Origin of the sequence: Streptococcus dentapri (assembly GCF_042649885.1) — a bacterium.
Lineage (GTDB): Bacteria > Bacillota > Bacilli > Lactobacillales > Streptococcaceae > Streptococcus > Streptococcus dentapri.
In genome coordinates this window covers 1-50770 of record NZ_JBHSAC010000055.1, presented here as the reverse complement: position 1 = coordinate 50770, position 50770 = coordinate 1, and the positions used below count along the sequence as shown (strand labels likewise).

49 protein-coding genes and 2 pseudogenes are annotated in these 50770 nt (G+C 42.2%); 4 read left to right on the top strand and 47 right to left on the bottom strand.

Translation table 11 applies throughout. From position 1 onward, the window contains the following. Positions 1–117 precede the first annotated feature (117 nt). The 7 genes from ACFOSE_RS06795 to metK form a co-directional block, all read right to left on the bottom strand. The gene (locus ACFOSE_RS06795) at positions 118–585 is read right to left on the bottom strand and encodes a GNAT family N-acetyltransferase (protein WP_380431912.1); all 468 of its coding nucleotides are present in this window, start codon (positions 583–585) and stop codon (positions 118–120) included. A 24-nt stretch (positions 586–609) separates the two neighbouring features. After that, on the bottom strand, positions 610–1650 hold the full coding sequence (locus ACFOSE_RS06790; protein WP_380431911.1) for an LLM class flavin-dependent oxidoreductase: 1041 nt from the start codon (positions 1648–1650) through the stop codon (positions 610–612). Positions 1651–1688: 38 nt separating this feature from the next. Beyond that, positions 1689–2315 (bottom strand): nitroreductase family protein, encoded by a 627-nt coding sequence (locus tag ACFOSE_RS06785; protein ID WP_380431910.1) that lies wholly within the window; start codon positions 2313–2315, stop codon positions 1689–1691. Between the two features lie 15 nt (positions 2316–2330). Then, a complete protein-coding gene (gene msrB / locus ACFOSE_RS06780; RefSeq protein ID WP_380431908.1) occupies positions 2331–2762 on the bottom strand; it encodes a peptide-methionine (R)-S-oxide reductase MsrB in 432 nt (143 codons plus the stop codon). Positions 2763–2783: 21 nt separating this feature from the next. Then, on the bottom strand, positions 2784–3410 hold the full coding sequence (locus tag ACFOSE_RS06775; protein ID WP_380431906.1) for an NAD(P)H-binding protein: 627 nt from the start codon (positions 3408–3410) through the stop codon (positions 2784–2786). Between the two features lie 461 nt (positions 3411–3871). After that, a complete protein-coding gene (locus ACFOSE_RS06770) occupies positions 3872–5131 on the bottom strand; it encodes a UDP-N-acetylglucosamine 1-carboxyvinyltransferase (protein ID WP_380431904.1) in 1260 nt (419 codons plus the stop codon). Positions 5132–5245: 114 nt separating this feature from the next. Further along, positions 5246–6439, bottom strand: coding sequence for a methionine adenosyltransferase (metK, locus tag ACFOSE_RS06765; RefSeq protein WP_380431903.1), 1194 nt, complete (start codon positions 6437–6439; stop codon positions 5246–5248). A 268-nt stretch (positions 6440–6707) separates the two neighbouring features. On the opposite strand from metK, the gene ACFOSE_RS06760 reads away from it, so the two are divergent. Both ACFOSE_RS06760 and birA read left to right on the top strand, forming a co-directional pair. After that, a complete protein-coding gene (locus ACFOSE_RS06760; protein ID WP_380431901.1) occupies positions 6708–6839 on the top strand; it encodes an LD-carboxypeptidase in 132 nt (43 codons plus the stop codon). A gap of 615 nt (positions 6840–7454) precedes the next feature. Beyond that, positions 7455–8396 carry a bifunctional biotin--[acetyl-CoA-carboxylase] ligase/biotin operon repressor BirA gene (gene birA, locus ACFOSE_RS06755; protein ID WP_380431899.1) on the top strand — a complete coding sequence of 314 codons (942 nt, stop codon included), beginning with the start codon at positions 7455–7457 and terminating at the stop codon, positions 8394–8396. Here the strand turns inward: birA and ACFOSE_RS06750 are convergent. The 18 genes and pseudogenes from ACFOSE_RS06750 to udk all read right to left on the bottom strand — a co-directional run bounded on the left by ACFOSE_RS06750 (position 8371) and on the right by udk (position 23543). Continuing rightward, complete coding sequence (locus ACFOSE_RS06750; RefSeq protein WP_380431898.1) at positions 8371–8577, bottom strand: DUF3272 family protein; 207 nt, start codon at positions 8575–8577, stop codon at positions 8371–8373. The two genes, birA and ACFOSE_RS06750, sit on opposite strands and share 26 nt — an antisense overlap. A 111-nt stretch (positions 8578–8688) precedes the next feature. Beyond that, a complete protein-coding gene (dnaX, locus tag ACFOSE_RS06745) occupies positions 8689–10371 on the bottom strand; it encodes a DNA polymerase III subunit gamma/tau (protein ID WP_380431896.1) in 1683 nt (560 codons plus the stop codon). After that, positions 10371–10868: a GAF domain-containing protein gene (locus ACFOSE_RS06740; RefSeq protein ID WP_380431894.1), complete on the bottom strand. Its 498-nt coding sequence runs from the start codon at positions 10866–10868 to the stop codon at positions 10371–10373. The genes dnaX and ACFOSE_RS06740 overlap by 1 nt, the downstream gene beginning before the upstream one ends. Positions 10869–10950: 82 nt before the next feature. Beyond that, positions 10951–11682: an ABC transporter permease gene (locus ACFOSE_RS06735; protein WP_380431892.1), complete on the bottom strand. Its 732-nt coding sequence runs from the start codon at positions 11680–11682 to the stop codon at positions 10951–10953. Positions 11683–11684: 2 nt separating this feature from the next. After that, positions 11685–12407 (bottom strand): ABC transporter ATP-binding protein, encoded by a 723-nt coding sequence (locus tag ACFOSE_RS06730; RefSeq protein ID WP_369965572.1) that lies wholly within the window; start codon positions 12405–12407, stop codon positions 11685–11687. Positions 12408–12409: 2 nt separating this feature from the next. Next, complete coding sequence (locus tag ACFOSE_RS06725; protein ID WP_380431889.1) at positions 12410–12826, bottom strand: helix-turn-helix domain-containing protein; 417 nt, start codon at positions 12824–12826, stop codon at positions 12410–12412. 114 nt (positions 12827–12940) lie between these two features. Next, positions 12941–13562, bottom strand: a pseudogene (locus ACFOSE_RS06720) (Type 1 glutamine amidotransferase-like domain-containing protein). A 15-nt stretch (positions 13563–13577) separates the two neighbouring features. Next, positions 13578–14630: a bifunctional transcriptional activator/DNA repair enzyme AdaA gene (locus tag ACFOSE_RS06715; RefSeq protein ID WP_380431888.1), complete on the bottom strand. Its 1053-nt coding sequence runs from the start codon at positions 14628–14630 to the stop codon at positions 13578–13580. Between the two features lie 140 nt (positions 14631–14770). Then, complete coding sequence (locus tag ACFOSE_RS06710; RefSeq protein ID WP_380431886.1) at positions 14771–15397, bottom strand: class I SAM-dependent methyltransferase; 627 nt, start codon at positions 15395–15397, stop codon at positions 14771–14773. Beyond that, positions 15397–15963, bottom strand: coding sequence for a GrpB family protein (locus tag ACFOSE_RS06705; RefSeq protein WP_380431885.1), 567 nt, complete (start codon positions 15961–15963; stop codon positions 15397–15399). The genes ACFOSE_RS06710 and ACFOSE_RS06705 overlap by 1 nt, the downstream gene beginning before the upstream one ends. Before the next feature lie 102 nt (positions 15964–16065). Then, a complete protein-coding gene (locus ACFOSE_RS06700; protein WP_380431884.1) occupies positions 16066–16851 on the bottom strand; it encodes an L-threonylcarbamoyladenylate synthase in 786 nt (261 codons plus the stop codon). A gap of 104 nt (positions 16852–16955) precedes the next feature. Then, positions 16956–17549, bottom strand: a complete 594-nt coding sequence (gene leuD, locus ACFOSE_RS06695) for a 3-isopropylmalate dehydratase small subunit (RefSeq protein ID WP_380431883.1) — start codon at positions 17547–17549, stop codon at positions 16956–16958. Between the two features lie 14 nt (positions 17550–17563). Next, entirely contained in the window at positions 17564–18952 is a 1389-nt protein-coding gene (gene leuC, locus ACFOSE_RS06690) for a 3-isopropylmalate dehydratase large subunit (protein ID WP_380431881.1), read from the bottom strand. A gap of 20 nt (positions 18953–18972) precedes the next feature. Further along, positions 18973–19236, bottom strand: a complete 264-nt coding sequence (locus ACFOSE_RS06685; protein WP_380431879.1) for a DUF1294 domain-containing protein — start codon at positions 19234–19236, stop codon at positions 18973–18975. Position 19237: 1 nt separating this feature from the next. Beyond that, positions 19238–20275 (bottom strand): 3-isopropylmalate dehydrogenase, encoded by a 1038-nt coding sequence (gene leuB / locus ACFOSE_RS06680; protein ID WP_380431878.1) that lies wholly within the window; start codon positions 20273–20275, stop codon positions 19238–19240. A gap of 171 nt (positions 20276–20446) precedes the next feature. Further along, positions 20447–22009, bottom strand: coding sequence for a 2-isopropylmalate synthase (locus tag ACFOSE_RS06675; protein ID WP_380431876.1), 1563 nt, complete (start codon positions 22007–22009; stop codon positions 20447–20449). Between the two features lie 243 nt (positions 22010–22252). Further along, on the bottom strand, positions 22253–22900 hold the full coding sequence (locus tag ACFOSE_RS06670; protein ID WP_380431874.1) for an SAP domain-containing protein: 648 nt from the start codon (positions 22898–22900) through the stop codon (positions 22253–22255). A 16-nt stretch (positions 22901–22916) separates the two neighbouring features. Then, positions 22917–23543 (bottom strand): uridine kinase, encoded by a 627-nt coding sequence (udk, locus tag ACFOSE_RS06665; RefSeq protein WP_380431872.1) that lies wholly within the window; start codon positions 23541–23543, stop codon positions 22917–22919. A gap of 92 nt (positions 23544–23635) precedes the next feature. Between udk and ACFOSE_RS06660 the strand changes: the two genes are divergently transcribed. Then, the gene (locus ACFOSE_RS06660; protein ID WP_380431870.1) at positions 23636–24718 is read left to right on the top strand and encodes a DEAD/DEAH box helicase; all 1083 of its coding nucleotides are present in this window, start codon (positions 23636–23638) and stop codon (positions 24716–24718) included. Between the two features lie 101 nt (positions 24719–24819). On the opposite strand, the pseudogene ACFOSE_RS06655 reads toward ACFOSE_RS06660, so the two are convergent. From ACFOSE_RS06655 to ACFOSE_RS06620, 8 genes and pseudogenes are all read right to left on the bottom strand, one after another. Next, positions 24820–26724: pseudogene (locus ACFOSE_RS06655) on the bottom strand (DUF2207 family protein). Positions 26725–26861: 137 nt separating this feature from the next. Beyond that, positions 26862–27203: a YlbF/YmcA family competence regulator gene (locus tag ACFOSE_RS06650; protein WP_380431868.1), complete on the bottom strand. Its 342-nt coding sequence runs from the start codon at positions 27201–27203 to the stop codon at positions 26862–26864. An 11-nt stretch (positions 27204–27214) separates the two neighbouring features. After that, positions 27215–28324: a prephenate dehydrogenase gene (locus tag ACFOSE_RS06645; protein ID WP_380431916.1), complete on the bottom strand. Its 1110-nt coding sequence runs from the start codon at positions 28322–28324 to the stop codon at positions 27215–27217. An 88-nt stretch (positions 28325–28412) separates the two neighbouring features. After that, a complete protein-coding gene (gene aroC / locus ACFOSE_RS06640; protein ID WP_380431867.1) occupies positions 28413–29579 on the bottom strand; it encodes a chorismate synthase in 1167 nt (388 codons plus the stop codon). After that, the gene (gene aroB / locus ACFOSE_RS06635; protein ID WP_380431865.1) at positions 29576–30646 is read right to left on the bottom strand and encodes a 3-dehydroquinate synthase; all 1071 of its coding nucleotides are present in this window, start codon (positions 30644–30646) and stop codon (positions 29576–29578) included. The genes aroC and aroB overlap by 4 nt, the downstream gene beginning before the upstream one ends. 13 nt (positions 30647–30659) lie before the next feature. Next, positions 30660–31523 carry a shikimate dehydrogenase gene (locus ACFOSE_RS06630; RefSeq protein WP_380431863.1) on the bottom strand — a complete coding sequence of 288 codons (864 nt, stop codon included), beginning with the start codon at positions 31521–31523 and terminating at the stop codon, positions 30660–30662. Continuing rightward, a complete protein-coding gene (gene aroD / locus ACFOSE_RS06625; RefSeq protein WP_380431861.1) occupies positions 31513–32190 on the bottom strand; it encodes a type I 3-dehydroquinate dehydratase in 678 nt (225 codons plus the stop codon). The genes ACFOSE_RS06630 and aroD overlap by 11 nt, the downstream gene beginning before the upstream one ends. A 7-nt stretch (positions 32191–32197) precedes the next feature. Continuing rightward, a complete protein-coding gene (locus ACFOSE_RS06620; protein ID WP_380431860.1) occupies positions 32198–33358 on the bottom strand; it encodes a class I SAM-dependent rRNA methyltransferase in 1161 nt (386 codons plus the stop codon). A gap of 184 nt (positions 33359–33542) precedes the next feature. On the opposite strand from ACFOSE_RS06620, the gene ACFOSE_RS06615 reads away from it, so the two are divergent. After that, entirely contained in the window at positions 33543–35705 is a 2163-nt protein-coding gene (locus ACFOSE_RS06615; protein ID WP_380431859.1) for an LTA synthase family protein, read from the top strand. A 69-nt stretch (positions 35706–35774) separates the two neighbouring features. Here ACFOSE_RS06615 and hisE read toward each other — a convergent pair whose 3' ends face one another. The 14 genes from hisE to ACFOSE_RS06545 all read right to left on the bottom strand — a co-directional run. Next, a complete protein-coding gene (gene hisE, locus ACFOSE_RS06610; RefSeq protein WP_380431857.1) occupies positions 35775–36089 on the bottom strand; it encodes a phosphoribosyl-ATP diphosphatase in 315 nt (104 codons plus the stop codon). Between the two features lie 30 nt (positions 36090–36119). Continuing rightward, positions 36120–36494, bottom strand: coding sequence for a phosphoribosyl-AMP cyclohydrolase (gene hisI, locus ACFOSE_RS06605; RefSeq protein ID WP_380431855.1), 375 nt, complete (start codon positions 36492–36494; stop codon positions 36120–36122). Then, complete coding sequence (gene hisF, locus ACFOSE_RS06600) at positions 36491–37249, bottom strand: imidazole glycerol phosphate synthase subunit HisF (RefSeq protein WP_380431854.1); 759 nt, start codon at positions 37247–37249, stop codon at positions 36491–36493. The genes hisI and hisF overlap by 4 nt, the downstream gene beginning before the upstream one ends. A 1-nt stretch (position 37250) precedes the next feature. After that, positions 37251–37970 carry a 1-(5-phosphoribosyl)-5-[(5-phosphoribosylamino)methylideneamino]imidazole-4-carboxamide isomerase gene (hisA, locus tag ACFOSE_RS06595; RefSeq protein ID WP_380431852.1) on the bottom strand — a complete coding sequence of 240 codons (720 nt, stop codon included), beginning with the start codon at positions 37968–37970 and terminating at the stop codon, positions 37251–37253. A 34-nt stretch (positions 37971–38004) separates the two neighbouring features. Then, positions 38005–38616, bottom strand: coding sequence for an imidazole glycerol phosphate synthase subunit HisH (hisH, locus tag ACFOSE_RS06590; protein WP_380431914.1), 612 nt, complete (start codon positions 38614–38616; stop codon positions 38005–38007). Between the two features lie 73 nt (positions 38617–38689). After that, the gene (gene hisB / locus ACFOSE_RS06585; protein ID WP_380431850.1) at positions 38690–39274 is read right to left on the bottom strand and encodes an imidazoleglycerol-phosphate dehydratase HisB; all 585 of its coding nucleotides are present in this window, start codon (positions 39272–39274) and stop codon (positions 38690–38692) included. After that, positions 39271–39918: a phosphoserine phosphatase SerB gene (gene serB / locus ACFOSE_RS06580; RefSeq protein WP_380431848.1), complete on the bottom strand. Its 648-nt coding sequence runs from the start codon at positions 39916–39918 to the stop codon at positions 39271–39273. The genes hisB and serB overlap by 4 nt, the downstream gene beginning before the upstream one ends. After that, on the bottom strand, positions 39905–41188 hold the full coding sequence (gene hisD / locus ACFOSE_RS06575; RefSeq protein WP_380431846.1) for a histidinol dehydrogenase: 1284 nt from the start codon (positions 41186–41188) through the stop codon (positions 39905–39907). Before hisD ends, serB begins: the two co-directional genes overlap by 14 nt. Continuing rightward, on the bottom strand, positions 41185–41832 hold the full coding sequence (hisG, locus tag ACFOSE_RS06570) for an ATP phosphoribosyltransferase (protein WP_380431844.1): 648 nt from the start codon (positions 41830–41832) through the stop codon (positions 41185–41187). Before hisG ends, hisD begins: the two co-directional genes overlap by 4 nt. Then, positions 41833–42801, bottom strand: a complete 969-nt coding sequence (locus tag ACFOSE_RS06565) for an ATP phosphoribosyltransferase regulatory subunit (RefSeq protein WP_380431842.1) — start codon at positions 42799–42801, stop codon at positions 41833–41835. A gap of 43 nt (positions 42802–42844) precedes the next feature. Continuing rightward, a complete protein-coding gene (gene hisC, locus ACFOSE_RS06560) occupies positions 42845–43894 on the bottom strand; it encodes a histidinol-phosphate transaminase (RefSeq protein ID WP_380431841.1) in 1050 nt (349 codons plus the stop codon). Between the two features lie 533 nt (positions 43895–44427). Continuing rightward, a complete protein-coding gene (locus ACFOSE_RS06555; protein WP_380431840.1) occupies positions 44428–47199 on the bottom strand; it encodes a cation-translocating P-type ATPase in 2772 nt (923 codons plus the stop codon). Between the two features lie 246 nt (positions 47200–47445). Further along, positions 47446–47760 (bottom strand): hypothetical protein, encoded by a 315-nt coding sequence (locus ACFOSE_RS06550; RefSeq protein ID WP_380431838.1) that lies wholly within the window; start codon positions 47758–47760, stop codon positions 47446–47448. A 249-nt stretch (positions 47761–48009) separates the two neighbouring features. Further along, on the bottom strand, positions 48010–50770 hold a 2761-nt coding region (locus tag ACFOSE_RS06545; RefSeq protein ID WP_380431836.1), incomplete at its 5' end, for a GbpC/Spa domain-containing protein.

The following is a 50770-nucleotide window of genomic DNA, read 5'->3' as shown; positions in this document are numbered from 1 at the left end:
TCTTATCCATTTTTCATCTTAAAGATAAGAGACACCAAAAAAGACAAACCTCCAAAAAGAAGTTTGTCTTCGGTCTGCACTTTGTAAGTCATTTACAAAGTTTTCTTTTTTCATCTATTACAAAATCTCCTCCATTGAAGTATACTGCTCCTGCAAGCCCTGATTTTTATAAAAACGCAGAGCTGCTTCATTCGCATTCCAGACATGAAGGGTGAGATTATAGCAACCAATCTCCTTGGCATATTGATGAGCAAATTCATAAAGTTGCTGACCAATTTTCTGACCACGAGCTTCACTAGCAACGCATAAGTCATCGATAAAAAGAGTCTTGTGGGGCGGCTTCGTTGGGCCCTCATGTTTTTCGATAATCGTGAAAAGATGCCCCAGAACTTGGCCCGCTTCATTTTCATAAACGAAAATTGGTTTACTATCATCAGGAATCAAGGCTTCCAACTCCTCATGAGAAAATTTTTTACCGCTAGCTTTAAATAAATCTGGTCGCACTTCGTGATGCACGAGCAAAATATCTTCTAATAGTTTTTCTAGTATGGGAATATCATCTAACTTAGCACGTCTGATAGGCATAGTTTTCTCCTCTTACTATATTCTCTAAAATTGGTCTGCTGCTCCTTTTAGAAGCTCAAAGGAACGGTGTTGGGCTTTTTTGTCATAGATATAACTGTTGACAATGAGCTCGTCAAACTCTACTCTTTCCCTCAGTTCTGCCAATTGTCTTTGGACAAGAGCTGGACTGCCGATTAAAGAAACCTGTGACATTTGCTTAACAACCATCTTCTCACGATGAATAATATCTTCACGCTCAAAAGCAAGGGGACCAAAATGAGGTACATTAACAGTCACTAAATAATTCTGCCATACATCATCCTCGCTGTCAAGCGGTGGTTGAAGACCACTTGAGTGACCAGTGACAATACCAAGAAAGGATTTGAGTTGGGTAGTCGCCAGACGTTGGGCTTCTTCATCACTATCAGCCAATACCGCATTAGCTCCCAGAATCACATAAGGCCGAGCAAGTACGGCAGAGGGCCTAAAGTAACGACGATAAATGGCAAGGGCTTCTTCCATCATAGCTGGGGCGAAATGAGAAGCAAATGAATAAGGCAAACCCATCTCAGCAGCCAAGTAAGCACTATCTGTGCTGGAACCAAGAATATAAAAAGGCACTTGCAAACCTGCTGCAGGGTAAGCGTGTACTGTATTAGTATCACTAAAATAGCCAGCGAGCTCAGTCACATCTTCAGCAAATCGGGGATTTAAATTATCAGTGCGCCGCAGAGCTTGCGCTGTTTTCATATCTGTCCCAGGAGCGCGTCCTAATCCCAAGTCTACGCGACCAGGATAAAGGGTTTCTAGGGTTCCGAATTGTTCAGCCACAATATAAGGACTATGATTGGGGAGCATAATACCACCAGATCCCACCCTAATTTTCTGGGTGTGAGCTAGAGCATGCTGCATCAAAAGAACCGTTGCACTGGAACCAATACTTTTCATATTGTGGTGCTCCGCAATCCAAAGACGCTCATAGCCCAGTTGCTCTATCTTCTGAGCCAAATCCACCATATCTGTCATAGCTTCTCTATAGGTCTGTCCTTGACGTAAGGGCACCAAGTTTAGAACTGAAATTTTCATTTTAAGCTTCCTTTTTCAGTTTCCTTCTTTGATAATTATTACTTAAAGTCTGTAATCTGATGAGCGTCCAGACGAACCGAATCATAGCCCACTTCTTTGGCTTTACCAACTGCTATAATCATGACCGGCACATAGCGCTGCTCATCAAGCTCAAAAACCTCAGCCAATTGATCCGCCTTAAAACCACCAATAGCATTGGTATCATAACCGTAGGATCTTGCCACTAACATAAACTGCATGGCTGCCAGACTAGCATCTATTTTAACGATACTGGTCATCTCTTCCTTACCCATATTTTGATAGAAAGGTAGAATACTTGCTAGCTGTTTATCCCGTACATCTGCTGACATCTTACCTTGAGCGACAGCCTTATTATAAATTTTTTCACCATATTCATAACAGGCCAAATCACCAAAAACCACTACCATGGCAGCTGATGTTTTATTTTGCAGCTGGTTGCTACGAACCAAAGGGGACAACTTTTCCTTGCCCTCTGCACTATCAACCACAATGAAACGCCAAGGCTGCATATTAACTGACGAAGGAGCTGTAACTGCCTTATCAATCATTTCTAGCATTTCTTGGCGAGAAATTTTTACCGTCCCATCGAAAAAGCGAATCGAGCGCCGTCCAAATACAATTTCAGCAAAATTATTATTCTTCATTATTTTCCTTTCTCACTACCTGTCATCAAAAAGTTTTTGCCATTCGCCATAGCCTTCTTCTTCCATTTTCTCATAGGGAATAAAGCGCAGAGCTGCCGAATTGATACAATAGCGCAAGCCCCCTTTATCTATCGGTCCATCGTTAAAGACATGGCCCAGGTGCGATCCGGCTTGTCGGCTTTTCACCTCAATGCGGCGCATGTGGAAAGAATTGTCTTCATGACTAGTCACCAGACGATTATCAAGCGGTTGGGTGAAGGCAGGCCAACCACAACCAGAATTATATTTATCCAGAGATGAAAAAAGAGGTTCACCACTAATCACATCTACGTAAATACCTTTTTCAAAAAAATCATCATATTGTCCAGTGAAGGCACGCTCAGTAGCTGCATTTTGAGTCACTTCATAGGCTAAATCACCAATACGTTGGCGTAAAGTTTCTGACATAGACTTCTCCTTTTATAGTTTTTAGATAGACTTTTCAAGCTCTTCTTGTCCTTGCGTCATCTGAATTAACTTCGAGATAGTATGATCATACTGTAAAATTTTAGCGAGGACTAAGGCAACATCAGCAATAGGATTGCGTCCTACTTTTTTAGGTGCGAAATTCACACGACCAGTCGCGGATCCTTCATCCAGACCGCCAGGCTGAAGAATTGTATAGTCTAAATTGGTTTGAGTCATTAGGTAATTATCTGCAAAGTACTTAGCGATGTTGTAGTTCGTTAATTGATCCAAGCCCAGCTGATTCCACTTTTGAGGCTCTGTCGCAAAGAGTGAACTCAACATGATATAGCGGAAAACACCCGTTTGCTGAGCTGCCTGCATGGTTTTGACCGCACCAAATGCATCTGTCTGTAGTAAATCTTTTCCACGAGATCCCGCCAAGAAATAGATAGCATCCATTCCCTTGAAACTCTCAGCCATTTCTTCCACGGTAGAATGTAAATCAAAAGCTACCGGAAAGAGCTGCTCCTTGGCTTTCAGTTTTTTAACATCGTAAACACCTGCATAGACAGTATGACCTTGAGCCAATAGCTGATCGGTCAAAGCACGCGCTACTCTGCCATTAGCATCTATAATGAAAATTTTCATCACAAAGACCTCCTTAGTCGTATTTTAAGTCTTCCCCAACCATCTGTCAATAATTGTGAATTCTAGTTCTTGTCTTTTGTTTTATCGGAGAAAACATAAAAAGAAACTGAAACAAAAGTATCCAGTTTCTGATTTTTGATAGTTTTATTATAAGACACCGTGGTTGAGAGAAAAGCTTGTTGTTTTATCAACATTAACATTTCCTCTAATCAGCCACTGATAGCTGGCTTTAATAGGCTACTGGACTATTAAAGGTGGAAAACCCTGAGAGCAAAGCTATCTACCCACTTATCTCTTGCTAGGCAAATGACAGCGATTTTGATGCCAAATACTTGGCTTTACCACGAAAAGCTCCGCTTATGCGGAAGTTCAAACAGTCTGTGGGAAACCATTTAAAAGTTAGCCTAAAATAAGAAAACAAACCAAAAGTCTTTGATTTTTTGGGCTTCATCTCACTTTCCCTATTCTTCTACTAATTTAATATCCGCTCCAAGAGCAGTTAATTTTTCAATGATATTGGCATAACCGCGCAAGATAAATTCAATATTAGTAATCTCCGTTGTTCCTTGTGCCATGAGACCTGCGATGACAAGAGCCGCCCCAGCGCGCAAGTCTGTGGCCTTGACTGCAGCTCCGCCCAGTTGGTTTGGGCCGCTATAAACAATTTGTCCGCCAAGGACAGAAATGTCCGCCCCCATCCGCGCCAACTCTGGAACATGATTGACCCGCTTTTCATAAATGGTATCTTGAATGGTACCACGCCCATTGGCACTCAAAAGAAGAGGGGTCAATGGTTGTTGCAAATCTGTCGCTAAACCAGGATAAGGAGCTGTGCGAATAGAAATTGCTTTGAGTCCCTCCTGCTTTTCAACATAGATAGAATCTTCTCCGACTGTCATATGCACATCCATTTCTTCCAACTTGGAAATGAAACTATCTAGATGTTCATAGAGGACATTGGTCACACGAATTCCTTCACCAATCGCAGCCGCCATAGCAATATAAGTTCCAGCTTCGATGCGATCAGGAATCACTTGATGGCGTGTACCGCCTAGATAATCAACACCATCAATCGTAACCATATTGGTTCCAGCTCCACGGATACGGGCTCCCATATTATTGAGCAGAGTTGCTACATCAATGATTTCTGGTTCACGTGCTGCGTTTTCAATAATAGTACGCCCTTTGGCCTTGACAGCTGCCAACATGGTATTGATGGTTGCACCAACACTGACCGTATCCATGTAAATATGTGCACCCTGCATGGCTTGACCAGCTGTTGCTAGCCGCATGGCCTCATCTTCATAGGAAATAGACGCCCCCATGGCTTCAAAAGCCTTAAGGTGAAGGTCTATTGGACGAGGACCCAAATCACAGCCGCCAGGAAGTCCCACAACCGCTTGGCCAAAACGACCTAGTAAACTGCCATAGAAATAATAAGAAGCTCGTAGACTATTGATTTTACCAAAAGGCATAGGCATATCTTTAACACCACGGGGATCAATTTCAAGCGTCTCACCATCGCGTTTAATCTTAGCTCCCATGATTTCCATGATCTCTATCAGACTATCGACATCACTGATGGCTGGCACCCCATCTAAAATAACGATATCCTCTGCTAGAATAATGGCAGGAATCAGGGCAACCACACTATTCTTCGCTCCTGATACAGCCACTTCTCCTGAAAGTGGCTTACCGCCATTGATAATAATTTTACGCATACCTTATATTCTTTCTATATCCTGAAATTCAACCTTTTAATTATATCAGAGATTAGGAGTTTTGACAATAAAGCAAACATGAGTTACTAAAAAGCCCCAGAGGGCTTTCAATAATTATTGTTCTAAGGCTTCCTTCAGAAGCTCTACCTTGTCCAATTTTTCCCAAGGTAGATCAAGATCAGTACGTCCCATATGACCGTAGGCTGCTGTCTGACGATAGATTGGACGTTTAAGATCTAGCATTTGAATGATACCTGCTGGACGTAGATCAAAGACCTGACGGACAGTCTCTTCAATCTGACTCTCTGGTACTGTATTAGTACCAAAAGTATCAACCCGTATAGAAACCGGATAGGCTACACCAATCGCATAAGCTAACTGAACTTCTGCCTTATTGGCCAAACCAGCTGCTACAATATTTTTAGCAATATAACGGGCAGCGTAGGAGGCAGAGCGGTCAACCTTAGTCGCATCCTTACCAGAGAAGGCCCCTCCACCGTGACGGGCATAGCCGCCATAGGTGTCAACAATAATTTTGCGACCCGTTAATCCAGAGTCACCTTGTGGTCCACCGATGACAAAACGGCCAGTAGGATTGATGAAAAATTTGGTCTCATTATCCAGATACTCTACTGGAATGACCTCTTTAATCACTTTGTCAATGACATCTTTATGAATCTGATTGTTGGTAACATCTGGGTCGTGCTGGATTGAAATAACCACAGTATCAACCCGAATCGGCTTATCATTTTCATCATATTCAACAGTAACTTGTGATTTAGCATCTGGTCTCAGATAGGCGAGTTCACCAGACTTACGCAGGTCAGCCAATTTTTTAACCAACTTATGACTAAGTGAAATTGGCAAGGGCATCAATTCAGCCGTCTCATTGATAGCAAAACCAAACATAAGACCTTGATCCCCTGCCCCGATCAGATCCAAAGGGTCTTGGTCATCATTTCCACGCACCTCCAAGGCTTCATTGACCCCTTGGGCAATATCTGGCGACTGTTCGATTAAAGATGGATGAACCCCAACAGAATCAGCCGCAAAGCCATACTCTGCATTAGTGTAGCCAATTTCAGCAATAGTATCACGCACCACACGATTGATGTCAACATAAGCTGTCGTAGAGATTTCACCAAAAACATGAACTGATCCCGTATAAACAGCCGTTTCTACTGCCACGTGAGCCTCAGGATCTTCCTTTAAAATAGTATCTAAAATAGCATCTGAAATTTGATCGGCAATCTTATCCGGATGTCCCTCCGAAACCGATTCAGATGTAAAAAGTTTACGTTCTGACATAAAAATGTCCCCCTTTTAAATATAATATCGCCGTAAAACCCTAGATAAGTCCTACCACGCGTTACTAGGTTACAAAGAACTGCCCAATACATACGCATGCTTAGTTAACAGATACTTACTGCCAAGCCTATAAGAGCACTTTGGCTTATGGACACCTTTTCGGGACTTAATAACTGCTTCATTATATCATATTTTTTTAAATGATTAAATGAGGGGGGCAACAGGTCGTTGTAAATTCTGGATCTTTATGCTAAACTAAGTCAAATTTTTGCACCTTCTAAAAGGTTTTGATGCAAATGAAGTCCTGCTCTATTTAGACTACGACCTGATTGCGGACCATCCTAAAATTATCTGTGGTTACTCCGACTCAACCACCTTTCTAAATGCTACCTTTACCTAAATAGGACTATCGATCTATATGGTATCCTCCTATTCTAACTTTAATATGAAGAGGAAAAGGTCATCAAAACAGTGCTTGGCTACAGCTACGACACAAACTTCATACGAATGCATCCTCACTTAGAATGCTCTAGCTATTCTTGGTTCAGTCCTGCTCAACCCGTCATTTTTATCCCACTCAATGGAAAATTTACAATTATGGTCTAATCATCGGCGACACCTTTCGAGCCTTGAGCTGTTGATAAGACGCCCTCTGTTCCACAGCTAGAAAACTATGTTCTTTTACTAAAGGGGGACGTAGAAGGTGATTTTTATCGCTTTGAGCGTGACTTAGCTGCCATCTTACAGGTCTTATCCTAAATCTCAAGCTGTCCTTTTGAGACGCTTGCCGAAAGGATATCAAACAGACAGCCAATCGTTTAACAAATATTCTAGCTAAACATCCCATCCAAAAAAGGGGTATATTCTTTATGATTTAGACTTTGCACATACGCAACCACTTTTTACCTCACTATAGGCGCTCAGATTAAAATAGATATCAAGGATATGTCTCTAAGTTACTGAAAAATAAGGGATAAATATGCTACAATAAAGGTAATGATTAACGAGGTCAGTTATGAAAACTTATCAAAATATTTATCTACTTCTTTCGGAAAACTCTGATTTTATCAGCGGTGAGGCACTTGCCCAAAAACTCAATGTATCACGGACAGCTATTTGGAAAGGCATAAAAACGCTCAAAAGTAAGGGGTTGGTCATTGAATCTTTTAAAAATCGCGGATATCGACTAGAAGCTGGTGACCTTTTACTACCAAAAGTGTTAAAAGAAAAACTCGGCTTTGAGATCTATTTCAATGAAGAATCGATTTCAACCCAAGTTGATGCTAAAGAAGGAATTCAAAAAGGTCAACCGGCTCCGGCACTTTATCTGGCTCCCAAGCAAAAGCAGGCACAAGGACGTTTTGGTCGCCCCTTCTTCACACCAGAAACAGGGGGCATTTATATGTCTCTCCATCTTAAGCCGGAGGTCAAGTATGATCAAATGCCTGCCTATACCCTTATGGTGACGGCCAGTCTTGTAAAGGCCATTTCTCGACTGACTGGTATTGAAACTCAGATTAAATGGGTCAATGACATCTATCTCGGGTCTAAAAAATTAGCAGGGATCTTGACCGAAGCAATTACCTCCATGGAGTCAGGACTGGTAACCGATGTTATTATCGGTATTGGTCTCAATTTTTATGTGCCAAAATTTCCCAGTCAGTTAAAAAATAAAGCTGTCAGCCTCTTCACCGCTCCCCCCACTATCACCAGAAATGATTTAATTGCTGAGACTTGGAAAATTTTTTTTGAAACAGCTCAAAAAGATCTCATAAAAATCTACAAAGAAAAATCACTCGTCCTGAATAGACAAGTGACATTTATGGAAAATCAAATAAAATATACTGGTCTCGCGAGCAATATTACAGATAGCGGTCAGCTAATTGTTGAGTTGGGAGATGGCCAGCCAAAAATACTCAACAGCGGTGAAATCAGTCTTTCTTCTTGGGAGACTTAGGTAGGGACTTGAGCAATTCTTTCAAGAGTCGGTCTGCCAGATAGGCATTTTGTAGATTTCTGAGAAGCAAAAAAGCCCAAAAAGCAGCTAAAATGTAAGAACCCGACATCAAGGCACTACTGAAAAAATAGCTTTCTACGGCGCACCATAAGGCCATAACAATAAACTGTAATCTATTCATACTTCACTATTATAGCAGAAAATCCACCCAAACGGTGGATTTTTTTACATTTCTCAAAAATAATCCCTATTTAGTAATAAAATGTCTGTTTCGACTGAATAGCATGCTATTTTAATCGTCCTCAAGCTCAATTTTATCTGATAAAAATTCAAAATCCTTAGGGATAAATTCCTCTTGGTTTTGATTATCTTGAACTGCTTCTGTTCCCTCTTGTCCTTTTTGACTACGCACCTTTTGAGCAAATTCTGTTCGAATTTCTTCAAAATCAGCTTTAGGCACCGCCATAATCTGTGGTGAGAAACCAGCTGCCTGACTCATGATATTACCAAACATAGTATTGAGATCCGTACGCTTCATAGCCTGTTCAGCATTGAAGGCCGCATTGAAGGCCAGAATAGCATTTTCACTATTGGCTAAAACTGGCTCTGATCCTAGTAAGAGCGCACGATCCTGAGGTCCGATAGAGTCGAGAATTTCATTCCAAGAGCTCTTGAGCGCATCAAGATATTGGCGCGATTGTTGACTATCAACCACGGTTTCTTCCATGATGGTCAGGATTTTAGTTTTATCTACCTTAAAGGAAAAGCTCTTCTTAGATTTAATAGGTTTTGAAGCAGGAGCTGCATTATCAGTGCTTTCCAGGCGAGCCTTAAGTTGAGCTATTTGGTCTTTCAGTTGTCCAAGTTCTGCTTCTAGGACGCTGGTGTCACAAGCATCAGTCTGACTCGGTGGGACAGTCTCTGACAATTTAATGGTCATCATTTCTGCATAGATTTTGGGATGGGTACCATTTTTTATCTCTGGCATGGCCGCAGTCACCACCTCAATCATGATAAAAATACGCTCTTGCTCCAGAGACAGATTATCCTTGAAAGCCTTACTGGTTCGACTGGATTCTCCACCGGTTTGGACAATGAGGAGGTCTCGCAGATAATCCAGCAAATCCGTAGCAAAACGGCTCATGCTCTTACCATTATCGTAAATCGTTGTTAAATTAGTCAAAGCTGCTAAGCTATCATGAGTAAGCAGATTGCTGACATAGTCATCCAAAGCTGCTTGACCAACACTACCTGTAATCTCCTCAGCAATGGCCACAGTCACCTGATTGTCTACTGAGAGACTAAGAGCCTGATCAAGGATAGACAGGGCATCGCGCATACCACCTTCTGCCTGACGAGCAATCAGAGTTAGGGCTTCTTCCTCATAGCCTATTCCTTCTTTTCTAAGGATTTCCGCCATGTGTTTGCGAATAGCTGATTGTTTAATCGCCTTAAATTCAAAGCGTTGAACCCGTGAAAGAATGGTCGCCGGAATCTTATGCAATTCGGTTGTTGCCAAAATAAAGACAACATTTTCAGTCGGTTCTTCCAAGGTTTTCAAAAGGGCATTGAAGGCACCGGCAGACAGCATATGAACTTCATCAATGATGTAGACCTTATAAGTTGCGCGGCTGGGAGCATAGGTTGACTTGTCACGGATTTCCCGGATTTCATCCACACCATTATTAGAGGCAGCATCAATTTCAATCACATCTTCAAGACTGCCGTTGGTAATATCCTGACAAATATCACAATGATTGCAAGGTTCTCCATCTTTTTGATTGGGACAGTTCATAGCCTTGGCAAAAATCTTGGCTGCACTGGTTTTCCCTGTTCCTCGCGGTCCTGAAAATAGGTAGGCGTGACTGATTTTTCCTGAGGCAACGGCCTGTTTTAACGTGGTCGCAACAACTTCTTGCCCAACCATTTCATCAAAAGTCTGGCTTCTGTATTTTCGATAAAGGGCTTGATACATCAGTTTTTTACTCCAAACATGTCAAAATTCCAATCCGTTTTTTCAAGCAAAAGTGCCACAAATCGTTCCAAATAAGTTTGATCAATGGCATCGTAATCTGCAAGCTCCGAAGAGTCCAAATCCAGAACTCCCACTAGCTGGCCATCTATAACCATAGGCACTACGATTTCTGACTTGGCCGCAGAATCGCAGGAAATGTAGTTGGCATGCTTGGTCACATCCTCCACAATCAGCGTTTGACGCTTCTGGGCGGATTCACCGCAGACCCCTTTGCCAAGAGCAATATGCACACAAGACACCGCCCCCTGAAAAGGACCCAAGATCAATTCACAGCCATCAAACAGATAAAAACCTGCAAAAACAGAGCGAGGCAGAGCCGTCTTCAAAAGAGCACTGGCATTGGCTAGATTAGCGACAGGATTGGTCTCATCAGTCAGTAAGGCGTCTAACTGAGCTAACAAGAGTTCGTATTGAGACATTTTTTCTGAATTCGTCATGAGTCTATTATAACAAAATTCACCTCTGAGAGGTGAATTTTTAAAACTTAAATCTAGCAGCCTTTTAAAACAATATTTACCATTAATTATTTTTCATTTGCCTCAAAAAGAAGTATGTCGCCAGAAACATCGTCAAAAGAGTATAGCCCAAAAGCCACAGCAAACTGGAAAAGCTATCCTTAGTAAAGCCATTCAAGGCCATTCTCTCCAAGTTGACCGCGTGGACAAAAGGCAAGGCGTAGGCGACATTCTTAAAGAGACCTCCAATCAAATCAAGATCAAACCAAATCCCTGATAACCAGCCAACCAGATTGGTCAGCAAAGCACCACATATCCCTCCTACCTGTTTGACACTAAGAACACTTCCGCAAAGAAGACCCACAGCGATAAAAAAGAGGGAAATCGGAAGGATACAAAGAATCGCGTAAACCGTCTTAAGATTAAAAGACAGACCCAGCGGGATGGCCACCAGATAACAAATCAGTGTCTGTATTAAAGCAATAGGCAGAATTGGAAAAGCATAGCCCAAGATAAAGTCCATGGCCGTCATAGGACTTGTATAAAGGCGTTGCAGAAATGATGTTTCTCTATCCTTGGCAATAAGTGTCGCCGAAAAAACGGTCATAAAGGTCAAGCCAAACACGGCAATCCCAGGAATGAAGCTGCTTAATTGAAATAAAGAAACCGGGATGTTTGCCTGGATCGCATTGAGGAGAAAAATCAATACCACCGGGAAACCTATACCAAAAGCTAAATTGATAGGATCTCGCAAGATTTCTTGGGCCGTACGTTTTGAAAAAGCAAATAATCTCATGATCAGCCTCCTTTTACAATCGTGATAAAAGCTTGTTCAAAATCAGTTGTATTTGCCAAAACTTTCAGATCATGAACACTGCCAAGGGCAAGGAGTTTACCCGCTTTCATAATCCCTACTTGATCTGACAGAGCTTCTGCTTCCTCCATATAATGCGTGGTCAAGATAATAGTCATCTTATTTTTCAAATTTTTTATCGTATCCCACAACTCACTTCGTGCCACAACATCCAAACCAAGAGTCGGCTCATCCAGAAATAAAATCTTAGGTTCACTAATCAAAGCCATGGCAATACTGAGTCGGCGACGCCATCCTCCAGAGAGTTTACCTGCTCGTTTATCAAGAACCGGAGCTAGCGCAAACTGACTCACCATCTCTTTTATTTTTTGACCGGTTTTCTGTTTGGAAAAACGATTAATACCACACATCAAATCTAAGTTTTCTCTAACGCTCAAGTTGGGAGCAATGGCTGTTTCTTGTGGGGAAATACTAATGAGGTCTTTCACTTCTTGCCGATTACTCATAATACTCTTGTTGTGTAAAAAAGCATCACCACTGTTTGGCTGCGTCAGACAAGCTAGCATTTTGATAAGTGTCGTCTTTCCAGCCCCATTAATTCCTAATAAGGCAAAAAGCTTCCCTTCTTCAATCTTTAAATCAAGATGGTCGACAGCAACGATACCTTTGTACTTTTTGGTTAATCCCTCTATCCTGATGGCATCCATAGCTAATCTCCCCCTTTTTTTAAATGATTATGCGCCTCCATGAAAAATCTAGCATCAACAAGGGCAAGCCCCTGATTAATATCGCCTAGTACAAGTAACTCATCTCCCTTTTCGATATGGAAAATACGTCGAGCTTTGACAGGGATAACAATCTGACCCTTTTCCCCGACAGTAACTGGCCCAAACATAAACTTGCCATCCTTAGTTGCACTATGGAGGACCTCCCGTCCAGAGTAGACCAATTCATCAAGTGTGATTTCAAAAATCTCTGCTAAACGACTTGAGTGAATAATATCCGGATTGCTTTCGCCGGTTTCCCACTTACTCAACGTCTGGCGAGACACACCAATTTTTTCCGCCAACATTTCTTGAGACAAACCGTGTTTCTTTCTTAAAAGGCTAATCGTCTCACTAATCATACTTTTCCTACCTCCTCTTGACTTCATTATAACTTAACAAATCCTCTTTTCAAGAAAGAATAGGTGGCAGTTTATCTATTTTTGGTTAAACATTGTGGCGAAAACGATCCAAATCTACGGACTGCTCACGACAATAGACTTATCCCTAGTCGTCAGAACAGCTTGTCTGTTGATCAGTTTGATGAGATTTATTTTCTGATCGTAAATGTCTGCTGTCTGTTTGGTCGCTTCTTCAAAAGGATATTCACCCCAATGCGGCAAAACAGAAAAATCAACTAAACCTAAGGCAGTATAATCCGTCAGATCTGATACTAAACTCTTATCATCCATAATTTGGCTGTAAGAAATATCATTGGAAGCAATGATAGCACCAGCTGATTCACCGACATAAACCATTCCTTGATTGATGCGTTCGTAAATCAAAGGCAGTAAATTTTTTCTCTTTAATTCCTGTAAAAGATAAAAAGTATTACCGTCTGAAATGTAGAGACAGGACGCTTGTGCTAGCTTTTCCCGCACCACCGTCTCTGTCTCTTCTGCTACATCCAATAGGAACAATGTCAAATTGCAAATCGGCAAAAACAGCCCTGCCTTCATCAATATAAGCCGTGTACTCTTCTACATTTCCAGCCGTGGAAATAAAAAGAACTTTCTTTTCCAACTCATATTATTCTGCGAACTTCTCAAAGAAAGGCCGCACTTCTGCAAAATAAGAACATAAGAATAATGTTTTCATGAATTTTCCTCCCTGTTAGGTGTTCTTAATCCTTTTCTCTAGTTCCAACAGATACTTTTTGCGCTCTTTTCCGCCGCCATAACCGCCCAAACTGCCGTCACTGGCAATAACACGGTGGCAAGGTATCAAAATAGCAATCTGATTAGCTCCGTTAGCATTGCCGACAGCTCTGACCTTGTTGCTATCACCTAGCTTTAGAGCCAAATCTTTATAGGTAACCGTTTTTCCAAGTGGAATTTCAGCAAGCAGTTTGGAAACTGCTTGCTGAAAGGCCGATCCACTCAAATACAGAGGAATGGTAAAACCTGTGAAGGTTCCAGAGAAATAGGCAGCTAGCTCTTTCTCCAATTGCTGTAAAAGAGTATTGGTTCCATGGATAATTCTTGCATTCAGTCTGCTGCGCAGCCGCTCTATTTCTCTTTCCAGTCCTCGTCGATTTTCAAATTCCAAAAGATAGAGATACTCCTCATCCGCCAAAGCCAGCATTCGTCCAATTGGTGTCGCGATAAAAGCAGCTGTCAGCACTTTAATAGTCGTTTTTTTGACTGGATTTCCCATAATACGGCTGAAGGCGTCATTGAAACCACTAGAGGATTGATAACCCATAGCCAGCTGCTGATCAATGACTGTCTGTCCATCCTTGATATTCTTAAAAGCCAGACCCATCCGACGAGCACGCGCGTACTGAACAAAGGTTATATCGTAAACTTCTTTGAATTGTCGCCTAGCAGTTGCCGAATGAAGACCTAACCTCTTGAAATCTTCTTCCCTCCACCGCTTCTCAGGATTAGCTTCTACAGCTGTTATGAGCATTCTGACTTCTTCAGGAAGCTGATGCGGATATGACAGGGGCTGACAGATTTTGCATGGCCGATAACCAGCCAAAAGCGCTTCTTCTGCCTTTTCGTAAAAATCACAGTTTTCAAACTTAGGCTTTCTAGCCCGACAGGTCGCGTGACAAAAAATCCCCGTTGACTTAATGGCCGCAAAGAAAATCCCGTCAAACTGCGCATCTCGTTCCAGCAAAGCTTGATAATAACGCTCTTTTAGCTGTTCATTTTCTATCATTACAGTCTCCTCATTCATCAATTTTTATTATTATACCCTAAACCAAAGTGAATGACTTCCGAAAAATGAACAAGTAATTTAAAAGGTTAAAAACAAAGAACAGATCTTCATCTTCTGACAGAAAATGTTTATGTTAACACCTACTGTTTTGCAATCATATAACAAACCCAAGCCGTCTGTTTCTGATAATCCTGAAGCTGCAAGCCTTTTTTAGCCAAATAGTTGGCAAAATCTTCTCGTTCTTTCAAATCTGGTAAATAATAATTAATTTTACTTTGCTCGCAAGCTATGATAAACCGTCCATCGTCTGCCAGCACGCGCTTGATTTCAAGCAAAGCTTTTTTCAAATCCGGCCAATGAAAATGCGTTTGAAAGGCGCAGATAAGATCAAAATAGCCATCAGAATAAGTCAGCTGACTGACATCCATAATGTCAAAAGCAACTCCTTCTAACTGGTTCTGCTTCCGAGCTTGAGAAATAGCCTCCGCAGAAATATCTATACCCTTGATCTGACTCTGGGGAAAAAGTTGGCGAAGGTAGGCCGTTGATGCCCCATTGCCAACCCCAATATCCAAGATATGCCCATAAGCTTTTTGAGGAAGCACAGACAAAGCCCACTGTGCCATCGGTAAGTAGGCCTTATTCCAAATCCTCATCATGCTCCTGCCAATGAATCCTGATGGGTGTTTCGATTGGCTGACGAGATACTTGAGCAAGATGTAAAGGGACACTACTAAAACAGAAACAACAGTAATACCTCTTATCATTAATACCTCCCTTTATAGTCTTTCTTAGCTTCTTGCGTATATTTCCTAATAAAATCAGTCTTAGCATCTGTATAAGCATCACGGTTATGCTCGTACTCTTTCCATAAGGCAAGTTTCAACCCTTCATAGTCTTTGGCAACTTCCAGATGTGCTCTTAAATAATCTCTAAAATAAAGTTCATCACGGTCATCCTGATAACGTAAGTGGAGATGAAATACTCTCTGGGCAAAGCCGGTTTCTGTATACCCTTTATTGAAAGACATGCGATCTTCCTCTTCAGACATCAGCAAATAGCCAGCATTTAGCAACTGCTTTTTGAAATATTGTAAATCTGCTGTTTCAGGGACTTCTAATAAAATATCAACAATATTTTTAGCCCAGATATCGGGAATAGCTGTGCTGCCGATATGCGAAATGCTGCTGATTTCCCCCTTGGAAAACAGCCGCAAGAGAGCCTGCTTCTCTTCCTGATACCACTCCTCCCATGCTTCCTTAGGCGGCACAAGAAAGATTGGAAACAAGTGCCAGAGTTCTTCCAGAGTCATATCTGATAACGGTTTTGTCATACTTTTCTGCCTATCTTTTTTAAAACTTGCGCCTTCATTATAACAAAAAACCACTCTTTCGAGTGATTCTGTCTATTTTTAAATTCTGAAGACTGTTCTTCCTTAATAATATTCACCTTGACGGTAGTTCCATGAATTAAAATGGTCTGAGAGATGCATCATAATTTTATCAATGTCAAGACCTTTACGGATAACAACTGGACATGGTTCTACTGAACGGCTGCCTGAACCTTGTTCAGGGATCAACTTACCATCTACATCTACCATGGAGACCATAACACCTTGTTCATAGCGTGTTTCAACAGTCTTGTCAGGCTGGATAGAAGCGACATAATCATCAGCTTCAATAACTAAATCAACGGCCATTTCGATACGCTCACCAATGCCTTCAACTTTTCCACGGTTTCCTTTTCCTGATGGATTGGCAGATGAAGCGTAAACCATGCGCCCTTCTTTTTCCCACATTTCTTTGGCAATTTGTTCACCAGCCACACCGAATTTAATAACAAAACACGACGTCCCGCGAACATCTGTCATCAAGTCTTCACGACCGTCACCGTAAGCTTTCAATTTTTCGTAAGCGTCCGACTTCCATGGTAGGATACAGCCAAGCAGGATATCTTCGTCCCAGTGTTTTTGATAGAAAGCATCAATTTCTGGCGTCAATTGAGCAAGAGCTCGCAGCTCATCCATGCTGCCGCAAAGAACCACACCTGGTTTGTTGCGATTGCGCTCTTTAGCTTTAAACTTACGCTCAAGACCCTTTTTATCTGAAGTCATGATAATGTAGCCAACCTTGGTTGGACAGACGATAACGCCGCCTTCGTTCTTAACAATTTCAAATCCTTCTTGCGAAAGATTGCCATCCCAGTGGACATGTTTGGTCATAATTTAAAATCTCCATCTACATCTAATAGTTATCTTGCTTATTTTACCATGCTAGGGAGTAATTTTCAAGTAATTTTCTGAATTTTCAAAACCGATATTTTCAGCTAATCTTGCCAATAACTCGGACGATTTTTTTCATATTCGGTAATTAAATCTTCGTGTTGTAGTGTGATACCAATATCATCCAAGCCATTGAGCAATTTGTATTTCCACTCACCATCAATATCAAAACTAAATTCACCAACCGGCGATATAATTTTTTGGTTGGGCAGATCGACTGTCACCTGATCGCTAGGATCCAGTTGAGCCAGTTTCTGCCGCACTTCTAAGGGCTGCACAATAGGCAAAATTCCATTGTTGAGGTCATTATTGTAGTGAATATCTCCGAAAGAACCAGCGATAATCACCTTAAAGCCATAATCAGCCAGAGCCCATGCAGCATGTTCCCGCGAAGAACCAGCACCAAAGTTGTCACCAGTAATCAAGATAGTTGCCTGACGATAAGGTAACGTATTAAAGATAAATTCAGGATTCTCAGTATAGTTATCATCCAGATAGCGCCACTCATACATGAGATACTTACCAAATCCTTTTTTATCAATCAGTTTCAAAAACTGCTTAGGTAGAATTTGGTCGGTATCGATATTGTCATTCATCAAAGGAACAGTCGTTCCAGTGTAAACGGTAAATTTTTCCACTGCTTCCCCACTTTCTATTGCGCTTCAGGCAGATCACGAATATCAACAAAGTGGCCAGCAATGGCAGCGGCAGCAGCCATTGCTGGACTACAGAGGTGGGTCTTAGCACCAACCCCTTGACGATCCTCAAAGTTACGGTTACTAGTTGAGGCACAGTGCATGCCTTCTGGAACCTTGTCAGGATTCATTCCCAGGCACATGGAGCAACCCGGATCCCGCCATTCAAAGCCCGCATCCAAGAAAATCTTATCTAGACCCAGTTTTTCAGCCGCTGTCTTAACCGGTCTGGAACCTGGAACTACGATAGCTGTCACGTTGGGAGCAACTTGCTTACCCTCAACAAATTTGGCTGCGATTTTGAGATCGGTAATTCGTGCATTGGTACACGATCCGATAAAGATATAACCCAATTCAATATCAGAAACCTTTTGTCCTGGCTTCATTTCCATATAATTATAGGCCCGCTCATCATTCATGTCACGAATTTCAGGGAAGGACTCATCGAGCGAAACTGCCATTGACGGATTAGTCCCCCAAGTCACCATTGGTGCCAGTTCAGAGACATTTATTTCAAGAACCTTATCATAAACCGCATCAGGATCTGACACTAGAGTTTTCCAATCAGCCACAGCATCTTGAAAGTTCTGTCCTTTGGGAGCTTCTGGACGACCTTGGACATAATCAAAGGTCGTTTGATCAGGATTCATAATTCCTATTTTTGAACCGAATTCGATAGAGAGATTACAGATGGTCATGCGCTCTTCCATGTTCAAAGCTTCGATCGCTTCTCCCACATATTCAACCGCATATCCCACACCAACAGAGACACCGTAGCGAGCAATCAGGGCCATAACATAGTCCTTGGAATAAACTCCTTTTTGTGGTTTACCAACAAAGCGAACCAAAAGTTTTTTAGGCTTCACTTGCCAGATTGACTGGGTTGCAAAAACATGTTCCACTTCGGTTGTTCCGATCCCGAAACCAATAGCTCCAAAAGCCCCATGAGTTGCGGTATGACTGTCCCCGCAAACAATAAATTTCCCCGGTTGAGTCCGGCCTGTTTCTGGTCCTACCATGTGTACGATACCCTGATTTTCCGAACCATGTGGAGCATGAGGGACTCCAAATTCTTTAACATTGCGTGCTAGAGCATCCATTTGTGCTTTTGAAATAGCATCACGAATATCAAAAATATTTACTGTGGGAACATTGTGATCAAAGGTACCAAAGGTCAAATCAGGGCGACGCAGCTGCCGACCAGCTTCACGTAAGCCATCGAAAGCTTGAGGGCTGGTTACCTCATGGATATAGTGTTGATCCACATACATGAGCTGAGGGTCGCCTGCTTCACCTTTAATTACGTGGCGGTCCCAAACTTTATCAAAAATTGATTTCCCACTCATTTTTACATCCTCCATTTAATTTAGTTTCCCCATAAGATATAGGTGAGAGCAGCATCGATTAAAATCCCTAAATACCAGCACCATCTAAAATACCATTTTGAAGTCTTATGGCGAAAAAGTTTGCCTGCCAGATAGGCTCCAAGTCCAGCACCTGACAAGGTCATAAGGAGTAGAATTCGCTCCGGAATCCGCCACTCACCTCTGACAGCTCGCCTTTTATCAAGACCGTAAAGCAAAAAAGTCAGCAAATTCCAGATGATAAAAAATAATCCTAACAACTGCATCCTATAAATTTCCGATAATGGTAGATGTCATTTCTGCCATTGTTGCGTGACCGCCTAAATCACGAGTTAAAATGCCCTGACTAAGAGTCTTATCAACAGCCCTTTCAATCAATTCAGCACCGATCGTTTCACCGAAAGAATCACGTAGCATCATGGCCACTGATAAAATCATGCTGATGGGGTTCGCAATCCCCTGCCCAGCGATATCAGGTGCAGAACCATGAATTGGTTCGTAGAGACTAGGACCATCTTCCGAGTGACTGGCTGATGGCATAACCCCTAGTGTCCCTAGCAGAACACTGGATTCGTCCGATAAAATATCACCGAAGAGATTTTCTGTTACGATCACATCAAAGCGGGCTGGGTTGGTAATCATGACCATAGCCGCACTATCGACAAGTTGATGCTCAAGAGTCACATCTGGAAACTCATCAGCTACTTCCTCAGCTACCTTGCGCCAGAGTTTTGAAGTTGCTAGAACATTTTGCTTATCAATACTGGTAACTTTTTTACCACGCTCTTGAGCGATTTCAAAAGCCTTGCGCACAATACGACGGATTTCCTCTGTCGAATAATCATTGATATCGCGCGCTGCATCTTCTTGTAAGATATGCTGGCCGAAGTAAATCCCACCGGTCAATTCACGTACAAGGACAAAATCCACACCAGCAATTCTTTCTGGTTTCAACGGTGACAAGTGCTTGAGGGCGTCAAAAACTTTGACTGGGCGAATATTTGCAAAGAGGTTGAGCTCCTTGCGCAGAGCCAAAAGACCCTGCTCAGGACGTACAGGAGCTTGGTCATACTGCGGACTGCCGATGGCTGCTAATAAAATAGCGTCAGCCTTCTTAGCAGCTTCTAGAGTCGCTGCAGGTAGGGGATGACCAGCAGCATCAATCCCAGCACCGCCAAAGGGTTGGGCTTCCAAACTGTAGTCAAAACTAATTTTCTCAGCGACGGCTTGAAGAACTTCCAAACCTGCAGTCATAATTTCTGGTCCGATACCATCACCAGCTAAGGTTAGAATTTTTTTAGTCATATTCAGATACAAGAGGATAAAATAATCGAAAATAGCAAACCAGCGAAAGATAGGCTTTCCTAAAATTGCATTTCTTAAATATTCATCCCTGACATCTCCTTTTTATTAAAATAAAACTAGAATGCTCATTGGTCTTATAGACCACAGAAGCAAGCTTTTTCAGGCCAACTTCTATTTACTTGGATAATCATGCTCAGACAAGCGATGCCCGATTTCACCATCATTTTCTTTTTGCACGAAAACATTAGCATTAACATAAGCGATGGCTCCCGCTTTGAGAACATCAAAGTCAATACCAGAAGCATTGAAAATGGTTCCCGTATCAACATTTTCTATCGAAACGACCACGCGCGCCTGGGCATCAATACCATCTGTTACTGCATCCATTGTATAGCTTAAGAGCCTAATCGTTTGGCCAAAGAATTTATCAATGGCATTATAGATGGCTTCAACAGAGCCCTTACCATTGGCAACAACATCAACTTTTTCACCATCGAAATTAACCATGGTTACAACAGCAGTCACTGTTTCATCCTGATTTGAGGTCAGTTTCAAGTCCTCAAAATGGAAACCTTCAGGATTTTCAATATCATTTCCTTCCACTAAAGCGATGATATCAGCGTCCCGGATATCATGCTTCTTGTCGGCCAATTTTTTAAATCTAGCAAAAAGTTCGCCAATTTCGGTTTCTTCAAATTCTAATTCCAGTTCCTTGAGTTTTTCAACAAAAGCGTGACGACCAGACAGTTTTCCTAAGGGCAGAGAATTCTGCTTGACACCGATCAATTCTGGAGTAATGATTTCATAAGTGAGAGGATTCTTAAGAACCCCATCTTGATGGATACCTGATTCATGAGAGAAGGCATTGCCACCGACAACAGCCTTATTTTTAGGAATAGGGATACCAGAGAAACGCGAAACCATAGCTGAGGTATTGACTGTTTCATCGAGGATAATATCACTCTGGGCTTGGAAATAGTCCTCGCGGATATTAAGGGCAACGGCCACTTCTTCAAGAGCTACATTCCCAGCACGCTCACCAATACCATTAACAGTTCCTTCAACACGACCAGCGCCATTTTTGATAGCTGATAGTGTGTTTGCTGTTGCCATCCCCAAGTCATCATGACAGTGGGGACTGAAAATAACCTCTTTGTCAGATTGGACATTTTCAATCAAATATTCAAAAATATGGCCAAATTCTTTTGGTGTTGTAAAACCAACTGTATCAGGGATATTGATGTAGGTCGCACCGGCATCAACAGCGGTTTGCACGACTTCCAACAAATAATCAAGCTCTGTACGAGTCGCATCTTCAGGAGAAAACTCCACAACATCAAAGTATTGGCGCGCATAAGAAACGTGCTCTTTTATGATCTCTAAGATTTCTTCCTTAGATTTTTTGAGCTTGAACTCACGGTGAATCGGACTTGTCGCAATAAAGACATGGCACTGTGGGTATTTAGCATCTTTAAGCGCTTCGTAACAGGCATCAATGTCAGTCTTGACCGAACGTGCCAAGCCGCTCACAGCCGTCTTAGTCACGGTTTCTGCAATCTGTTTGACTGCTTCAAAAGAATCCGGACTAGCAGCTGGGAAACCAGCTTCAATAGCTGAAATTCCCCATTTTTCAAGTTGCTTGGCAATCGTTACTTTTTCCTTCACTGAAAAACTGACGCCCGGTGTTTGTTCCCCATCGCGCAAGGTCGTATCAAGAAATTCTACCTTATGCATTATAATACCTCTTTTCTAATAATCAAAAAACATCCCGCAGATAAGCGAGATGTTTTTTGATCCCGCTTGGTAGGCCAAACAGGACTAATGCTTTTGCACTAGCCCTCATTCCTCAGCAACAAAGTCTTATAAGCAATTGTTTGCATCTGGCTTCTCCTAGAGATCTTAATTTTAATGATTACATTTTACATTATTTTCAACAATAGGTCAAGAATTTTCAGATAATTAAATTAGAATACGACACTATTTGCGATAGCCCTCAATTTCGCGGGCATAGTCCTTGATCAGACTTGTCTGATAGATCTTATCTCGATTTGACTGCCTCACTTCTTTCCATAAAATAGCAGCAACTTTCATAGGTTGAGCAAACAATTTAGATTGCGGATCATTATTAAAATCTTTAACAAAACGATTCCACTGGTAAGTCTGCTCTTCTCTATTTGAGGAGAGGGAAACTTTGCTTTCAGCAAAGACATCAATTAAGTCCTGAACCGTCGCCTCAGTGTCACCCATCTCCTCAACTTCCCGCATCTTAATGGCCATTGATTTCTTAAATGAAAAGTGGGCAACATCAAAATAGCGACAGAAAAAGGTTCTAGCCTCTTGATTGAAACTGAATCCCGAATCTAATAATTTGGTAGCCGGAGTAATTTGCTCAGCGCTTAAACTCTTCCCAGTAGGATTTTTTCTTCTATTTTTACGCTTGGCTTGGATATTAGCGACTGGAATTCCCTCTAAAAATTGAATAATATAATCAGTTAATTCTGCTTTAGTCCCATAGCTGGGAAGTTGATAGCGACGACAAATATCTTGCAATTCTATTTTATACCAATAAAATGATTGGAAAAATTCCGGTGTCATCTGTTGATTAAATGGAGGCCTAATAGCCATCTTTCTTTTCCTTCCCTTATAAATCACCTAAAATACTAGCAATCTTAGTGTTGATGAGATCGATAGCCACAATATTAGTGACCCCTTCGGGAATAATGATATCAGCATAACGCTTGGTAGGCTCGATAAATTGGTGATACATGGGCTTAACCACACTTGTATATTGGTCGATAATACTGTCAAGGCTACGGCCACGTTCTTGCATATCGCGTTTAATACGACGGATAATACGAATATCATCATCGGTATCAACAAAAAGCTTGATATCCATCAAATCACGCAGACGTTTATCTTCCAAGACCATGATACCTTCAACAATAAAGACATCCTGAGGTTCCTGACGGTAGGACTGACTGCTGCGAGTGTGTTGCGTATAGTCGTAAATAGGAATATCAACAGGACGTCCTGCCTGTAATTCCTTGATATGCTCAATCATCAAATCCGTCTCAAAGGCAAGAGGATGGTCGTAGTTGGTGGACACCCTCTCCTCAAAAGTCAAATGCGACTGGTCCTTATAATAGGAATCGTGTTCAAGCATGGCTATTTTAGAACCTTGGAAATTATCTAAAATCGCACGGGAAACACTGGTTTTACCGCTACCGGATCCACCAGTAACACCAATAATAATCGGTTTTATTCGCATGTTTTTCTCCAGAATATTGAGTTAAATAACCAAACCATTATACAATAAAAAATGGTATAATTAAAGCCAAATAAAGAGATAAAGGAAACCAAATGATAATAAAACTAGCGCCGATTTTACAAGAAAAATTAAATCAGATGGGTATAAGTCAACTCACTTCCATTCAAGAGCAAGTCTTTCAACCGATTCAGGCTGGTTCAAACCTTTTGGGTATCAGCCCAACCGGAACTGGTAAAACTCTGGCCTACCTACTGCCACTCCTATCCAAAATAGAGAATAAAAAGAGCCAACAAATTCTAATTTTGGCCCCCAATACCGAATTGGCCGGTCAAATTTTTGATGTGACAAAAGAGTGGGCGCAGCTGCTCAACCTGACAGCTCAGCTCTTCATTTCTGGTTCCAGTCAAAAGCGCCAGATTGAACGACTCAAAAAGGGACCTCAAATCCTAATCGGAACACCGGGGCGTATCTTTGAGCTAATCAAGCTAAAAAAGATTAAAATGATGAACGTTGATACCATCGTTCTTGATGAATTTGATGAATTGCTCAGCGATTCACAATACCATTTTGTGACTAAAATCTGCCACCATGTGCCGCGTCAACACCAGATGATTTACCTGAGTGCCACCAATAAGTTGGATCCTAAAGAGCTAGCTGATAATACGATAACACTCGATTTCAGCCAGCAAAAATTAGACAACATCAGCCACTATTATCTCCAAATCGACAAGCGCAATCGGATTGACCTGCTGCGCAAATTGTCAAATATTCCTAATTTTCACGGTCTCGTCTTTTTCAACAAGTTATCAGACTTGGGGGCGGCTGAAGAACGTCTCCAATTTAACCAATCATCCGCTGTTTCCTTGGCCAGCGATGTGAATGTTAAATTTCGCAAAACCATCTTGGAGAAATTTAAAAACCAGGAACTTGCCCTCTTGTTGGCAACTGACTTAGTTGCGCGAGGTATTGACATTGACAACCTAGAATTTGTCATCAATTTTGAGGTAGCCAGAGACAAAGATGTCTATACGCACCGAGCTGGCAGAACTGGTCGAATGGGAAAAGAGGGAGCTGTCATTACCTTTGTCAGCCATCCTGAAGATTTAAAAAAGCTGAAAAAATTTGCCAAAGTTCAAGAATTAGCTCTCAAAAATCAGGAATTCTATATTAAATAAAAACACTAACCTAGCCTGCTATCTCAAATAACAAGAAGTCATAAGAATCAAGAATCCGAGATTTTAGGAATCCTTTTCTTTTCAGAATCAATGGATAAACCTTAGAAAGATCCAACACTTCCTCCACTACTTCCATCTGAGGAAACAGAAAAATGAGAAGCAGAATCTGCGCTTGATAAGGAGCGGTCAATGATATTAACTTGCCTGTAGAGTACATGAGACACGTAAGGGGCTATTGTATTCAATTCAGGACTAAAAGTACTTAGGTTGTTAATTTTGATAAATTCTTCAACTTTTGTAGCATAACCATACATAGTCGCATAAACTAAGACACGATTCCAAACAACAAGCCCTTCAAAGGGAACTTTATCGAATTTTTGGATGTCACGAGCCATGTTGTGAAAGTTAATCCATTCTTGAACCTGTTCGCGATAAGCACCTTTTGGAGAAGTGAATTTTCGATAATAAGCGATTTTGCTTTTAAAGTATTTAAAAAGCACATAAGAGGCAACAATTAACATAATCGGCCAAATAAAGAGCAACTTATTTCCAGTCCAAGCCCCTTTTATAGCAAGCAGTCAAATTACCCACAAAGAAGCTCCTAAAAGAAGTACAGGACCAAGCATAGAAAAGGCGTAAAGGAAGTATCTAAAGATTTGGAAAACTATATTAGATTTTGAGAAATCAGTAATAAGTCCAAGTTCCTTAATATCTGTCTGTACTCCCTCATCAATCCGATTTAGTTTATTATTAAAATGTGTGTTAAAGTTACGACCTAATTCTCTAACCTCTTTTTGTAACCTACCCCCAGAATACTTGACTTTTAATCGCCTAATATCAGCGTCATTAAATTCGTATTCTAAAAATAGGTGATTGATAGAAGCCTCTTTTCTATCTCCCATAACGAATGAAATGAACTCTTTTTCAGAAGCGCTAGCCTCATCAATGTTATTTTTCTTCAAACGTTTCTGATTTTTAGGAGCGACAACAGTTAAAATCCGGCGATCAATTAAATCAAGTAGCGTTGCCTGAATAAGATTGTTAAAATTTATATCTGCTGCCAGACCGTGTTTATTTTTCTTACTTTGAAATAAACTCTGCTGGTGAATAAAGCGAGCCGCTACTAACGGTGATAAAGCTGATTCAGGGATATTAAACAGGTAAGTTTTCTTATTGAAATTTAATGTCCTGTGAGTCAGTCTTAAAAGGCCATCAAATAAGAGACCAAAACCAGCCATAGTGATTGTAATCAACATCGGATACCTTGATCCCAGATTCAAACGAGTCGTATCTGACTCTTTTTCTATTTGTCTTTCTAATGCTTCAATATTATCTTTTTCTGAACTGCTATAGGATGGCCAAACGTAAAACATATACTTAGCCCAATAAGCATGGAGTTCAAATTTTTCTTTAACATCGCTAATCTTAACTGTATATTCCCCATCCTTTCCTTGAATACTAGCTTGGGGTCTGAAAAGGTTGGTATGAGCATAGAGTTTGGAAATAGAGGTTGCACTCGGCGGCTTGACGGTAAATTCCAAATGCTTGATAGTATCTGTTTGGTCTGAAAGAGGCATCCAATTTAATTCGGCAACATCTTGGTAGACTGTTAATAAGTTAGAAAGTTGCCATTGTACTCGGATTTTAACCTTGTCTCCTTTATGACCTCCGTTATAAATTTTTAATTTTGTACCATCATCCCAATCTATTTTTTCGACCCTAACATGCACTTCTTTTCCATTTTTATAGGCTTGAACTTTTGGATTATCGGCTATTCTAAAATTAGCAGGCATTACCCCAGCCTCACCAAGGGTGACATATTGACCGTTAAATTTGGTTTTATAGGTGTAGTCTATTTCTTGCGTGTAGGTTGCGGTGTTGTCTTGATTAATTTGCAAGTTTCCTTTAAAATTGTCAATTTGAGATTTCACCTTATCATCTGCTAATACCCTTCCTGTGAAAAGAAGTAAGATTAAGGTAAGAGAAAAAAATAGCCATTTTTTCATTTTCGATCTCCCTTTGAATTTTACCGTGAATGATTTAAAAAAAAACGGTTATTGTCATAACCTACTGCCTACCTTTATTGTACAGACGTTAACCGTTACCATGACGTAATCCAATTTCTTAGACTTCGTCGCTGCTCTTATTTATTCAAATCACTGATTGGACTAAAGACGATACGCTCAATATCATTGAGATAGACCGAAAGAGCTTGTTGGGCTTCCAAATAAGCCTTTAAAGTAGCATTAGCTTCAATCTTTTCTCCCATTTCTTGAATCTTTTTTTGGTCATCTTCGCTAGGCATTTGTCCAGACTGCATAGCTGTATAAATCTGCTCTTGAAAGCTTGTAAACTCATCAAAAAGGGTTTTGGCTTCTTGATCTTCATCAATTTTTGCCTTTTGCTCAACCAAGGTTTGATATTCTGAAAGTTCGCGAATACCGCGTTCCAACTCATTTGCTAAATCATAAATATTAACTGTCATAATAAACTCCTTTAATCTATTGTTACCTGATAGGTCGTATTTTCCGTAATAACCTTCGCGGCATGGTTGAGATCTTTTTCATTTTTGAAAGAAATCTGTAGAATACCATTGATATCTTCACGATTCTCTTCATTGATGTGAATATTAACCAGCGAGGTTCCCCTCAGTAATTCCAAAATATGCAAAATAACATCTTCCTCATCGGGAATATCCACGAAGAGATCATAGCTGCTGTCAACTCCGCCGCGTTTATGAATTTCCATAGCCTTACGGGTCAATCGTCCCCGATTAAAGAAATTCCAGATACCATCCTCATCATTTTGAGATATAAGCTGGGTCACATGGTCCAAACGTGCCTTGAAATCTTCAATACGCCCAATTACCGCTTCTTTATTCGTCAATAAGATGCTGCTCCACATACCTGGTTCGCTTTCTGCAATACGGGTCATATCGCGAAAACCACCGGCCGCAAAATGATTGGTCATTTCATGTTCCTTAGCATAATCTCCTGCCTGCTCCATCAAACTGGCAGCCAGTACATGAGGAAAATGAGATATCTGACTGGTAACACGGTCATGCTCAGCAGCATCAATTTCGACAAAGCGCGCATGCAGACCACTGAGCAAATCTTTTAAAACTTCAAGTGTTTTCGGCTTGGTTAAACTGGTCGGCGTAAAGATGTAATAGGCATTTTCAAAGAGATTGACATCCGCCGCAATGGCGCCAGATTTATGAGAACCAGCCATGGGATGGGACCCCACAAATTGGACCGATCGACCAGTCAGGTATTTTTCGGCCGCAGCCACAATTTCACCCTTGGTTGAGCCAGCATCGGTAATAATGACGCCATCTTTCAAATCCATCTCTGCCAAGATAGCAAGGAAATCAATGGTTTGCTTGATGGGAACAGCTAAAATAATGACATCCGCTAAGGGCGCAAATTCTTTAAAATCGGCAGTCGCTCGATCAACAATACCGCGTTCTAAAGCGACTTCTCGCGATTTGTCAGAGCGATTGTAGCCTAAAATAGTATAGTCAGGATGGTCACGCTTAATCCCAAGAGCAAGCGAAGCGCCAATCAAGCCCAAACCAGCAATATAAATTGTTTTAGCTTCTTCCATAATCATGATGCTTTCTTTCTCTAATAGCCAAAAGGCTCCCTCCAATAAGGGAAAGCCTCTCAACAAGTGATAACTAGACTAGTCACTACTAAAAATTCTTGACATAATCACGGTGATTAGCCACCGCATCTTTGAGTTCTTCCATATTATCTGAAGAGAATTTCTCAAGAATTTCATTAGCTACTACTGTTGCCACTACTGATTCCATAACAACACCCGCAGCTGGTAGAGCTGTGGGATCCGAACGCTCAACGGTTGCCTTGTAAGGCTCATGTGTTTCAATATCAACAGACATGAGCGGTTTATAGAGCGTAGGGATTGGTTTCATTACCCCACGAACCACAATGGGTTGGCCATTGGTCATCCCACCTTCAAAGCCACCTAAATTGTTGGTACGACGGGTATAACCTTCCTCTTTATTCCAAAGAATTTCATCCATGACTTGTGAACCGCGCAGGTAGCCGTCTTTAAATCCAAGACCGAATTCAACTCCCTTAAAGGCATTGATGGACATTACCGCTTGGGCGATTTTACCATCGAGCTTGGTATCCCACTGAACGAAAGAACCTAGTCCGGCAGGAACGCCTCCAACAATGGTCTCAATCACGCCACCGATAGTATCTCCTTCTTTTTTAATCTGATCAATATAATCTTTTATTTCTGGTTCCCGCTCTTGGTTGACAACAGAAATCTCTGATTGACCAGCTAGATCCTTGATTCGCGAAACAGTTAATCCTTCTGGTATATCAATTTCTTTACCACCAAAGACAACAACATGATTGGCAATCTCAATATCAAGCTCAGCCAGAATACGTTTGGCAACTGCACCTACAGCCACCCGCATGGTTGTTTCACGAGCAGAAGAACGTTCTAAGGAATTACGCAGGTCATCAAAGCGATATTTCATCCCTCCGACCAAATCAGCATGACCGGGGCGGGGATGGGTAATCTTACGTTTGGTTTTCAAACGCTCTTCAATATCTTCAGCTGCCATAATATCCAGCCACTTTTGATGGTCCCGATTAGCAACTTCTAAAGTAATAGGAGCTCCGGTTGTTTTACCATGGCGCACGCCTGAACTAAAAACCACCTGATCGCTTTCGATTTTCATTCGACCACCGCGACCATAGCCGCCTTGGCGACGTTTAAGATCAACATTGATGTCTTCAGCTGTCAAAGGTAGCCCAGCAGGAACTCCTTCAATAATCGCTGTCAAGCGAGGACCATGTGATTCACCAGCTGTTAAATATCTCATTCTTTCACCAAATAGTCTTTCATCTCTTCTAGGGGAATTTGATTGATGGCAGCACTTCCGATTTCAGGAACGATAACCGTTTTAATACTATTACCACGCGCCTTCTTGTCATGCGTCAGCGCTCTGTATAAATCATCAACCTTCCAAGGTTCATAGTCGGTTGGTAAGCCAAATTTAGCACACATATCGATGATCTTTTGGGTAATGCCCGCTGGCATCACTCCCTTTTTCTCAGCGACACGCGCCATCTGAACCATGCCAACAGCCACAGCTTCTCCGTGCATGATCTTGCCATAACCAGCCGTCTGTTCAATAGCATGACCGATGGTATGACCAAAGTTGAGGTACATGCGCACGCCACCCTCAAACTCATCTTCAACGATAATTTTTCGTTTCACATCGCAAGAACGATAAATAATCAATTCTGCATATTTTAAAATAGCATCGGTATCTCCAGACATTTCTGATAATACGTCCCAAAGTTTAAGGTCATCAATCAAGCCATATTTGATAACCTCTCCCATCCCTTCAACAAGCTCGCGCTTACCTAAAGTTTCTAAAGTCTTGGGATCAATAAGAACACCATCGGGCTGAGCAAAGGTACCAATAATATTTTTGGCAAGAGGGGTGTTAACACCTGTTTTGCCACCAATTGAAGAATCTACCTGAGCTGTCAAACTGGTTGGAATTTGTAGGAAATGAATCCCCCGCATATAGGTTGAAGCCACAAAACCAGCTAAGTCTCCAACAACACCGCCACCCAATGCGACAATGCCATCGCTGCGCGTCAGACCTTGTTTAATTAAAAACTCATAAGCCTTGTTAGCAGTAGTCAAAGACTTGCTGCCTTCACCTTCAAGAAAGTCAAAAACGACTGTCTCAAAGCCAGCTCCCTCTAAGTTTAACTTGACTTGTTCAGCATAGAGGCTGCCAACATGATTATCCGTGATGATGACAATTTTTTGCGGTTGCCAAAGACTGGCTGCCCATTCTCCAACCTGATGTAGGCTACCTTCTTCAATCACTATATCATAAGGATTGTGGGTTAAATCGACATGTAACTTCATAGAGTACCTCTCATTAAGAATCGTAACGTTCTTCCAATTCTCTCCAAATAATATCGGTTGGCATCTGCTGACCTGTCCATAATTCAAAGGCCTTAGCCGCTTGATAGAGCAGCATCCCCAGACCGTTGATAGCCTTGAGGCCCTTGCTGCGAGCATATTTGAGAAAGGGCGTCTCAAAGGGCTGATAGATAACATCTGCCACTTGCAGACCTTCCTGCAATACCATATCATCAGCGATGACCATGGAGTTGCCATCCATACCGACACTGGTTGCATTAACCAGCAAATCAGCTGCTGCAATCTTTTCCTGAATCAGAGCTTGATCTTCAACAGGGAAAACTTCAATCGCAACACCTGTTGCGCCGGCATATTTCTGAGATTGTTTTTTGGTCGTTTCTAAGAATTGACTCTGATTAAAGATATTGATCTTTTTAGCACCATTTAAAGCAGCCTGAACAATAATCGCCGTGGCAGCACCCCCGCCTCCTAGAATGGTCATAGTCTTGTCTTTCACATCAAAACCATTTTGAGACAAGGCCATGAAAAAACCATAACCATCCGTATTGTAACCTACTAAATGACCATCACGATTGACGACAGTATTGACAGCACCGATCAGCTCAGCGGCTTGATCTAGTTCATCCAAAAAAGGGATAACCGCTTGCTTGTAAGGCATGGAAAGGTTGATCCCGAACATATCATAGCGTCGGACATTCTCAACCGATTCTTCTAAATCCTGCTCAGGAATATCCCAAGCAAGATAAACCCCATTGATACCAGTCGCATCAAAGGCATAGTTGTGGATAAAGGGGGAAATTGAGTGTTTAATCGGTCTTGCTACTACAGCGGCCATTCGAGTGTGTCCATCAATCTTCATCAAGAATCTCCCTTATCTTATACATATCGGCTAGGGCAATCTGACCAGGAGCGCTCTCTTCATCAGAACTAGCAAAGGTCCAGCTAGATCCCGTCAAATCACTAGCAATGCGTGATACTTGACCGAGCTTACCCATAGACATGGTCACATAATCTTGCTCAGGATTGAGCACCTTGAAACCTCTGGTAAAATTCATTAAATCCAGAACATCCTGCTCAGTCTGTGGCATGACTGCAACCTTAACAACGCGAGGTGTCAGTGCTGTCAGCTCAGAGAGAATTTCCATAAGATTATCTGGTGTCTCTTGAAAATTATGGTAGGACAAAATGAGATTAGGGAAATCAAGCATTTCAGATAGGGAGCCCTTGTAGGAGAAATACTCAAAATCAATGTAATCAGGACGATAGAGGGAAGAAACCTCTTTAATCAAACCGATGTATTCTTCATCCGTCAGGCTGATTTGTCCACCTTCTTTTTCTGTCCGCAGAGTGAAAATAATCTCACGTCCGGGAAATTTTTCAAAAATAGCTGGTGCCACTTCAATGATAGCTTCCTTAGGCAAGAAGTCTGCCCGCCATTCAATGATGTCCGCGTGTTCGTACTTAACCGTTTCGATTTGATTGGCCTCATCCAATGATCGAGGCATTACTGGAACTACTATTTTCATAATGTTATCATTCTACCTTTATTGTATATACTTTTAAATAATTACTACGCTTATCAGCTTTATTAACCGTAAAATCAGCAGGCAATTGCTTTAAATCCAAGTAACGGTGCTTAATCCTGCCAAATCCTTTTTCTAATTCTTGCTGGAATTGTTCGACTGATACATTTGACGCATTTGTTGAAGCAATAATAGTTCCTTCTGGATTCAAAATCTCCACCGCTTGGCTGATTAGCTTATGATAATCCTTAACAACCGAGAAGGTCTGCTTCTTGTTGCGAGCAAAGCTGGGTGGATCTAGAATAATCAGGTCATAGCTCAGTCCCCTTCGCTTGGCGTAACGATAATAGTCAAAGACATCCATCACCATCAGTTGATGATGAGTAAGATCCAGACTATTAGCCTCGAAATGAGCCCTTGACAATTCTCTTGAACGCTTGGCCAAATCGACCGATGTAGTATCACTGGCACCGCCCATAGCAGCCGCTATGGAAAAAGCTGCCGTATAAGAGAACATGTTAAGAACCGACTTCCCCAAGGCCAAACCGTTGATTAAACTCAAACGTACCTCATGTTGATCTAAGAAAATCCCCGTCATCAAACCGTCATCCAAAAAAACGCGATAATGGACACCATTTTCTAAAATCGTAAAGGTATCAGGTGCTTCTTGACCATAACAATGAGCTGACTCATAAGTCAAACCCTTGAAACGGATTTTTTCATAACCACCTAAAAGCTCTGGATAGACTTGCTTAAAAGCAGCAATAATCACGTCACGCAAACTATAAATATAGCTGTTATACCAAGAAAATAGGGCGTAGCTCCCATAGCGATCGATACTCAAGCCACCTAAATGATCTCCCTCTTGATTAAAAAGACGGTAGGCTGTCGTCAATTCATCATTTTCATAGGCCTGACGTTTCTGTCTAGCTCTTGTCAATAAATCAATGAAGAAGTCTTCATCCAAGTGAACCTGATCCCTTGAAATCAGCCAACCGATTCCCTTGTTTTGAGATGAGAGATAAGCAGTACCCAAGAAATCTTGCTTGCTATTATAGAGACCAACGACTTGGTCATTCAAGGAAAAATTTTTAAAATCTTGCCCTTGTAAGAGCTGAATGCCCTGATTGATTTTTCTTGCAACCAAGTCATCCAAAATAAGCTTATTCATATACTAGTTATTGTACCAAAATTTCAGTCATCTTGCTAGCTTGTTTCATACTAATTTCATCATCCCACAAAGTGATTACGGCTCCTTTGCTCTTTTTCATTTCTTAAACATTTAGCTCCCTATCTAAAAAATAATTTGTGGTATAATAAAACAGAGTTTTTAAAATAAACTATGAGGCTATAGAATGAAAAAATATTTGCATCCTTTTAAATTGCTAAGCAAAATAATAAATACACGGCTTGGCTTTATTTTAGTTTTGTTATTCTTCTATTGGATAAAATCGATATGGGCCTACAGTGTTGATTTTAATCTGGAGTTGGAAGATATGGTTCAGACAATTGTGGCGATTTTCAATCCTCTACCGCTGGGGTTACTGATTTTAGGTCTTCCGCTTTACTTTAAAAATAGTAAGATTTTTTATACTTTAGAGATTGCTCTCTATCTGCTCTTAAATATTATCATTATTGGTAATTCTATTTATTTCAGAGAATTCACCGACTTCATCACTGTAAATACGCTGCTGGCCAGCTCCAGTGCCGCAGCCGGTTTAGGAGATTCGGCTTCCAATCTTTTGGAAGTTTCAGATCTCTTCTATCTCATTGATCTCATCTTTTTTATTCCACTTTTAATACGCAAAAAGATAAAATCTGACAAGCGCCCCTTTAACAAGCGAGCAAGTTTTGCGGTTACAGCCCTGTCTTTGATGCTTTTTTCTGCCAATCTCTTTGCGGCTGAAACCATTCGTCCACAGTTATTGACACGCGGTTTTTCAAATTATTACGTTGTCCGTGGTATCGGTCTACCGGCCTTCATCACTTACAGTGCCAATCAGACCTATCAAGCGCAAAAGGAACGTAGTGCTTCTACTGCTGATGATCTAAAAAAAGTTCAAGAGTACGTCAAAAAAGACTATGCTGCTCCAGATCAAAAATACTTTGGTATTGCTAAGGGACGCAATGTCATTGTCATTCATTTGGAGAGCTTCCAACAGTTTTTAATTGACTATAAATTGAAATCTGATGGGAAAGAATACGAAGTTACACCTTTCCTAAACTCACTTTATCATTCCAATTCATCCATCTCTTTCTCAAACTTCTTCCATCAGGTTAGAAACGGGAAAACATCTGATGCTGAAACAATGATGGAAACATCACTCTATGGTTTGAATAGCGGTTCTTACATGGTTAATTACGGCGGTGATAACACTGCCTACGCCACTCCTTCTATCCTCGCTCAAAAGGGCGGTTACAGCAGTGCAGTTTTCCACGGTAATACTGGTAGTTTCTGGAACCGTAATAATACTTATAAACAATGGGGTTACGATTACTTCTTTGATTCCTCTTACTTGGAAAAACAGACCGATTCTAATTCCTTCCAATATGGTTTGAACGATAAATATCTCTTTGGTGATTCAATTAAGTATCTGGAACAGATGCAACAACCCTTCTATGCCAAGTATATTACCGTATCTAATCACTTCCCATATACCAGCCTTAATGGGGATAAAAATGAGCTAGGTTTCCCGTTGGCTGATACCGCGGACAAGACCGTAAACGGTTACTTTGCTACCGCCAATTATCTGGACTCTGCTTTAGAATCCTTCTTCAATTACCTCAAGGCTAGCGGTCTCTACGATAAGTCCATCATCGTCCTCTACGGAGACCACTTCGGTATCTCAAACGATCGCAATAGCAGTTTGGCACCTCTACTTGGTAAGGATCCTGAAACATGGTCAGATTACGATAATGCCATGGTACAGCGTGTGCCATATATGATTAACATCCCAGGTTATACTAATGGTTTCATTGATGATACCTACGGTGGTGAAATCGATGCCCTGCCAACGCTCTTACATCTGTTAGGGATTGATACTCAAGGCTATGTTCAAATGGGACAAGACTTGCTCTCACCGGCTAACGATCAGTTAGTACCTTTGAGAACACCTGGTTATTATATTACCCCAACCTACACTAGCTACGGTGGTAAAAACTACTATACGAAGACTGGTGAACAAATCACTGAGCCTAATGAAACTACTAAGGCCGAACTCGAGAAATACCGTAAACAAACAGCCGAGCAGCTAGCAAACAGCGATGCTGTTCAAACCGGAGACCTCCTGCGTTTCGCTGATATTCCGGGGCTCAAGCCTAACGATGCCAGCAAGTACTCCTACACCAAGTCCATGAGTAAGCTTAAAAAGATTAATAAGAAACTAGGCGATAAGTCGACCAGTCTCTATAGTCAAAACGGTGATCAGACCACCGCTAATCTCTACGAGGCCAAGAGCTATTCAGAGATTCATGGTCACGAAGAGAGTGGGGCATTAAGCTCATCGAGTTCAAGATAAGAAAAACTTCACTTGCCATTGCAGCAAAGTGAAGTTTTTTATGCCTTATGAGCCAAAAAGCAAGCGCACTCAATAGTCTGTGATTTCTGGACGATCATGAACATTGCTCTGTTTACCTTGACGTGCTTCTAGCACTGCTTCAATATCAGATGGTGTCACATTAGTTTCAGCCAGCATAACAGCCAAATGATAGAGAAGGTCAGCTGTTTCATTGGCAATTTCATCCTTATCGGCATTCTTGGCAGCAATAACCACTTCAGTTGCTTCTTCGCCGACCTTTTTTAATATCTTATCCAAGCCCTTGTTGAAAAGGTAGTTGGTGTATGAGCCTTCCTTGGGATTTTGCATGCGATTCAAGGCTTCTTTATAGAGTATTTCTATCATAATTAAGATACCAAGACTCTGACGGAGAGCCTATTTTTTTCCTTCCTTTTGTAGATTATTAGTAAAGAGAGCGTTCTCATCACTGTTAAAAATTTCATTAAAAAAGCAAGTATAAGCGCCGGTATGACAAGCGGCACTGATTTGTTCAACAGCGACAAGGAGGGTGTCTTTATCGCAATCTGCTTTGATGGATTTGACATATTGGTAATGACCCGATGTAGCGCCTTTATGCCAGAGTTCATTGCGGGAGCGACTCCAATAGTGCATTTGTTTAGTTTCAAGCGTTTTCCGGTAGGCTTCTTCATTCATATAGGCCAACATAAGAACCTGGCCATTACGATAATCGGTCACAATAACAGGAATCAAGCCACCTTGCTTAGCAAAATCAAGTCTTATCTCTGTCATAGCCTCACCTCCAGATCTGCTTTCAGCATGGCTTCCTTAGTATCCTTGATAGAGACTTGACCATAGTGGAAAATTGAAGCGGCCAAGGCACCAGTTGTCGGGGTCTTTTTAAAGACTTCAACCATATGCTCAATATTCCCAGCACCTCCAGAGGCAATGATGGGAACATTGACAACCTCAGCAACAGCATTGAGCATATCCAAATCAAAACCAGACTTGGTGCCGTCCTTGTCCATAGAGGTTAGGAGAATCTCACCAGCCCCCAAGGCAACCGCCTCCTTAACCCAGTCAATCAGGTCCCGACCGGTATCTTTGCGGCCGCCGGCTACATAAACATGCCAAGAGCCATCATCTTCTTTTTTAGCATCAACAGCCAAGACAACACACTGGCTACCAAAGCGCTCAGCACAGTCGTAAATGAGCTGAGGATTGGCTAAAGCAGAAGAATTAACCGCTACCTTATCCGCGCCTGCCTTGAGCATTTTATTCATATCCTGACTGGAACGGATTCCTCCGCCAACTGTAAAAGGAATGAAGACCTGATCAGCCACGCGCCTAACCATATCGACAGTCGTATCACGCTCTTCATGGGTAGCTGTAATATCCAAAAAGACTAGTTCATCACAGCCAGCTTCATAATAAGCCTTGGCTGCATCAACAGGATCCCCAATATCGGTCAAATTAACAAAGTTTACTCCCTTAACCACTCGGCCATCTTTGACATCCAGACAAGGGATAATTCGTTTTTTTAACATCTTAGCCTCCTAAAGTTCTCAGCTCATCCAGTGTGATATTGCCATTATAGTAGGCCTTGCCGACAATGGTACCTGCTACGCCGATCTCCCGCAAGCGTGTCAAATCACTCAGCTGAGCGATTCCACCAGAGGCAATCACTTTTGCCTTGGTCAATTTCTCTACCAAATATTCATAATGTTCAAAATTAGGCCCAGTTAAAGTTCCATCACGCTCAACATCAGTATAGACAAAGAGCTCAACCCCTATTTTTTCCATCTCAAGCGCTAGACTAATATAATCTAAATTGCTGGTTTCCAACCAGCCCTCGGTCGCTACCAGACCGTTCTTAGCATCGATACCCACAACAATCTTGTCACTGCCAAATCGCTCCAAGGCAGCCTTGACAAAGTCAGGATTTTTCACCGCCATGGAGCCTATGATGACTCGGTCAATACCGACATTGAGGTAGTCTTTGATTTGCTCTAAGGTGCGAATACCGCCTCCTACTTCGACCTTGATATTTGTCGCCACTTTGAGAGCAGCAATCAAGTCACGATTAGTCGCTTCCCCAGCTAAAGCCCCATCCAAGTCAACTACATGAATGTAGGTCATGCCAGCATCCGCAAAAATTCTTGCCTGACCAAGTACATCGGGATTGACAACAGTCCTTTGGGTAAAGTCACCTTTGAAGAGGCGAACTGCTTTCCCATCTTTAATATCAATTGCTGGAAGAATTTGCATCTCTTTCTCCTTTTCTTATATAGGCTACATAGGCCTATGTTTCTCCACAGAAGGCAACAAATTTTTGGAGAATCCCTAGACCGACCTTGCCCGATTTTTCGGGATGAAATTGAACTCCGTAAACACGATCCTTGTGTATCATAGCCGGCACTTCCATGGAATAGTTAGCAGTCACATCAATATAGTCAGCTGACACATCAGTAAAGTAACTGTGCACAAAATAAACGGACTGATTTTCAAGACCAACTGTCAAGGGACTCTCCTGCTTGATCTTAAGTTCGCTCCAACCTATGTGGGGCACTGGATAGCCAGCCTTCATGGGAATGGTGCGACAAACACCCGGAATGAAGCCCAAACCTACCGTCTCCTCGTGTTCCAGACCTGTCTCGGTCAAGAGCTGCATACCCAGACAGATTCCTAACAAGGGGGTCCCTTGAGCTACTGCTGATTTAATCGTGTTTACCAAACCCCGTTTCTCCAATTCTGCCATGGCTGCTGGATAGGCACCAACTCCTGGTAAAATCAAGCCATCTGCTGCTAAAATTTTCTCCTTGTCACCAGATAAGTCAGCTTCAACACCCAATTTGGCTAAGGCTCTTAGGACATTGGCCGTATTACCCGCCGCATAATCAATAACAATTATCATCTTCAAAATAGTGAGTCCATGGAAAAATCTAATCAAACCGACCAAAACAACTTTTCTATGAACTTTTTCCTTTCTAAAGCATTCCCTTGGTCGAATTGACCCCGTGAATCTCTGGATTAACAGTAATCGCCTCACGTAAGGCACGGCCTGTCGCCTTAAACATACTTTCCGATTTGTGGTGACTATTTTTACCGTGCAAAATCTTAAGATGGAGGTTCATCTGCACATTGAAGGCTAAAGCTTGGAAGAATTCCTCCACCAATTCGGTGTCAAAATTCCCCAATCTGGGATTGTCAAATTCGGCATCAAAGACCAGATAGCTGCGCCCTGAAAGATCCAAACTAGCCATTCCCAAAGTTTCATCCATAGGCACAAAAGCTGTACCATAGCGGTTAATCCCTGCCTTATCACCCAGCGCTTGACGAATAGCTTGACCTAGGACAATACCCACATCTTCTACTGTATGATGACTGTCCACATGCAGGTCACCATCTGCCTTAACTACAAGGGAAATACGGCTGTGTCTGGCAAAAAGAGTTAGCATGTGGTCGAAAAAGCCGATACCCGTATCAATATCTACTGGCTCTTGGACATCTAAGTCTACACTCAGTTTAATTTTTGTTTCAAAAGTATTACGATCAATAGTCGCTTCTCTCATATGTTTACCTCGTCTAATATCTCAATCACTTTATACAAATCCGGTTCCTTAATCTGGTAGGGTGCTTGTTCGCGCACGATGGGTTTGGCACAAAAGGCAATACCGATGCCAGCCAGCTGAATCATGGGAAGGTCATTGGCTCCATCTCCCATGGCAACAGTTTGGTTCAGGCTCAGCTCATTTTCAGCAGCCCAATCGCGCAGTTTCTGAACTTTAATATCCTTGGTCACAATATCACCATAAGTCCGACCAGTCAGAATCCCGTCGCGGATTTCCAAATGATTGGCCTTGACATAATCAATTTCTGCTTCCTCTGCCAGACGGTCAACTGTTTCATGAAAACCACCTGATACCAGACCAATCTTATAACCACGCGCATGCAACTCATTTACTAATTTCTTTGCCCCCTTATTGAAATGGATGCGGGCATAGACCTTATCGAAAATAGACTCCGGTAAGCCCTTCAAGGTAGCCACCCGTTCAGCCAGTGCTTGTTGGAAGTCCAACTCGCCGCGCATGGCACGCTCAGTAATCTCGGCCACCTGTTTACCAACACCAGCTTCTTCCCCCAATAGATCAATCACTTCTTCTTGAACTAAGGTTGAATCAACATCCATGACCAGAAGCCCCTTAATTGCTGTCATTTCTCACCTCAATCGCTCTAGCATGAGCTTGCAAACCCTCGGCGTAAGCCAAACAGGTAATATCATGCTCTGCACTGTTGACAGCAGCTTTGCTGTACTGGCTGTATTGGATGCGTTTGATGAAGTCATGAACACCCAAGGCCGATGAAAAGCGACTGGTGCTAGTTGTCGGCAAAACGTGGTTGGCACCAGCGTAGTAGTCTCCAATAGGCTCACTGGTATAGTGGCCCAAAAAGACGGAACCAGCATTTTCAACTTTATCTAAATAATCATAAGCCAGTTCCATAGCAATTTCCAAATGCTCTGGCGCTATCAGGTTCATAAGCTCAAACATACTATCAGTATCTTTAGCGATGATAATACGACCGTTGTTTTCAATGGATGGACGCGCAATAGCTTGACGGGGTAGCTCAAGCAATTGTTTTTCTATTTCAACTTCCACTGCATCTGCCAACTCTGTCGAATCTGTCACCAAAATTGCCCGTGCCAACACATCGTGCTCAGCCTGAGACAAGAGATCTGCTGCCACAAAACAAGGATTGGCACTGCTGTCAGCAATGACTCCAATCTCCGACGGCCCAGCAATCATATCAATGCCAACAACACCATAGACCTGCTTCTTGGCAGTCGCTACAAAAATATTTCCAGGACCTGTAATCTTATCAACCTTGGGAATGGTCTGCGTGCCATAGGCCAGCGCAGCAATCCCTTGGGCACCACCTACTTGGTAAATCTTATCAACACCTGCTAACTTAGCTGCTACCAAAATCGCAGGTACAAACTGCTCCTGCGGCGGGGTGATCATGATGATTTCCTTGACCCCTGCGATTTTAGCCGGAATAACATTCATCAAGACTGATGAAGGATAAGCCGCTGTACCGCCCGGCACATAGACTCCCACGCGCTCAATCGGCCGAATCATCTGACCGCGAAGAACACCTTGACTGGGGTGATCTTCAAAGCCTGTTTCTAACTGTTGCCGGTGGTAAGACTCAATATTAGCCTGAGCATTTTTCAAGGCTGTCAATACATCCTGATCAATCTCATCAAAGGCCTGATCAATCAAATTTTGTTCAACTTCAAATTCTGTTAAACCAAGCTTGTCAAACTTGAGCGAATAATCTCTCAAGGCCTGATCACCACGTGTCTTTACATCTTCAATAATCTGACGGACGCTCTCTTCAACATCAAGATTTTCCTGACTGAGTTTCAGCTGTTCCTGATACAAAATTTGAGCAATTTCTTCATTGCTTCCTGTTAATCGTTTCATTGGAAAGGCACCTCCTCGTGACCTACAATAGCTTCAATTTTCTTAATGAAAGGCAGCATTTGAGCATTGTTTTTGAGTGCCGCCTTATTGACAATCATGCGAGCCGAAATCCGACCAATATTTTCAAAGACCTCCAAGCCATTGGCCACTAAGGTATTACCCGTCTCAACAATATCGACGATGGCATCGGCCAGACCAATAACAGGGGCAATTTCAACACTTCCCTGAATGGATATGATTTCAACATCTTCTCCCTTTTTATTATAAAAATCAGTAGCGACAGTCGGGTACTTAGTCGCAATTCGCTTGCGCTTGTGGTCGGTCGAATCAAAACTTGGGATGGAGGCCACCGCAAATTTACAAAGCCCAAAGTTCAAATCCAACATTTCTAGATAGCCTGTTGGGTGTTCCAGCAAGACATCCTTGCCAACAACTCCGATATCAGCAACCCCGTGGCGAACATAGGTAGTAACATCCGGTGCTTTAACCAGAAGAAAACGAAAACGTTTATCTGGACTTTCAAAAATCAGATTACGCCCCTTATCCGCCATGAAGGACATATCAAAACCAGCTTTTTCCAAGAGTCCAATCGTACCCTTTTCAATTCGCCCTTTAGTTAGGGCGATGGTAATTTGTTCAGTCATTTACTTCACCCCTTCCAAACTGTTATGGATAGCTCGATAGATACTGTCTAGATCAACAGCCCAACCGACCGCTGTCAATTCTTTAGCACCAAAGCGTTCAAATAACTTATCATAGCGACCACCCGACACAAAGGCATCGGGAACATTCTCACCGAAGACCTTGAACATCATACCTGTGTAATAGGGCAGAGATGGCACCTGAGCTAGGTCTATAGTTGTTTGGGGTAAAAAACGATAGATATCTCCTAACATGACTTCTAAATCATCCAGTGCCTTGAGAATAGTTTTATTATTGGCCAACTGTCGAGCCTTCATCAAGACTTCATGGCTTTCACCAAACAAGAAGGGCAACTCCCTAATCAGGCGATCAAACTCGCTGGGATGGGTCTTAGTAAATCCATTGAGTCCCGTGATATTCTTATCAATAATCGCAGTTTCCAAGTCTCCTAATAGGCGATCATCCAACTGTAACTCCTCGAAAATAGTCTGAAGGATACCTGCGTGAGAGAATTCAAACTGATAAACCTTGACTCCAGCGACATCCAGAGCTGATTTAGCAGATAATACGGCTTCCTTGAGCGCCTTATCCGCTGGAAAACCGACAATTTCGACACCCGCCTGTGTATGTTCATTGATCAGGCCACGCATTTCTTCATTGTAGTTGAAAACCTTCCCCGAATAAGAAAATTTTATGGGGGTCGTCACCTGTGTGGAAGCAATTACCCGGCCAACCTGACTGGTGATATCTGGGCGCAGACTGAGTAGATCCCCCGACTTATCAAAGAGATGGTAGTGGGTATTGTTAAGCTCATCTCCAAAAACTTCGGCGTGCTCCAGTGTCGGTGTTTCAATCCGAGTGAACTGCTGGTTAATCAGCAAATCGCTAATATCACGCTCCAAGCGGTACATGCTAACCGCCCGTTTAAATAATTTATCATGCATGCCTACCGGCAAAGTTGTTTTCTTCATTTATTTACCTCTTAAAATAAGAACTCTTACTATTGGCTTCCTTTTAAAACAAAAGATCATTGATAGTCATGAGAACCTTCTCCATCTCCGTTTGAGTTCCAATTGAGATACGCAGATAGTCCTTGATCCGCTCTACTTTAGGAAAATACCTGACATAAATGTTTTTGCTCTGTAAATAGTTAAATAGATTTTCTGCCCTAACTCCAATTGGTTTTGTCAGAACAAAGTTGGTCGAGCTAGGCAGAACCTCAAAACCGATGGCTTGCAATTCTTGGCTGAACCAATCACGACTAGTCATGATTTTTTGGCAAGTATCTCGATAATAGTTCCAATCCCCAACAGCAGCGCAAGCCAAGGCCTCTGCTAGACTATCGACATTGTAGGGATTGATAGAATTTTTCACCGCCTTGATAACTGCCATTAGTTCAGGATTACCGATACCATAACCTACTCGCAGACCGGCCAAGGCAGCATCCTTGGAGAAGGTCCGTGTGATAAAAAGGTTCTTATACTTTTTAAGCAGGGGCAGGGCAGTCTCTGCACCGAAATTGATATAGGCTTCATCCACGATGACCACGACATCCTGATTGGCCGCAATAATCTTCTCTAGATCATCCAAAGACTTAACGATTCCCGTTGGTGCATTGGGATTGGTTAGAACAATACCACCATTGCTAGCTAGGTAGTCTGCAGTCATAATTTTAAAATCGGAAGTCAAAGGAATTTCCTGATAAGAAATCCCATAGAGCTCCGACCAAACCCTGTAAAAACCATAAGTTAAATCAGGAAAAAGCACAGGCTCATCGTTGTTAAAGAAGGCCAGGAAAGCCATGGACAGAATATCATCTGACCCATTGCCAACAATGATCATATCCTGATCTACTCCTAGCTGCTCTGAAAGAGCTGAGCACAGGTTAGCCTGATCTAAGGTTGAGTATTTGCGTAAGTTATCCGTATCAAACTTATCTAGAATTTGCGCCACTTTTGGACTTGGCCCATAGGCATTTTCATTGGTATTTAACTTGATGAGATTTTTGCCCTTGGGCTGTCTCCCAGCTACATAGGGATCAATCTGTCGCAGGCCTCTGATCATATTTTCCTCTTTCTATTTTCAGCTTATCTATTTTTAAAGTTAGCAAAAACGTCCTCGCAAAAAGACTTTTGCAAGGACGTCGCAACGTGGTTCCACCTAAATTCGAAAGACAGTCACCTGCCTTCCCTCATGAAGTTATAAACTTCTAGTTTTTAACGGAACCACCCGTCAAGCACTACTTGCATTTCGCACCTGCACTCAAGAATGTGTGACTGAACTGCTGTGCCGTTCTCAGCAAAGGCACTCTCTGTCATGGAATTCAGCCTTGTTTCTATCATCGTTTTAATCTATTAGAGACATTATAGCAAAGTATTCTGACAATTTCAAGTCAAAAAATAATTTTCTGACAATTTATTTTACCACTAAACAAAAAGGCTCCAAAGATAGCAATAAAAATACTCCACGCAGTACTGCTATAATCGCAAACGTTGAGATTTCGTCACAATGTTTAGTCAAAGAAATTGGCGATAAGTCAATCTCTGACAGCAACAGTACTTAAGTGGGGTACTCTTTTATTTTATAAAACAATCTATCTACTTGCTACGACTTCTTAGCCAAGCTTTGCGCACTTCTTCAATTAGGAAAATGATAATTGGGCAAAGTAAGAGAATTCCCCATTCCACAAGGTTAATCGGTGCGGTATTAAAGAGACCATTGAGGAAAGGTAGGTAGGATAGGAGAGCAAAGAGCACGACCTCAATGCCGATACCCAGATTGATGGTACGATTGGTGAAGAATCCTCGCTTAAAAATTGACTGGGTCTTGGTACGACAGTTCATGACCTGAGCAATTTGGCTAAAGATGATAGCTCCCAGAGTCATGGTCGTCGCCTCACGATAGACAGGACCACTACCAGCTAAGACACCATTCAATTGCCCGTGCAGCACATAAACGAAGAAAAAAGCAAGCATGGCTAAAGCAGCTTCCAAACCACCATACCAGAGGAAGGATTTAACCAACAACTTAGGATTGATTAAGCGGTCATTTCTTGCACGCGGTGGCCTGTTCATGACCCCTTCTTCTGCCTCTTCTGTGCCTAAGCCCAGAGCTGGTATCATATCGCTGCCCAGATCAATTGCTAAAATCTGCATAACGGTCAAAGGCAGAGGTAGTAGGCCTTTCGAAAAGAGGAAGAAGGCTGAGGGAACAGCTTCCGAAGTATTACTATTGAAGATATAGCTGAGAAATTTACGTAAATTACTGTAAATCGTACGCCCCTCCTCAATCGCTGTGACAATAGATGTAAAGCGGTCGTCTGTCAGAATCATATCAGCAGATTCTTTGGCGACATCGGTACCGGTTATACCCATAGAAACCCCAATATCAGCCTTTTTCAGAGCAGGGGCATCGTTGACCCCGTCACCTGTGACAGCAACAACATGGCCTAAAGTTTGAAGATTAGTAACGATGCGGAATTTTTGTTCAGGTGCAATCCGAGCAAAGATCACTTGCCCCTTCAGAGCTTCTTGCAATTCCTGGTCAGACATCTCTTCCAAGATTCGACCGCTGATAACTCGTGGTTGATCTGTTGTAACAATGCCGATACTTTTAGCAATACTGACAGCGGTCAAGTCATAATCCCCAGTCATCATGATAATTTGGATACCAGCATCATGACACTTGGCAACAGCTTCCTCGACTCCTTCGCGCGGTGGATCCTGCATAACCAAGAGACCCATGAAAATCATATCGACTTCAGTATCGGTAACCGTGGCTCTCTCAACATCACTATCATCATCGTAGAGACGCAGAGATAATGCCAAGACCCGTAAACCATTTTGGGCATAAGCGTCATTAGCACGTAAAATAGCAGATTTTTCGGAATCACTAAGCGGTCTAATACTTCCATTGTCATGAATGCGTGAGCTTAGTTCCAAAATCTCTTGGGGAGCTCCCTTAGTAAAGGAAGCGGTAGACTTCCCGTCAATCGGATTAGACAGATGGTTGAAAGTCGTCATCCGCTTTCTATCCGAATCAAAAGACAGCTCTTTGAGGCGGTAATTATTTAAGCTATTATCGTCCAAGTCAATACCGGCTTTTTGAGCTGCTACTTCGATACAGGCTTCTGTCGGATCTCCCAGCACTTCATAATTGGGATTATCCGTATTGGGATTATTGATATGAGCATTACTACAGAGCGTGGCTCCACGCAAAATCCAGTTGAGATCCGCATCCTGTTCTGCCCTTGCTTCCTTACCATGGAGAAGAACTTGACCGACAGGCGCATAACCCAGACCTGTCAGCCTGTATTCTTTTTTGGGAGTCCAGATATTGCGGATGGTCATCTCATTCTTAGTAAGGGTTCCTGTCTTATCCGAACAGATGACTGTTGTTTCACCTAAGGTCTCTACCGAAGCTAGTTTCTTCACCAGGGCATTTTTTTTAGCCATGCGCTGGACGGCCATGGCCAAGGATAAGGTGATCGTTGGCAACAAGCCTTCTGGGATAAAGGCGACGATCATTCCTAGTGAAAAGATGAAGGTCTGAGCAATTGGCTCCTTGACAAAGAAAATAGCACTTAGGAAGAAAAATATCCCGACAGCCATGGCAATGACAGAAATTTGCTTAGTCAGTCGATCAACTTCTTTTTGCAGGGGACTCTTATCATCGGCCACAGTTTGAGTCAATTTAGCAATTTTACCAAACTCTGTTTTCATGGCAATCTTAGTCACAACTACTCGAGCCGAACCGTTTGCAACCGTTGTCCCTGCAAAGACCAGATTGTCCGCTTCAAGGGCTGTCGTATCTGTGTCCGTTACTAGTTTAGCATTCTTGTGAACGGGATTGGATTCCCCCGTCAGAGCGGATTGATTGACCTGTAAGTCGGTTGATAGGAGAATACGAGCATCCGCCGAGATTTTATCTCCTTCTTCAATCAGTAAAATATCACCAGGCACCAAATCCTCAGCCAAAATTTTCTGCTCAATTCCATCGCGAACTACCCGTGCATAGGAAGGCAGCATATTTTTCAAGGCTTCGGAAGCATTCTGGGCACGATTCTCCTGAACAAAACTAAAAACACCGTTGATAATATTGACCAGCCAGATAGCGAGACCCAATTCAAAGGTGCCAGACAAAATGGCAACCAGACCACCAATCCAGAGCAAAAGAGCCATTAAGCTAGTGAAATTTTTCAGAAAGCTGATTATCTTAGATTCTTGATTCTTGGTTTCAAGCTGATTCTTACCATATTTTTTTTGGCGTTCTAGAAATTCTTCACTGTGTAAACCAGTTTCTCTGGTTTGCAATTTTTGAAATAAGTCATCAGAAGAGAGACTTTGATAATTAAAGACCTCATCATTCATGTAACCGCCTCCTTTTCTATTACTCCTATATTCTAGCACTATTTGAAAAAAATAGAAACAAAGTGAAAAGAATGTTTTCACGTTCTAATAACCATATAAACAATGATTTACAAAGGAATATAGTATAAGCAAAATCTTCATGAGCTCAGTAGATGCTGAAGTTTTTTACTAGTTATACTAAATAATATATAAAGAGGATGGACCTTTATCCACCCTCTACTTCCATTCTCAAAAACTAATCTCAGCTTATTTAGCTTCCCAATAGCGGACAGTCTGCGTCATGTTCGTGTAAGTATTGTTTTCATAAGTAACTGTCACTTGCTGGCTGTCTCCGCGCCAGTAGTATTGGCTAAAATCAGTTCCTTCGGTAATAATAACATTGCCGTAGATATCTACATTTTTCACCTCTGGATTGGTAACATAAACATAGGAGTAGGGAGCTGGCGCTGTTCTGTAACGATTTTGCTCGGTAACACTATAAGCGTTAGCTTTGGAAGATATGGCTGCCAAACTAAGGGCAGCAGCGCCTAAAACTAGAGTCTTTTTTGTGAGTGATTTCATTGAGTAGAATCCTTTCATATTTTCGAGCTAAAAAACTCTATCCTAGTATATAAATTTAATTTAGTAGGGTCAATAACATTATCAGCAAATGCTAATATATCGTCTTGAACTGTCATCAAGGGATTTGAAAAAACTAGACCCCTGGCTAAAAACAAAAAACCGAACCCCGCAAAATAGGATTCAGTTTTATATATAAATGAGCTAGTTGTTAGGACAAACTTTTGTGCTGTCTTTGACTGCTAAACTTATTTAGTCATCTTTGCGTTTGTAAGCTGCCAAGAGCGTTGAAACGGCAAAGACAAGCATTCCGGCACCAAAAACAGTCATACCATACGATTGGCCATCACCAGTTGCTGGTAAAGCAGCTGCCGGTGCTTGAGGATTAGAAGCTACAGGAGTTGTCTTAGTCTCTTTCACCGGTGGATTATCTTCTTTTTCCCAAGTTGTTGGTTTTTCTGGAAGCTCTGGTTTTGGTGTTTTGACTTGCTCAACAATATAGTTCTTATGCCACATAACAGTTGGAACAGCAGGTGGTGTTGGTTCCGTCGGCTCTGCTGGCACTTCCACTGAAATAGTAGTTGGCGGTGTTGGAGCTGTCGGCGGCGTTGGAGCTGTTGGCTCCGTCGGCTCATCTGGAACCTCTACCGTCGTATAAGTTGGCGGCGTTGGTTCCGTCGGTGGCGTTGGAGCTGTTGGCTCCGTCGGCTCATCTGGAACCTCTACCGTCGTATAAGTTGGCGGCGTTGGTTCCGTCGGCGGCGTTGGAGCTGTTGGCTCCGTCGGCTCATCTGGAACCTCTACCGTCGTATAAGTCGGCGGCGTTGGTTCCGTCGGCGGCGTTGGAGCTGTTGGCTCCGTCGGCTCATCTGGAACCTCTACCGTCGTATAAGTTGGCGGCGTTGGTTCCGTCGGTGGCGTTGGAGCTGTTGGCTCCGTCGGCTTATCTGGAACCTCTACCGTCGTATAAGTCGGCGGCGTTGGTTCCGTCGGTGGCGTTGGAGCTGTCGGTTCCGTCGGCTCATCTGGAACCTCTACCGTCGTATAAGTTGGCGGCGTTGGTTCCGTCGGTGGCGTTGGAGCTGTTGGTTCCGTCGGCTCATCTGGAACCTCTACCGTCGTATAAGTCGGCGGCGTTGGTTCCGTCGGCGGCGTTGGAGCTGTTGGCTCTGTTGGTTCTGTCGGCTCATCTGGAACAACAACCACCTTTTTCTCAGGAGGTGTTGGAGCCGTTGGCTCTGTTGGTGGTGTTGGAGCTTCCGGCTCCTCACCTGGATTCTTAGGGAAACCAACATTGGAATTGATAGCGAACCAGTAAACCGTTGGCGCACCATCCGCATTGGCACCCTTAGCCGTAAAGACCATATGACCATCGGTTAAGCGAGCACCAGCCCCACCATAGTAGAGATATTGAGAAGCTGGATCATCCCAACCTGGAAGTGTCGGACTTGTTTCACCGTTAAAGACTGCACCGTGTTCAATGTATTGGTTATCATTAACTGAAGTGATTTCGCCATCAGCCAACTGGGTGACACTTGAGTTGGGGATGGCAACAAATTCCTTATCGCCAATGTTAACGAACTCTTGGTGTTCTGTTGATTGAAATTTTTTCTTAGGTGTGAAGGTGATGAAGCCTGTATTGGGATTAATAGTGTAGGTTCCAAGAATGTCATCATTTCCATTGAAAGTGTATTCAGTCGTACCTATAGAGTGGGCATTTCCTCCACCTGAAGCATAGACAGAAGTACCATCGATAACCTGTTCGCTTTCAATCACGACATCGTAATTATTATTATTCCAGCCATATTGTTGTGCAACGATTTTAAGCGGATTGCTAGCTGAGATATTGACTGTAACACCAGAACCAAAATCGGCACGACCTGATTTGACAGTAACAGCTCCGTTTTTAATCTCCATCTTGCTGCCATCAGCATAGGGGTTCCAAGTTCCACGAACGGTGTTACCATTAACATCTTTGGCTTCAACTGTCAGTGGACGAACGGTATCTTCACTAGAAACATAAGCTGCACCAGTCCAGTGGTTGAGGGAATTGAGGGCGACGATGGCCTTACGTTGAGAAAGATCAAATTTCTGACCATTCTCATCATAAAACTCAACATCAATTTCAACTTTGACGCTTTCCCCAGGATTATCTGTCGAGGCTCCGACTGTCAAGGTAACGGTCGGGTCGGCATCAACCTTGGCAATACCTTTACCATCGTGTGAAGGGAGATCCACAATATGGTAATGGTAGATAACCTTGCTAATCTTTTGTTCTTCACCTTCAACACGCATAGATGCTTCTGATAGATTGTCATAAGTGACAGAAAATCTATCACCTTCTTTAACTTGAATCCATTCGGATTCTCTGTCAGAATAAGGGCTGGTGGAAACAATTCCATTTGGATCTAACTCATTTGATTCGTATTGCATGACCGAACCCTTTTGAGCCAGACGATTGTGCTCTTCTTTGGTTAGGTAATTGCTAATTCCATCAATCGTGTGAGTAGCATTGGGCTCACGCATGAAGGTCAGTTCCTGAGCGGCTTGGGTTGCTGTCAAACCTGTATCAGCCAAGAATTGTTCATAAGCGTCCTTAGCATTTTTATACTGAGCAAGAGCTGTTTGATATTCAGCCAACTTGGTTTGATAAGTAACAAGATCCTTGTCATACTGTTCTTTAGCCTTGTTATACTCAGCAAGATCTGCTTCATATTTAGCCTGCGCTTCAGCGTTAGCTTTATCTGCTGCTTCTTTTTCAGCTACCTTGTTGTCGTAGTTGGCCTTGTCAGCATCGTATTGAGCCTTATCCGCATCGTACTGCGCCTTATCTTGATTGTACTGAGCAAGAGCTGCTTCATACTCAGCCTTAGCCTGATCATATGCTGCTTTTTCTTGGTCATACTTAGCTTTAGCGTCAGCGTTAGCTTTATCTGCCGCTTCTTTTTCGGCTACCTTGTTGTCATAGTTGGCCTTGTCAGCATCGTATTGAGCCTTATCCGCATCGTACTGC

Excerpts from the sequence above, each read along its gene's own strand:
- ACFOSE_RS06795 (WP_380431912.1), bottom strand. The coding sequence starts at position 585 with ATGCCTATCAGACGTGCTAAGTTAGATGATATTCCCATACTAGAAAAA.
- udk (WP_380431872.1), bottom strand. The coding sequence starts at position 23,543 with ATGCGAATAAAACCGATTATTATTGGTGTTACTGGTGGATCCGGTAGC.
- aroC (WP_380431867.1), bottom strand. The coding sequence starts at position 29,579 with ATGAGATATTTAACAGCTGGTGAATCACATGGTCCTCGCTTGACAGCG.
- ACFOSE_RS06790 (WP_380431911.1), bottom strand. The coding sequence starts at position 1,650 with ATGAAAATTTCAGTTCTAAACTTGGTGCCCTTACGTCAAGGACAGACC.
- dnaX (WP_380431896.1), bottom strand. The coding sequence starts at position 10,371 with ATGTATCAAGCCCTTTATCGAAAATACAGAAGCCAGACTTTTGATGAA.
- hisG (WP_380431844.1), bottom strand. The coding sequence starts at position 41,832 with ATGACTGAACAAATTACCATCGCCCTAACTAAAGGGCGAATTGAAAAG.
- leuB (WP_380431878.1), bottom strand. The coding sequence starts at position 20,275 with ATGACTAAAAAAATTCTAACCTTAGCTGGTGATGGTATCGGACCAGAA.
- ACFOSE_RS06555 (WP_380431840.1), bottom strand. The coding sequence starts at position 47,199 with ATGAATGATGAGGTCTTTAATTATCAAAGTCTCTCTTCTGATGACTTA.
- hisI (WP_380431855.1), bottom strand. The coding sequence starts at position 36,494 with ATGACAGAGATAAGACTTGATTTTGCTAAGCAAGGTGGCTTGATTCCT.
- ACFOSE_RS06645 (WP_380431916.1), bottom strand. The coding sequence starts at position 28,324 with ATGGAAGAAGCTAAAACAATTTATATTGCTGGTTTGGGCTTGATTGGC.
- ACFOSE_RS06740 (WP_380431894.1), bottom strand. The coding sequence starts at position 10,868 with ATGACGAATTCAGAAAAAATGTCTCAATACGAACTCTTGTTAGCTCAG.
- ACFOSE_RS06785 (WP_380431910.1), bottom strand. The coding sequence starts at position 2,315 with ATGAAGAATAATAATTTTGCTGAAATTGTATTTGGACGGCGCTCGATT.
- serB (WP_380431848.1), bottom strand. The coding sequence starts at position 39,918 with ATGACAGCAATTAAGGGGCTTCTGGTCATGGATGTTGATTCAACCTTA.
- ACFOSE_RS06565 (WP_380431842.1), bottom strand. The coding sequence starts at position 42,801 with ATGAAGAAAACAACTTTGCCGGTAGGCATGCATGATAAATTATTTAAA.
- ACFOSE_RS06620 (WP_380431860.1), bottom strand. The coding sequence starts at position 33,358 with ATGAATAAGCTTATTTTGGATGACTTGGTTGCAAGAAAAATCAATCAG.
- ACFOSE_RS06660 (WP_380431870.1), top strand. The coding sequence starts at position 23,636 with ATGATAATAAAACTAGCGCCGATTTTACAAGAAAAATTAAATCAGATG.
- ACFOSE_RS06615 (WP_380431859.1), top strand. The coding sequence starts at position 33,543 with ATGAAAAAATATTTGCATCCTTTTAAATTGCTAAGCAAAATAATAAAT.
- hisC (WP_380431841.1), bottom strand. The coding sequence starts at position 43,894 with ATGATCAGAGGCCTGCGACAGATTGATCCCTATGTAGCTGGGAGACAG.
- hisF (WP_380431854.1), bottom strand. The coding sequence starts at position 37,249 with ATGTTAAAAAAACGAATTATCCCTTGTCTGGATGTCAAAGATGGCCGA.
- ACFOSE_RS06715 (WP_380431888.1), bottom strand. The coding sequence starts at position 14,630 with ATGATAGAAAATGAACAGCTAAAAGAGCGTTATTATCAAGCTTTGCTG.
- ACFOSE_RS06730 (WP_369965572.1), bottom strand. The coding sequence starts at position 12,407 with ATGGATGCCATCAGGATAGAGGGATTAACCAAAAAGTACAAAGGTATC.
- hisE (WP_380431857.1), bottom strand. The coding sequence starts at position 36,089 with ATGATAGAAATACTCTATAAAGAAGCCTTGAATCGCATGCAAAATCCC.
- msrB (WP_380431908.1), bottom strand. The coding sequence starts at position 2,762 with ATGTCAGAAACTTTACGCCAACGTATTGGTGATTTAGCCTATGAAGTG.
- hisD (WP_380431846.1), bottom strand. The coding sequence starts at position 41,188 with ATGAAACGATTAACAGGAAGCAATGAAGAAATTGCTCAAATTTTGTAT.
- hisB (WP_380431850.1), bottom strand. The coding sequence starts at position 39,274 with ATGAGAGAAGCGACTATTGATCGTAATACTTTTGAAACAAAAATTAAA.
- ACFOSE_RS06750 (WP_380431898.1), bottom strand. The coding sequence starts at position 8,577 with ATGAATAGATTACAGTTTATTGTTATGGCCTTATGGTGCGCCGTAGAA.
- ACFOSE_RS06670 (WP_380431874.1), bottom strand. The coding sequence starts at position 22,900 with ATGGCTATTAGGCCTCCATTTAATCAACAGATGACACCGGAATTTTTC.
- ACFOSE_RS06630 (WP_380431863.1), bottom strand. The coding sequence starts at position 31,523 with ATGAAGATTGATGGACACACTCGAATGGCCGCTGTAGTAGCAAGACCG.
- ACFOSE_RS06550 (WP_380431838.1), bottom strand. The coding sequence starts at position 47,760 with ATGAAATCACTCACAAAAAAGACTCTAGTTTTAGGCGCTGCTGCCCTT.
- ACFOSE_RS06705 (WP_380431885.1), bottom strand. The coding sequence starts at position 15,963 with ATGACAAAACCGTTATCAGATATGACTCTGGAAGAACTCTGGCACTTG.
- ACFOSE_RS06685 (WP_380431879.1), bottom strand. The coding sequence starts at position 19,236 with ATGCAGTTGTTAGGATTATTTTTTATCATCTGGAATTTGCTGACTTTT.
- leuC (WP_380431881.1), bottom strand. The coding sequence starts at position 18,952 with ATGAGTGGGAAATCAATTTTTGATAAAGTTTGGGACCGCCACGTAATT.
- ACFOSE_RS06735 (WP_380431892.1), bottom strand. The coding sequence starts at position 11,682 with ATGAGATTATTTGCTTTTTCAAAACGTACGGCCCAAGAAATCTTGCGA.
- ACFOSE_RS06650 (WP_380431868.1), bottom strand. The coding sequence starts at position 27,203 with ATGACAGTTAATATTTATGATTTAGCAAATGAGTTGGAACGCGGTATT.
- ACFOSE_RS06770 (WP_380431904.1), bottom strand. The coding sequence starts at position 5,131 with ATGCGTAAAATTATTATCAATGGCGGTAAGCCACTTTCAGGAGAAGTG.
- ACFOSE_RS06675 (WP_380431876.1), bottom strand. The coding sequence starts at position 22,009 with ATGCATAAGGTAGAATTTCTTGATACGACCTTGCGCGATGGGGAACAA.
- birA (WP_380431899.1), top strand. The coding sequence starts at position 7,455 with ATGAAAACTTATCAAAATATTTATCTACTTCTTTCGGAAAACTCTGAT.
- ACFOSE_RS06775 (WP_380431906.1), bottom strand. The coding sequence starts at position 3,410 with ATGAAAATTTTCATTATAGATGCTAATGGCAGAGTAGCGCGTGCTTTG.
- ACFOSE_RS06700 (WP_380431884.1), bottom strand. The coding sequence starts at position 16,851 with ATGACCAAACATGTCCACTGGGATGGCAATCTTTCGCAAGAAGGATTT.
- hisH (WP_380431914.1), bottom strand. The coding sequence starts at position 38,616 with ATGATAATTGTTATTGATTATGCGGCGGGTAATACGGCCAATGTCCTA.
- hisA (WP_380431852.1), bottom strand. The coding sequence starts at position 37,970 with ATGCAAATTCTTCCAGCAATTGATATTAAAGATGGGAAAGCAGTTCGC.
- aroB (WP_380431865.1), bottom strand. The coding sequence starts at position 30,646 with ATGAAGTTACATGTCGATTTAACCCACAATCCTTATGATATAGTGATT.
- aroD (WP_380431861.1), bottom strand. The coding sequence starts at position 32,190 with ATGAAAATAGTAGTTCCAGTAATGCCTCGATCATTGGATGAGGCCAAT.
- ACFOSE_RS06710 (WP_380431886.1), bottom strand. The coding sequence starts at position 15,397 with ATGATAAGAGGTATTACTGTTGTTTCTGTTTTAGTAGTGTCCCTTTAC.
- metK (WP_380431903.1), bottom strand. The coding sequence starts at position 6,439 with ATGTCAGAACGTAAACTTTTTACATCTGAATCGGTTTCGGAGGGACAT.
- ACFOSE_RS06725 (WP_380431889.1), bottom strand. The coding sequence starts at position 12,826 with ATGATTAGTGAGACGATTAGCCTTTTAAGAAAGAAACACGGTTTGTCT.